Origin of the sequence: Priestia sp. TGN 0903, from assembly GCF_050846855.1 — a bacterium.
Taxonomy (GTDB): domain Bacteria; phylum Bacillota; class Bacilli; order Bacillales; family Bacillaceae_H; genus Priestia; species Priestia zanthoxyli.
The window spans coordinates 57,672-113,103 of record NZ_JBOZGL010000010.1 but is presented as its reverse complement, the minus strand read 5'-3'; the positions used below and the strand labels follow the sequence as shown (position 1 = coordinate 113,103).

Sequence of the window (55,432 nt, the reverse complement as noted above, 5' to 3'; positions counted from 1 at the left end):
TAAAAAATAAAAATTAACGTTGACGTTTGTCGCTTTGTTCAGTTTTCAAAGTTCAACCGCCGCTCTTAAGCGACTTTTTAATCTTACCAGTTTATCTCTTTCTTGTCAACAACTTTTTTAAGAAGTTTTTTCAAGTTTTTGATAAATTTAGTATCGCTCATCAGCGACGTATATAAATTTACCACGGATATTTTAAAGCGTCAATAGATTTTTTAAAATAAATCGTGTTTTTTTAGAAAAACCTTTTATCCAGACTATAAAATCATGTGTCAGGGCATCTATACGTCATAACCATACCGTATCAGATACCCTTTCTCTCTCTATCATTTCGCCACATAGTGTCTATGGTACAAACTCTTTCCTTTGGTTTCTACTTTTTTTACCATAATGATATCTTTTTCAATTAAAAACTCAAGGAGTATTCCTAAGTCAATAGCATAAGGGCGTATTTCGGGATGATGAACAAGTTCATTAAACGTCCATTCCTGCTTTTCACTTTTCATAATATGAACAAGATGCTTCGCACCCAATTCAGTTTTTTTATTGACTAGAAATTCACTTGCTAAGAAAAGCAGCTCCAAACGCTTGCTAACCTCTTCTTGGCTAATAATTAGCTCTTCGTAAAGACGATGAATTTCAGGTTCTATTTTTTTCACTTGGTTCCACACTGTCACTTCTGGGTGAAATCCATTTTCCAACACAGACAGTCGTGCTAAATGATGAAGAGCATGAATGACATGATTGAATGCATCTAAATAATGATTAGACGCATAAAAGTCTTTTCCTTCTTTAAATCGGCGAATCAACTTAGCAAACTCGACACCTATTCTCTTTGTCCGATCTTCTCTAGGGAAATCAATTAAGCGTTTCTTTAAGTTTTCCATATATTCGTTTCGATCAAATAGCACTTTACCATTTAAGATCCAATCAATAATACGGCGGTTCGTCCCATTCATAATCCATTCACTCATTTGCTGTTCAGAAGCCATATAAAGTGCAGCACGCTCATTTTCATATTCGTATTGTTTAATAAAAAGAGAAGTTTCTGTGGTTTTGGTCACAATAAATAAGATAGCATCCAAATTATCCGTCACTGGAGATTCTGATTTCTTTTTTTCAATCAGTAAAATACCGAGTGTGTCTTTATTGCTAGCTCTTTCTTGATATATTGGCCGTAAAACATCTTCCATTTTGAGCTCTCCTAACTGTAATAGACAAATATTTTTCAAAATTTTAAAGGCTATGGACTAAGATTTCTTTTTTTATTATATACGATGTATAACGGATATCCCACTCAGAATTATGGAAATCATTCAGAAAGCTCAAAAACTACGGATAATTTTCCGAAGATTCAATTTTTATTACTATTCACTGTCTCACTCTATGATATATTGGTAATAGGGGGGATACTGATGGGGATAAAGTATTCAAATAAAATTAACAAGATTCGCACGTTTGCACTCAGCCTGATCTTTGTTGGTTTCATTGTTATGTATGGGGGAATTTTCTTTCGGTCTTCAGTCTGGCTAATGACTATTTTTATGCTTTTAGGTTTACTGTGCATCGTAGCTAGTACCGGCGTTTATTTCTGGATTGGCATGCTTTCTACAAAAGCAGTTCAAGTAACCTGCCCTACATGTCAAAAGCAAACCAAAATGCTAGGGCGCGTAGATATGTGTATGTATTGCAACGAGCCGCTTACGCTTGACCGGTCTCTTGAAGGAAAACAATTCGATGAAAAGTATAATAGAAAAAAACAAAAAGAAAGCTGATAGTATCACTACTATCAGCTTATTAATGCGCTTTTTTAGCCGTACAATCAGGACACGTTCCGTAAATTTCCATTCGGTGGTGACTAATATCAAAGTCAGTAATATGAGCAGCCAGCTTTTCTACTTCGTCTAAACCAGGATAATGAAAATCCACAATTTTTCCGCAGCTTTCGCAAATCACATGGTAATGCTCTGTTGTAACATAATCAAACCGGCTTGATGCATCACCGTATGTTAGTTCCTTTACAATACCTACTTCGCGAAATACTCTTAAATTATTGTAAACGGTTGCTACACTCATATTTGGAAACTTACCTTCCAGCGCTTTATAAATATCATCTGCTGTTGGGTGTGTCATAGAATTGATTAAATACTCTAAAATAGCATGACGTTGTGGTGTAATACGAACGCCAGTACCTTTTAACGTTTCAAGGGCTTCTTGTAAATGATTTGACACGTCATGCACCCCTCTTCTATAAGTATTATTACTTTATAATTCTTATAATTAGTCTACATGTTTTACCCACGTTTTGTCAACTTGATGCCTATTCCTATTTTATGTAATAAGTAGAAATTATTCATATATGTTATGCAAAAAAAGAAGTGTGGAAATCAATCCACACTTTTAAATATATTAACATCTGAGGAGGTATGCCCTACACTGATATTGTATGTTCAAAGACTAAAACTGCTCTAGTTATCTGCCTGTTTTTATGCCATTTTTTCTTTAATAAATGATAAAGCTTCTTCCACATGCCCTTTTACTCGAACCTTGCGATACTCTTTTACGAGCGTTCCTTCTTTATCAATGATAAAAGTGGAGCGTTCAATGCCCATATATTCTTTTCCAAAGTTTTTTTTCAGTTTCCATACTCCATACTCTTCAGCTACGCTGTGATCTTCGTCAGCTAAAAGCAAGAATGGAAGACCGTGCTTATCAATAAACTTATGGTGTTTGTCGATTGGATCCGGGCTCACTCCTAGAATCACCGCATCTAGCTCTTCAAAATTTTCATGCTGATCTCTGAAATCACAAGCTTCCGTTGTACAGCCTGGCGTCATATCTTTCGGATAAAAATACAGCACAACGTTTTTTCCTTTCATCGAAGCGAGTGATACTTGCTCTCCATTTGTAGACATTAATACAAAATCGGGTGCTTTTTCTCCAACTACAGCTGTCATATTTATCTGCTCCTTTACGCTTTTCATTTTCTTTGAATAGCGTACCCAATATTAGATAAGATGACAAGTTTAAGTGCGGGTAACAGTTCGCATCACAAAGATTGCAGGCATAATGTAGCCGATAAACGCTTCAAAAGTTGCAAATAATTTCCCAATTCCAACCGGATACATATCTCCGTATCCTACTGAAAATAACGTCGCTGCGCTGAAATACATGCTGTTAAACAGCGTATAAAAGTAATGACCTTCATGTTCAAACCCTCCGCTTAACACTGGAATACTTCCCATCTCACACACTGTATAAATAAGGCTAAACCCCAATAAAACTGTGATATATGAATAAAACAAGACAAAGAAATGACCAATTGAGAAAAAGTGAAATTCTCCAAGTTCTTTTTCAAAAAGAAACTTCATACTACCGATTACAAAAACAATGATAACGAGGATTAGAAAAATAACCATCATTCTACTCCTTTAATTTATACTCTACTACCACTATACGCGCATCCTTGTCCATTCATTACTACTCAGAAGCCACGAAAAAGAGCAGGCATTTAATTGCCTGCTCCTCTGTATTTTTTGACACCTGTATTCCATAAGAAAATAGAGATTACAAAAAAGACGATTCCCATCACCGGGGTTAAAAATGCATATCCGTACCATTCTGACCTTCCTAAGAAATAAGCAGCTGGATATACGCCTACAAATGCAAAAGGAAGAATCCACGTTAAAACATATCGGATGACATTGTTATAAATATCTACAGGATACCTTCCGTAGTTTCCAATATTATAAATAGTAGGCATAATAGAGGTTCTGGCATCCGACCAGAAGCCTATGCTTGCTAAGGCGATGAAAATTCCTGCGTATACAAGCGCTCCTCCTAAAATAAACAATAGAAAAATAAAAACATCATACCACTGGAAATGAAGGTGTAAAGAAGACGCAGCGTAAGCCATTACGGCAATCCCTGTGATACCACCAAACAATGATTCCAGTTCCATCCGCTCTAAAATAACTTGAAACAAACTGTGAATCGGCCGCGTTAAAATTCGGTCCATTTCACCTTTGACAATGTAGCGCTCGTTGAAATCCCAAATGTTAAAGAAAGACGAAAAAATAGCAAAAGGGACCAAAAAGAAACCATAAATAAAGATAATTTCCTCTCGTGACCATCCGTGCAGCGACTGAGTATGTCCAAATACAACTAAAATAAAAATCAAATTAACTGTTTGAAACAATAAGTCTGAAATGATTTCAACTACCATATCGGTGCGATACTGAAGCCTTGTTTTCATATATTGACTAATGTACTGAAAGAAAATCGAAAAATAAAACATTTTCATAGACTACCCTCCTTGAATAACCATTTTTTTCTTCGCTATGTTCCACAAACACGCAATAGGAATAAATAGAAGCCCTGACCAAACTGCTTGTGTAATAAGAGCATTTATTACTTCCTGCCCTTTAAATCCATTTGTGAAAATCATGCTCGGAATATAACTAATGGCCTGAAAAGGGAAATAGCTCATAATATGTTGCGCCCATAAAGGATAGAAACTGATGGGCAGAAGAAGTCCTGAAAACAAATCAATAACAACGCGCTTCGCTCGAATGAGTCCGTCATTGTTAAAGAGAAAAAAAGTCGTAATACCCGTTAATAAATTAATTTGTGTATTAATAATGAAACTAAAAATTAAAGACAGTCCAAAATAAAGCCATGTTGCGGCATTGGCTGAGAACTGTACTGGAAATAAAAACGCGACAATAATCATACCGGGCACTGAGAAAAACAGCAGCCGAAAAATCCCTTCTCCCAGTCCTTGCATTGTTTTCATACCAAGGTAGCTATAAGGCTTAATTAACTCTACTGCCACCTTGCCATCTTTAATTTCCATTGCCATTTCACGGTCAATGTTATTAAAATAAAAGGCTCTTGCCATCCATGAAACGGCTACATACGTTGTCATTTGGGTAATGGATAACCCTTGAATATTCTCTTTTCCTCCATAAATAGCGGACCATAAAAAGTAGTAAGCACCAATATTAATCGCATAAATCAATATTCCGCTGTAATAATTCGTCCGATACGCCAGCATCATTAAAAAGCGAATGCGTATCATCTCTATATATTTATCCATTCACAACACCTTCTTCATAAATGTTGCGGATGATTTCTTCCGTTGAAATTTCTTCAATGTTAATATCACTGATTTCGTGCTTTGCCACCACTTTAGCAATCAGCTGTGACAGTAAGTCTCCTTTATTTTGAAGCTGCGCTGTCCACAAATATTTTTGATCACCTTCAATCCAGTTAACAGGCATCCCTTGCGTCAATAGCTTCAACTGCTCTTGATTTGGAGCTGTTCCAAATTCAAACGTAACTTGTTTAAGGTCTCCCCAATTCGAACGCAGCTTTTGCAGTGATCCGTCATAAATAATACTGCCTTCATCCAGCATTACAACGCGTTCACATAAAGCTTCAATATCTGCTAAATCATGTGTCGTAAGCAAAATTGTCGTATTATACTTTTCATTAATTTCTTTTAAAAATTGGCGGATTTTTAATTTAACTAGTACATCTAAACCGATCGTCGGTTCATCTAGAAATAGAAGCGGCGGATTATGAATAAGAGCAGCAGCCAGCTCACAGCGCATTCTTTGACCTAGAGAAAGCTTTCGCACCGGCTTATCTAGAAGCGGTCCAATATCTAAAGTTTGAATAACGTGCTCCATATGAGCGTTATAATCTTCATCTGACACTTTGTATACTTTTTTTAACAAGCGGAAAGATTCTTGTACGGCAATATCCCACCACAGCTGAGAGCGTTGACCAAAAACAACTCCAATCGTTTGGGCAAACTTCTCCCTTTCTTTATGAGGGTTCATTCCATTTACGGTAATCTCGCCTGAAGTAGGAGTTAAGATTCCTGTCAGCATTTTGATTGTTGTCGATTTCCCCGCTCCGTTTTCTCCTATATAACCTACCATTTCCCCTTGTTTTACGGTAAACGAAATATCGTTCACAGCTTTCATGACTCTATAATTACGGGTAAATAAATCCCGGAATGCCCCTTTAAGGCCAGAGCGGCTAGAATAAGCTTTAAATTCTTTCCGAAGTTGATTCACCTCAATAGCATTTTTCATCGTATTCCCTCCGTTACGTCGACGTATTAGTGGTTTCTTTTATTGTTTCCGGCGCCCTTGCTAGCAACTCCTCCAAGAAACGAGGAACTATTTTCTAGCAGTTAGCTCACAAATTTCTATCATACACGTTCTCGAATGTTTTTCAAGAAACAAATAAGTTTGATAGAATAAAGAAGTTGAACTTTTCATTAGGAGGCATAACATGCAATTTACAAAATCAGAACAATTACACGCTGAAGCGCTCGAACATATTGTAGGCGGCGTTAACAGCCCTTCACGTTCATATAAAGCCGTAGGAGGCGGAGCACCTGTTGCAATGGAAAAGGCAAGCGGAGCTTATTTCTGGGACGTCGATGGAAATAAATATATTGACTATTTAGCAGCTTACGGCCCTATTATTACAGGACACGCTCATCCTCATATCACGAAAGCTATTACAAAAGCAGCTGAAACTGGTGTTCTTTACGGTACGCCGACTGCTCATGAAGTCACATTTGCTAAAATGCTCAAAGAAGCGATGCCCGCATTAGATAAAGTGCGCTTCGTCAACTCTGGAACAGAAGCAGTTATGACAACAATCCGTGTAGCACGCGCTTATACTGGACGCGATAAAATCATTAAATTTGCAGGTTGCTATCACGGCCATTCCGACCTTGTATTGGTAGCAGCTGGATCTGGCCCTTCTACGCTCGGAACTCCTGACTCTGCAGGTGTACCAAAAAGTATCGCTAATGAAGTCATCACAGTTCCTTTTAACGATATTGAGCCTTACAAGGAAGCATTAGAAAAATGGGGCGATCAAATTGCAGCTGTTTTAGTAGAACCAATCGTTGGAAACTTCGGAATTGTTGAGCCAGAACCTGGCTTTTTAGAACAAGTTAACGAATTAACTCACGAAGCTGGAGCACTTGTTATTTATGATGAAGTGATTACAGCATTTCGCTTTATGTACGGCGGAGCTCAAGATTTACTTGGTGTAAAACCTGATCTGACTGCATTTGGAAAAATCATCGGCGGAGGTCTTCCAATCGGAGCCTACGGCGGTAAAAAAGAAATCATGGAAAAAGTGGCGCCGCTTGGACCGGCTTATCAAGCAGGTACAATGGCAGGAAACCCAGCGTCTATTCTTTCTGGGATTGCTTGCCTGGAAGTACTAAAGCAAGAAGGTGTTTATGAACAGCTAGATAAGCTAGGGGCGATGCTCGAAGAAGGTATTTTAAAACATGCTCGTACATATAACATGCCTATTACGATCAATCGATTAAAAGGCGCTCTTACTCTCTACTTTACAACAGAAACGGTTAAAAACTATGAACAAGCAGAAAATACAGACGGCGAATTATTCGCACGCTTCTTTAAACTAATGCTCCACCAAGGCGTCAACTTAGCTCCTTCGAAATATGAAGCATGGTTCCTTACTACAGCTCATACAGAAAAAGATATTACCGACACTTTAGAAGCTGTAGAAAAAGCATTTAAACAGTTAAGTGAAGAACGCTAATTTTTACTCTAAAGCACTCGTTTGAAAATGAGTGCTTTTTTATCTTGCCTTTGGGTTTCCTTATAGAACATTCCCACCTTTCATAACCATTTCTTACGCGTCATCTCCTTTTTGTCATCCTGTCGAAAAATCCCGAGAAATACCCTTATTTTTCTGCTTGTTTTCTCTTGATATCCATTCTTAAACCTTGTATAGTATGTTATTGTTTATATTATTTCCAACAGGTTATGTAATAAAGAAGGATTGATTTTTGCAATTTATCATTTGTTTTGGGGAACATTCTTCATAACGAAAAAACTTTTTTACAGAAAGGAACTACGAACGCACATGAAACTTGGTGCCCGCATCTTAAAAACGGGAATTGCCATTACACTTTCATTGTTATTAGGTGAATTTCTAAGTTTACCATCTCCAATATTTGCGGCAATTGCGGCAGTTTTTGCAATTCAACCGTCTATTTACAGATCTTATTTAACGATATTGGAGCAAATACAGGCGAATGTGATTGGAGCTGCTTCTGCAGTTTGTTTTGGACTTATTTTTGGTACCCATCCCATCATTATTGGTTTTACCGCTGTTGTTGTCATTGCAGTCAACTTAAAATTACGTATTAATAATACAATTGGGCTTGCGCTTGTGACAGTAATTGCAATCATGGAAAATCCAGGAGATAATTTCGTTGAATATGCACTTATACGCTTTGGTACAGTGTTACTTGGGGTATTCTCAGCATTTATTGTCAATCTTATTTTTATTCCGCCAAAGTATGAAACAAGATTGTATTATAAAATTGTAAGCACAACGGAAGAAATTATTAAATGGATTCGCATGAATCTTTATCACGCATCTGAGCACACATTGTTAAAAGAAGACATTGAAAAAATGAAAGACAATGTGGCTAAAATGAATCAAATCTTTGATTTTTACAAAGAAGAACGCACTTATTCAACCAAAAAACGTTTTGTTAAGTCACGCAAGCTCGTTTTATTTCGTCAAATGATTACCGTAACAACACGAGCTCTTACAACCTTGAAACTACTTCACCGAGTGGAAAATGATCTTCAAGTCATGCCACAGCAATTTCAAGATTTAATCAAATCTGAAGTTGAGTGCCTGTTAATGTATCATGAGCAAGTATTATTAAAATTCATTGGGAAATTACGCGTACAGCCAACCACTACTGTACCAAACGAAGCCTGCGTTGGAAAACGAGCTTTAATCGATAAATTTATGCAGTACAAAATATACGATAATGATGAAGAGAATAAGGTTATTTATCATATCTTCCCTTTAATTTCTGTCATCATTGAGTATAGTGAAGAGTTAGAGCATCTTGATAAGCTGATTGATACGTTCCAAAACTATCACAAAGATGCTAACTCATTTGATATTAATCATCAGCGACAAGAAGATTAAAAACACCACCTATTGTTAGACAATAGGTGGTGTTTTTAAATTGTATCAAGCTGCTGAACGTTAAAGAGCTGATAGTAATGACCTTTTTTCTTAATTAACTCCTCATGAGAACCTCGTTCGACTACTCTTCCATTTTCTAAAAGTACAATTTCATCAACATGAGTAATTGTAGATAAACGATGGGCTACAATGAAAGTCGTACGGTCTTTTGCTAGTTCAGCTAATGCTTCTTGAATATAGTGCTCACTTTCCAAATCTAGAGCTGAAGTGGCTTCATCAAAAATAAGAATAGCTGGATTTTTTAAAAATACGCGCGAAATGGAAATACGCTGCTTTTGTCCCCCTGATAGCTTCATTCCCCGCTCTCCCACTTTTGTATCATATCCTTCGGGCAAATTCATAATAAAATCGTGAGCATTTGCGGCTTTTGCCGCAGCAATTACTTCTTCATCTGTCGCTCCTGGCTTTCCAAGCAGTATATTGTTTTTAACCGTGTCACTAAACAACACCGTATCCTGCAGGACGATTCCAATCTTATCTCGCAGGCTGCGTACTTTATAGGTTTTGATATCAATGTCATCAATGAGAATTTTCCCCTCTGTCACATCATAAAAGCGCGGAATTAAGCTGATAAGCGTGGATTTCCCTCCTCCGCTCATTCCAACAAACGCAACGGATTTTCCTTTTTCTACATCTAAATTAATATCATGAATCACAGGTTTTTCTTCTTCTTCATAAGCAAATGAAACGTGCTCAAACTGCACCTTTCCATGAAGCTCAGTACATTCTTTTGCATCTTTCTTGTCTGTAATATCGTATTCTTCATCAATGAACTCAAACACCCGGTCCATAGATGCAACAGACTGCGTGAGCGTAGTCGATGAATTGACCAAGCGGCGAAGCGGATTATACAAGCGGTCAATATAGGCCACAAATGCTACCATCGTTCCTACGCTAAGACTTTCTGTGATGACTTGATATCCAGCAAATGTAATCACGATTAAAGGTGCCAAATCGGTAATGGTGTTCACTACTGCAAATGTTTTGGCATTCCAATTCGTATGATTGATTGCTTTTTGTAGAAAATTTGAATTTTGCTTATCAAATTGTTTCTGCTCATGAGGCTCAATAGCAAAGCTGCGAATAACAGAGATTCCTTGAACCCTTTCATGCAAGTGACCCTGTACTTCCGCTAAAGCCTGCGAACGGACTCGCGTTAAATGGCGCAGACGACTGTAAAAATATTTTACAGAGAACGCATAAACGGGCAGCAAAATAATCGATACCAGTGTTAAAGGTACATTCATCGTAAACATAATCACAATGGCTATTACAATCGTCATCATATCAAGCCATACGTTCATTAAGCCTGTGATAACAAAGTTTTTTGTTTGCTCTACATCATTAATGACTCGTGAAATCACTTCACCCGCTCGCGTGTTTGCATAGTAACGCAAGCTAAGCTTTTGAATATGGCTAAACAGCTGATCCCGAATATCATATAATACTTTGCTCGATACCCACTGAGCATAATACTGCCTGTAATATTCAATGGGAGGTCTTAACACTAAAAATATAACAAACGAAATCCCCATAATCGTCACCATTTTATGAACTTTTTCAGAGGAAGACATGCCATGTCCATTTACGATATCGTCCAAAACATATTTCAAAAGCAGCGGAATTAATAAAGGAATAGCAAATTTAATAATACCAATTAAGACAGTGCCGACAATTTGCCATTTGTATGGCTGTACAAACTTCATGTAGCGTCTTATACTTCCCATAAAATCTCCCCTTTCTATCTATGAGGGCAAGCTTCCTTAGTATATGTACACGCGTCGATTTTTTAGTGCTTTTATCTCTTCTAAAAGATGGCGACCATAACGCCAAAAAGAACATTATATCAAACAGTCAGCTTTAGACGGCCTAACATAATGTTCTCTAGCTCATTCATCAAGAATGCCGATATGTTAAAAAACGTTCATACCAAATGTCAATGAAATCTGGAGCAAACGGGCCTTTTCGCTGTCGAATCCAACCTTTTAACTCCTCGACGTGATTATGTAAAATACGGTCAATCACTTCTGGATAATTCATTTCTTTTCGATGCTTCTCATATTCATCTTCATCAAGAAGGGTGTATGTCATATCTGGATAGACTTTAATATCTAAATCATAATCAATATATTTGAGCGCTTCATTGTCATCATAAATGAACGGCGAACTGATATTGCAGTAATAATAAATTCCATCTTCACGGATCATCCCAATGACGTTAAACCACTGCTGAGCATGAAAATAACAAATTGCTGGCTCTCTTGTGACCCATGTTCGTCCATCTGATTCTGTAACGACTGTACGATCATTTCCTCCAATCACTAAGTTATTGGTTGCTTTTAATACGGTTGTCCGATCCCACACGCGATGAATATGTCCATTATGCTTGTAGCTGTGTATTTGAATTGTTTCTCCTTCCACCGGAATTCCCATCTCCAATACCTACTTTCATTTTAGCACTTAAAAAAATTCATATAACGTCTCCATTTGTTTTATGTTTATTATAACGGTTTCTCTTTCATTTTAACACAAATGTGCTAACCTTCTTGAGTTCAAAAAAGTCACTCCCCCTACTTTCCCTTTGCTTAGCAGCCTTAAAAAAGAGAGGAAGTGACACATCAATGTTCATTAAGCAAGTGTAGAGCAAGCCCCTTCACTTTTATATGTACGAATAATGTCTTCGGTTTGTGCTTCAAACGTCAATTGAATCTCTTTTAGTTTTAGCTTCATTTCACTAATTTCATCTTGCACAGAATGAAGTTTTGCTTCTTCATGAAGTTTTACTAGTTCACCTTCGATTTCCTGACAGCGCTCAATCTCAGACTGCAAAAACAGAAGTTGATCCATGGTCTCCAATTGTTGAGTCACTAGCTGATCAAATTTTTTCATACGATAGCTCCTCCCTATTTGCTTTAACCATACACGCGGCACTTCTGTTAACATTCTGTTTAGGTGAGACAGATTCCTTTGACGAGTTGTGTAAAGTTTCAAGAAGTTTTGTCATACTTTGTTGCTTTTTATATAAGAAAAAGCGAACTTAACATCGCCGTTTGAAAGACGTTAAGTTCGCTTTTGATATTAACCTTGGTATTTACCAGCGTTTTGGTTTTTCTTTGCTTCAGCTTGTGCGTTTTGTTGTCTCACTTCTTGAGCACTTGTTTCGCTAGCAAATTCAGTACCGAAGTTGTTTTTAGATGCTTGAGCATTTTGGCTTTTGTTTGCCGCTGCTTGTGCATTTTGTTGCTTCACTTCTTGTACATTTGTTTCGCTACCAAATTCAGTACCGAAGTTGTTTTTAGATGCTTGAGCATTTTGGTTTTTCACGTGTTGTGTGCTTGTACCAGATGCTGTTTTGTTAGTTTGTTTTGCCATTGTAATCACCTCCACGAAAATTAATATGCCCGGGAGGTAAATAGGGTATGCAAACTTTTTTCAGTATTTTAAGGCGCAAGCACAAAATACATTTACCTTACATTAAAAGTGAACGCCCTCCGTCAATAATAAGCGTTTGACCGCAAATCATATTTGCTTGATCGGAGACTAAGAACATCACTGCATCTACCATGTCTTTTGGCTCCACCATACGACCAGCTGGAGTATGTTTGCGCGCATCATCTAACAGTTCATCACGATTTGGGAAGTGCTTTAATGCTTCTGTATCCACAGCACCTCCAGATACAGCATTTACCACAATATTTTTTGGAGCAAGCTCCACTGCTAAATAGCGGGTCAATGCTTCTACAGCAGCTTTTGACACGCCTACTGTTGTATAATTTTCCAAATAGCGAATAGAACCGAGCGAACTGATGGTAACAATCTTTCCTCCGCCTACTTTTTCCATACGTTTAGCCGCTTCTTGTGCACAGAATAAATATCCTTTGCTATTGATGTCCATTGTCCAATTCCAGTGAGTTTCTTCTAATTCCATAATAGGACGTAAAACTCCTGAAGCTGCATTACTTACAAATACGTCTAAGCGACCGAATGCGTCATCAATTTGCTCAAACATTTCTTTAATTTTCTCTACTTTTCCTACGTTTGCTTTAACAACTAATGCTTCTCTGCCTAATGCTTTAATTTCTTCCGCTACTTCCTGCGCTGCACTTTTGCTTCGTGCATAGTTTAATACAATATCGTATCCTTCTTTAGCAAGACGTAAAGCAATCTCTTTACCAATACCTCTGCTGCTTCCCGTAACTAGTGCTACCTTTTGTGACATGATGTCATCTCCCTTATGTATCATATTATCTTTACATTGTACTGATTTTATCGCATAAGAAACAAGTAATATAGGGAAAATAGATAAAACTTGATAAAATGAACGAGGTGAATAGAATGTATGTAGGTAGAGACATGACGGCTCTTTCAATGATTTCTAAAAGCGAGTGGAAAGACAGCGAGCTTGCGTTTTTCCATCACTCTTTACAGCAAATGACGCCGTATTTAAATGCTGAAGGACAAAGTATTCATCAGCAAATTATTAAAGAAATTGAAGCACGAGGCGGGTTACAGCGCCACGAAGCAGATTATACACACGGCACGCACGTATCATATGATTAAATAAAAAGAAGCGCGGAGTTTATCCACGCTTCTTTTATTTAACAAGCAAATATTCTTTTAAGATTTTTTGATGGGAAACCGGAAATGCATATTGTTCTAAGTCTTTTTCAGAAACTACTTTCAAATTTTTTAATGCACTGATATCACTTGCAAGCTCTGCTTCATATACTGTGATGTTCCAGACGATATGAGAAAACACGTGCTGAATTGTGGTAAAAGGCGCATGGATTTTAATATCAGCTCCGTACTCATTTTGAATAAACGCCTGAAGCTGCTGATGATCTGGCGCTATACTAAGATCTACTTCTATATTTGGAAATTCCCATAGATTAGCTAAAAGTCCTTTGCTTGGACGCTTATGAATTAGATAATTTCCTTCACCGTCTTTAATCACCGCTGCAGCAAGCTGAAGAGCACGCGGCGCTTTTTTCTTTGATTTAACGGGAAGCTCATTCTGCACTCCTTCTTCAAAAGCGCGGCAGTGTTCGCGAACTGGACATAACAAACAGGAAGGAGAAGTTGGTGTACAGACAATGGCACCAAGTTCCATCATACCTTGATTGAAATAGGAAGGGTTATCTGTTGAAATAATTTCATGCACGATTTCTTCAAACAACTTTCTTGTTTTCGGTTTTGCAATATCATCCCAAACGGATAAAATGCGCGATAGCACACGCATGACATTTCCATCTACAGCAGGCTGCGGCACTCCGTATGCAATACTTAAAATGGCCCCTGTTGTATAAGGACCCACTCCTTTTAGTTTGGAGATTTCTGCTGGCGTATTTGGAACTTCTCCCCCGTATTGTTCGTGAACTTCTCGAACCGCAGTTTGCAAATTACGGGCACGGGAATAATAGCCTAATCCTTCCCACGCTTTTAACACATCATCTTCATTCGCATAAGCTAAGTCTTTGATAGTGGGAAATTTGCTAATAAAATTATTAAAATAAGGAATGACCGTATCTACTCTCGTTTGTTGAAGCATAATTTCAGATACCCACACCTTATAAGGGTCCTGATCTTGACGCCAAGGTAAAATGCGCTGTTCCTGCTCAAACCAAGAGATTAAGTCATTTTGAAATGCTTGAATATCAAAATTTTGTACAATATCTTTACTTTGTTTCACGTCATAGCCTCCGAGGTATTAACTATACATATACAATGTGTTGCTTTTTGAATCTTAGTAACTTTATGATAACCTTATAACAACTACAAATATGAATAGTAAAATGAATTGTTCAAATAATGAATAAAAACAGCCGATTTGCTGCGTTAATAATAAAATGAGATTTTTTGCTTTAAATCAAGCTCTCATGCTGAATTAGAATAATCTAAGATCGTCATCATCTTACAAAGGAGGAGTTCGCTCTGGATACTGGTACACACATTGCAATGGGAATCGCTCTGGGCGGCCTTGCAACATTAGACCCCACTGTATCTGCGAATACAGCCACAATGGATGCTGTGATGATTGGCGTAATGGCCGGGTCATTAGCACCTGATTTAGACACTGTTTTAAAGCTGCGAAACAATGCACAGTATATCCGCAATCACCGTGGAATTACACATTCTATCCCGGCTGTTATTTTATGGCCTTTGCTTATCGTGCTCATTCTTTCGCTTCTGCTGCCAGGAGCTAACTTGCTGCATCTATGGATGTGGACCTTTGCAGGCGTCATTATTCACGTTTTTGTTGATATCTTTAACGCTTATGGCACGCAGGCTTTACGGCCTTTCACAAATAAATGGATTGCGCTTGGCGTAATCAACACGTTTGATTACGTGATTTTCTCAGCCCACGTGCTCGCAATTTTAATCTGGTTTATTGGAGCAGAGCCAGGACCAACATTCATTACGCTATATGTGTTATTGGCGTTTTACTATGGACTGCGCTTTTATATGCGCCACCAAATCGCCAAGAAGCTTCGAAAACAGTTTCCTGATGTTATCAAGCTCAATATCTCTCCTACGCTGCGTTTCACTCACTGGCACTTAGCCGTGACGACCGAAAAGTACTTTCATGTAGGAAGAGCAATCGGAGAAGAAATTTTTATTTATGATACGTTTGATAAAGTTCCAATTCCTGAATCGGCCGTAATTGAAGTAGCGAAAAAAGATGAAAATTTATCTGCTTTTCTTTTCTTTTCACCTATTTATAGATGGGAACTGGACGAATATAACGACCACATTGAAGTGCGTTTTATTGATTTACGCTACCGCAGCAAAGACTACTATCCATTTGTAGCCGTGGTCCAGCTTGATTACGATTTAAATATTATTTGTTCGTACACTGGTTGGATTTTCAGTGAGAAAAAATTGCGTAAAAAGCTTGATTACCTCCCGCACTAATCATAACAAGAACAAATATGAAACCCAAAAACGAACCGTCTTGAGAAGACGGTTCGTTTTTATTTAATGTTTTAAATAGTCATCGTTATTTAATAAATGCTGATATTTAGGGTTTTTAACCGCGATTTCATGAAGTTTGTCACCGTAGCTGTTGATGTACATCGTAACAACCTTTTCCGTCGCTTCTTTCCCTTTATAATCATATCCTGCTTTTGCGTAAGATGACTCAAAATCTTCCCAGAAAAGTTCGACCCATGTACGGGCTTGAGCGTATGAAAGCGAACTATTTTTGCTTAATAGCTGATTCGTTAATCTTTCGAATATATCGTTCATAAGAACACCTCGATTACCAAAATTCTTTATGAGTATGTTTGCACTTTTAACTTACACTATAAATGCGGAGTTATTCACTCCCTCATGTACTATATCATAACCGCAACGCTTTCTGTTGTAAAAGGAGAGGTATCGATGCGCAATAAAGCAAAAGATTTTACAAACCAACATCATACTAAGTTTGAAGGCGAACCTCGAGCAAAAGCAGAATACGCTTCAAAACGTGCAAATGGAACGATCAATACGCATCCGCAAGAACGTATGCATGCTTCTAATGAGCGCGAAGAATAACCGCTTGCTTTGCTTATTTGTTTAAAAGTAAAGCGAATATAGATATCAAACAAGCAGCACACTTCGTGCTGCTTGTTCGTCCCTTTATTTTTTCAACATGGAAATAGGCAATGCCTCTTCGTTTTGCGGTGAGCCAAGTCTAAACCCCCATGCAAAAACTCCGTTCATATAATCAATTTTAAAATATGAACCCGGATCTCCTTGAATTTCATATACTTCCCCTGCTTGAAACGTTTCAGGATCCAATAAGTACGATCTAGCCATTGTTACTTTTCTTTCTAATACTGCATACTCATTGACCATGCCAAGCTGTTCAGCTTTTCGTGCTTTTTCTTGAAGAGACCCAATTTCTTGTTGAAGTTCATACGTCGTCATATCACTGTAACGTTTTTCAGACATGCTGCTTTCCCCCTTGTTTGCTTTCATTTTATTATAACAAAAGGTATAACTAAAGGGAGACTATGAAAAGGGAGTTTTGGGAATGAAAACAGTGCTAATCACAGGCGGTGCGACGGGTCTTGGAAAAGAACTCGCAAAACTTTACGCAAAAGACTGCAACGTCATTCTAGCTGGACGCAATCAACAGAAATTAACTGAGGCCCAGCATGAGCTAGGAGAAAACGTATATACGATGTCTGTAGATATTACACAGTATGAAGAAGTAGGAAAATCTGTAGAAAAACTGCTGATGCAGCATTCAGTAGATATCCTTATCAACAACGCAGGCATTGGACATTTTGGTCCTTTGACAGATTATACAAAACAAGCAATCGATGAAGTCATCGATACAAATGTAAAAGGAACTATTTTTTTAACGCAAGCGCTTATGCCTCATCTCTTGACGAGACCTGAACCTAAAGTTATGAATATCATTTCAACTGCAGGACTTCGAGGGAAAGCCAATGAAAGCGTCTATGTGGCAAGTAAATTTGGCGTAAGGGGATTTACAGAAAGTTTAAAAGTGGAGTACCAAGATACCAACCTTCATGTGACGGCAGCTTATATGGGAGGCATGAATACTCCTTTTTGGGATCACAACAACCACATTAAAGATAAAAGCCGCTTGCGCTCAGCTTCAGAAATCGCTGAGATTATTTATAAACAGCAGAATGATTCAGAAGATATTTTGTTTTAAAAAGATTGAAGCATCACAATAAAAAAATCCGAACGAGTTGGATTCTCTATCAAGAATCTCGATTCATCGTTCGGATCTTCCTTCAACTAACATACTTTTTTCCCCGCTCTATTCCTCTTCAATAGAATCTAGAAATGATTGAATTTGTTCAATGGAGAATCCTTTTCTATAAAGAGCCTGCTTCATTTTTTGCTGATATTCCCAGCCTTCATACTTTGAAAAACGACGATGAGCTTTCATTCCTTGATATTGCAGAGCTTCCCAAACCTCATCGCTTTCTTTTTCTGTATCCGTTCGCTGAAATGCTTCTTGAATAACAGAAAACGAATAGCCCTTCACTGCCAATGCTTGTTCCATTTTTTGTTTCATCATTACTTGAGATAATTTTTTATATTTCCCTTTTAACTTTTCAATTAATTTTACAGCAGTTTGAATTTGCTGTTCTTCAGGGTATTCACATAAACTAAGGGTAATAATGGAATCAGAAATCCCCTTTTCTTTTAATTCTCTTTGAATCACATTTGGTCCTTTTGGTGTTGTGTTCATCTGAGTTAACACAAATGCTTTGGCAAACTCTTCATCATTTAAATAACGGTGGCTGACTAGTTTCTGAATAACTTGTTGAATAATAGTAGAGTTAATTTCTTTTTTCTTTAAATAATCGTGTACCTCTTTTTCAGAGCGCATTCGATAAGATAAGTAAATGATCGCTAAATTATAAGCTTTTTTCTCATCATCTGCGTACTGAATTTCCGTTAATTCAAATTCATCAAGCTCACGACCTTTTTTTAAGTCATATTTGATGAGGACATTTTCGTCAACACCAAAGCCAAACTCTTCACCTTTACCATAATCTAAATACACATTATAACGTTCACCGCTATTCTTTTGCGTTGTGATCTTTGTGACAACAGGCATTAACCTTCACCTCATATTTCTTATTAAATTGATGGCTGAAGAACCGCCAAACGTATCATACACATTTTTATTTATCTCAATAAAGGAGGAAGTTCGTATGAAAATTGTTATTGCTGGAGGAACTGGATTCGTAGGTAAAGCTTTAACAAAACATTTTTTAACACAAAAACATTATGTATATATTTTAACACGCAATGCAGATAAAGCTGCAAGAGATCCGAAACTTAAATATGTAGAGTGGATGCAAGAAAACAGCCAACCTGAAGAGCATGTAGAAGGAGCAGACGTTTTTATCAATTTAGCTGGCGTTTCACTTAACAGTGGCCGCTGGACGGACGAACGCAAAAAAGCCATCGTGGAAAGTCGCCTTTCTTCTACTCAAGAAATTCTTCGCATTATGGCTTCTTTACCCGAAAAACCGTCACTTTATGTAAATGCAAGCGCCGTTGGTTATTACGGGACATCAACGAAAGAAACGTTCACAGAAGCTTCTCCATCGATCGGGACAGACTTTTTGGCTGAAACGGTAAAAAAGTGGGAAAATGAAGCGCTAAAAGCCATGGAACTCAATATTCGTACTGTCTTAACAAGATTCGGCGTTATATTAGGGAAAGATGGCGGAGCACTTCCTTCTACGGCCCTTCCTTATAAATTATTTGCAGGAGGAACAGTCGGTTCCGGAGAACAGTGGATGTCTTGGGTGCATCTTCAAGACGTCGTGAAGATCATTGATTACTGTATTCATACCGAACAAATAGAGGGAGCTGTTAACGTCACTGCCCCAAATCCCGTTCAAATGAAAGAGTTTGGAAAGACGATTGGAAAAGTGTTGAATCGTCCTCATTGGATGCCCGTACCTAGCTTTGGCCTTCAACTGCTGATGGGAGAAATGAGTATGATTATTTTAAAGGGACAGCGCGTTTTACCTGAAAAATTGATTCAACAGAATTACATTTTTACATATACTGTATTAGAAGATGCATTGCGAGATTTACTCTAGTTATTTTCTGTTATTTCCCTAAAACAGGTGACTAAGCTGCCGATAGATAGGAGTAACTTTATGAAAACCATTCTCTTAAAAAATGCAACGCTCTATCCTATTACGTCAAAACCTATTTATAATAGTGATGTGCTCATTCAAGATGGAAAAATTGTTTTAATTGGGCCAAACTTGCAGCCACCTCTTCGAGTAGAAGTCATTGACTGCAAACAGCGTTATTTATTCCCTGGATTTATTGATGTTCATACACATCTAGGATTATATGATGAAGGAACCGGCTGGGCCGGGAATGATGCTAACGAAACCATTGAACCTATGACTCCACATATCCGAGCTTTTGACAGTGTACATCCTTTAGATCCTGGGTTTAAAGATGCCATTGAAGCGGGTATTACGTCTGTACACATTATGCCAGGAAGTGCAAATGTGATTGGAGGCACAACTTCCGTTATTAAAACAGCTGGAACAAGCATTTCTCAAATGTTAATTCAAGAGACAGCTGGACTTAAGATTGCGCTAGGAGAAAATCCAAAACGAATTCACAGCCACGGCAATAAAGAATCGATTACGCGAATGGGTATTATAGGGATGCTGCGAGAAGCCTTTTATCACGCAGCAAGCAGTGACAACAAAGATGATTTGCGCATCAAACCTCTCACTCAAGCACTGAATAGAGAAATTCCAGTTCGGATTCATGCTCATAGAGCCGATGATATTCTATCAGCTCTTCGCTTAGCAGATGAATTTCATTTAGACGTCCGTATTGAGCACTGTACAGAAGGCCATTTAATTGCTAAAGAGCTGGGTGGAAGAAATTTAAAAGTGAGCGTAGGTCCAACTTTAACACGCCGCTCAAAGGTTGAACTTAAGAATAAAACGTGGAAAACCTATCAAGCTCTTTGCAATGAAGGAGTAGAAGTTTCCATTACAACGGACCATCCTTATACGCCTATTCAGTATTTAAATATTTGCGCATCCATTGCCGTACGTGAAGGACTCGAAGAGCAAAAAGCATTAGAAGGCATCACGATTACTGCTGCTCGGAATCTCCGTATTGATCATCGAATCGGCAGTATCGAAGCAGGAAAAGACGCTGATTTAGTGCTATGGAGCCATCATCCCTTTCACTACTTAGCAAAGCCTATTTTCACCATGATAGATGGTAAAATATTATTTAAAAAAAATTAACATTTTACCTATTTTCTTTTTTTATTTTTTTTAGTATGATACGTTTAGAAGCATGTGAATTTCACAAAAGCATAAACATCACACGTTGACTTTTTATGTTTGTTGACTTGTAATGGGAAGGCAAATGGTGCGCCACCAGGTAACTGGTTCTAGTGGGTTCGATTCCCACCCCGAAATTTTTTTAATTATTAAAAAATTTCGAGGGTGGGGACTTGATTGGAGTCTGTATATACCCTCGATCAGGAGGGAAAAGTTATGTTAAAAAAACGTGACCTAAATGACTGTCAATCTCTATACGAACTCATGGTACATCCTGATGTCTTCCCTTTTGTTCGTCATAAAGCCCATTCCTATGAAGAATTTTTATTTGTGACTAAACAAACGATGGAAGCAGAAGATCATGGAGAAATTATTTCTCGCACGATTTTAGATGAATGGGGTAACCCTATCGGCACCATTAATTTATTTGATGTACAGGATCAAGCTGGTTTTTTAGGCACTTGGCTTGGCAAACCGTTTCATGGAAAAGGATATAATCAAATTGCAAAAGAAGCGTTCTTTAATGAACTGTTCTTTGAGTTAAATATAGAGCGAATTTTTATGCGAATCCGCAAAATCAACATCAGGTCTATTAAGGCTGCCGAAAAACTGCCTTATGCAGTACTTGCGAATGAAACACACAAAGCTTTATACGATGAAATTAATCAACATGAAGACGTATATGATTTATACGAAATTCCAAAAGACTTGTATACATTATACTACCTGCGTCACGAACAAGACGTTCAAGAAGATCACCAGCTTAAAGAAGCGTAAGAGTCTCTCCGTTACACGGAGAGCTTTTTTTATGATTAAAAACGAGAGATTCTGGAAAAAATAAGTAGCATGATCGAAAAACGTTAATTGGAGGTTTTTTTATGTCTGAAAAAAAACGAAAAGAAAACGCAAAAAATACGTTAAGTAGCGCTCAAGAAATCTATTACGGCCGCGAGTTTAAAAAAGCAGACCGTGCAGGCGGCTACACGAAAAAATAAGTGAGGCAAAATATCTCTATCCAACGCTTGATCATCCCAACGTCCTTTCTGTACACTGTGTATCGGAAGGACGTTTTATATTATGTAAAGATAATAACGCGAAGATTTCATGCGTATGATTTACGATTTTTTAATACTTTACTATATCCACAAAGTTTACCCACAATTATGTGGATAATGTGCATAACTTTATCAGATATGTATATTACCGCTTTCATAACTTGAAATGACAGTGGGTAATTTTTATGTAAATTTTCTGAAAAAATGTGAATAATGTGGATAAAGTTGTGAATATCCTATACAATTCAGCAGTTAACTTCTTGTTAACCTGTGGATATCTTCTTTAGCAATTTCGTTTGTTTTAGTAACATGAAAGCTTTTGATATATTATAAGTATAATAATAAAAAGTAGGGGAACTTCTCCCTACTTTTTTATGATTGGAAACAATATATCCACACTTGTTCCTTGATTTAACTGACTAGAAAATGTCATCTGCGCATGATGAGCTTTAATAATCCGATAGCTGACCATCAGCCCTAAACCTGTACCTTTTTCTTTTGTACTATAAAAAGGCTCACCTATCTTCGCTAACCGTTCAGGAGGAATACCTTGCCCTTCATCAGCAAGCTGCAGCCAAAGGTGGTTTTCTTTTGCTTTAATCGTAATATGAATACCCCCTCCTTCAGGCATTGCTTCGATAGAGTTTTTAATAATATTAATAAATACTTGTTTTAACTGATTTTTATCTCCATATACCTGCGGTAATTGCTCATCCCTTTCAAATATGAAAGCTACCTTTTTTTCTACTGCTTCAGGTTCAAGAAGCGAGCACACTTCTTGAACAAGCGCTTGCATATTCAAGGGTTCAACATTCATAACCTGAGGTTTTCCTAACATCAAAAATTCTTCTACGATTCCATTCATTCGTTCTAATTCAGTTTCCATGATATCTATATACAAAGCATCTTTGGGATTTTGTTCTTTTAATAAGTGAACAAAACCTTTTAAAGAAGTCAAAGGATTTTTGATTTCGTGAGCAACTCCAGCTGCAAGTTCTCCTACAACGGCAAGCTTCTCAGAAGTTCTAAGCTTCTCTTCTGCTTTTTTACGCTCCGTAATATCTGTCGATACGCACAGCATTTGAATCACTTCCTGTTTTTCATTCATAATAGGAAGTTTTGCTGTTTCGACCCAGCGCCGGTTTCCTTTCGAATCTTTAAACTGTTCTTCTAATACCATCCCTTTTTGCGTACAGTTTGAAAACGTCCCTTTATATAAAAGATCTGATTGAAGGTTGAATTGATATTTATCAATTGGTTGTCCAATCAAGTCATCAGATTTTTCACCTAGCAGCATCGCAAAAGATTCATTAACAAGAATGAACTCCCTTTTTTGATTAATGGCATAAATATAGCTTGGATTAATGTCAATGACTTGTCTTAAAAACGTTTTTTGTTCCTGCAGCTGATTTTCTTTTTGCTGTAAATTTGCTTTAGAATGGCGTATATAGCTAATCATTTCATTAAACTGTTTAGATAAAGTACCGATTTCCCCCCGCTCAATTTCTCGTTCCGGAATTTTTTGATTAAAATTCCCGCGCGCTACTTGTCCCGCCAATTCATATAGTTTACGAATAGGATTCACAATTTGCCTTGCATATAACGCAGTAAAAAAAGAAAGCAGTAAAATTGTAATACCTGAAACGGTCCAAAGCGTTTTTTCAAACGTTTCATAAGGCCTGTAAATTTCTTCAACGGGTAATTCAGCGACAATTCCCCAATCCAAAACAGGAATATATTCAAATGACGCAAAGAAGTACTTACCTTCGGTGTTCACAACGCGCTGATATCCTGATTTATGATTCATCGTTTCCTGAACGATTTCATTTCCCCTGGCATTTTCACCGATTCTCTGTTTCTCAGGGTGTGAAATAATTCTACCATTGCGGTCTACAATAAACGTATAGCCGTTCTCTCCTATATCGAACGTTTGAAAAATGGATTGAAAGCTTTTATTTTCTTCAATGCGCAGCGCTAAATTTATAACTTTTTTTACATTTTGCTGCTCATCCAAAATAGGAATTGCCATCACTACAATGTAATGCTTTGTGTCTGCTGAAACGACATCGCTTAAATATATTTTTTTAGTTCGCAGCGCTTCTTGAAAATATTTTCTTTTACTTAAGTTCACGTGCTTCATACTCTTTAAATCATCTGGGTAATAATGCTCCACATACCCTTTTGTATTAAAAATGGTTCCGCTATCGATATACGGTGAAATATTAACTATTTTCTGCAGTTCTTTGTCTATCTCTTGTTCATCATCTGATAAAAAAATAGGATCTTGCTGTACCTCGTCGCCCAAGCTCCAAATATCTTTAATAACGATGTTAATTTGCTCTTTCATTCTCTTGACGGTTTTATCAGTTACCTGTCGATATTGATCTTGAGAAATATTAGGCAGCATCACTCTTGAAACTATAAACATTAGCGTCAGTACGGTACAAATAAGAAGCACATTAATCGTGAAGATTTTCCAAAACGTATGAGATTTAAACCATTTCATGTTTGTTCACCTTAATTCAATGAAGTCTACCTCCATTGTACTGCAAAATGAAAACTTTTCCATGTAAATGATAGAATTCCACCTTTAGACATAGAAGAAAAGCATTTGGTTCTACATTACTATCAGAAAACTATGAGCTTTTTCACTGTATTTTCTGCTAAAACTTTTTTAGGGTTCTTATATAAACTTTGCTTACTGCATTTTCTTCATACAGTAGAAATCAATTATTTATCTTCCAATAAAAAGACCCCATCACGAAATGATGAGGTCACCCATTTACTATTTCTTCTTCCTTCTAGCCCCGTAAAAACCAAATAAGAGAATAAACCAAACGGGTGTCAACAATAAGGCTGGGCGCGTCGCATCAGAAAACAGCATAATAATAAGAATCACTGCAAACAACGCTAGCACAACATAGTTTATAAATGGTGTTAACGGTGCTTTGAATGTTGATGCTGCATGCAGCTGCGGACGTGTTTTTTTATATCTTAGATGGCAAATCAAAATGATACTCCACACCCAAATGAAACAAATAGCGCTGATGGTTGTTACGATGCCAAAAGCTTGATCTGGTATCAGTTTGCTTAACAAAGCTCCCGCCGAGATAACCAGCGTAGATACAAACAATCCGTTGCTTGGTACGTGGTTTTTGTTCAGTTTTGCAAACGTAGATGGCCCTTGGTCATTTTTACTTAAGTTATATAAGATACGGCTTGTTGAAAACATTCCGCTATTACAAGCAGAAGCGGCTGAAGTTAATACAACAAAATTAATAATTCCAGCAGCAAGCGGAATTCCGACTAAACTAAAGGTTTTAACAAATGGGCTTTCTGCTGCATTCAATTCCATCCACGGGTTAATAAATAAAAGGACGATAAGCGCTCCAACATAGAAAAATAAGATTCGCAGCGGAATTTTATTAATGGCCGATGGAATATTTTTTTGGGGATTTGATGTTTCCGCTGCCGATACCCCTACCAATTCAACCCCGACGTATGCGAAAATAACCATTTGGAATGAAAGTAAGAAACCTGAAACACCGTTTGGAAACAGTCCTCCATGATTCCAAAGATTTTGAACCGTAACGGATCCTGCATCTGTTTTAAATCCGATTACCAGTAAAATAACGCCAATAACAATTAACGCAAGAATCGTAATAACCTTTATTAAAGCAAACCAAAACTCTAATTCTCCAAATAATTTTACGGTTAATAAGTTAAGTCCTAATAAAATGATTACACAAATAAGTGCAGGAATCCACTGAGGAATATTGAACCAATATTTCACATATACGCCAACGGCAATCACATCAGCCATAGCTGTCATGATCCAGCAAAACCAGTACGTCCACCCTGTGACAAATGAAGCCCATGGTCCAAGATACTCTTCAGCAATATCTGTTAACGATTGATAACCTGCTTTAGACAGCAGTAGTTCTCCTAGCGCTCTCATCACAAAGAAAAGCGCAATACCCACAATTAAATAAGCAAAGATGATAGAGGGACCTGCAAGCTGTATGGCTTTACCAGAACCTAAAAATAATCCCGTCCCAATGGTTCCTCCAATCGCGATTAGCTGAACATGACGATTGGATAAATCCCTCTTTAATTCTCGTTGTTCCAACTCTAACTCCTCCTAACAATAAAACCTTTGATGCGATCGTGCGGACTACAAAATAAAGTCCAATAAAAAAAGAGATTGGATGCGCTCCAATCTCATGGTCATAAGAATAACAAATATTATGGTACATACTACCAATTAGTAACATGCCAAATAAATATCCGGTACTCTTCTGTCCTTTTGCCTGAGATTGTGAACCCTTCGGCGTCGCGAAACTATCGCGATCTCTCCAGAAGCTGCTCCTGCTATAGTGTGATCCATAGCAATCATAGCTTTCTACGTATTAAATTTTTCGATCAAGATAATGACTGTCGAATAGTTGTTTATTCTAATACCAGTTGGATGCTTTGTCAACAAGAAAGATGACTTTCATTTATTTACCTTCTTCGAAAGAAGGTAATGAAACAGGTTCAATCGTCAACTTAGTATCCTTTTCTACATGCTACCTGAGTCCCTGCGGAAACCTAAATACGTTAAATGGATCGTACTTTTTATTTACTCTTTCTAACCGCTCTGCGTTGTCTCCAAAATACTCATACTCATAGTTTCTAAGGTTGCTGATAGGGAAATTCACATAGGAGCCTTTCGTAATACGTTTAATATATTGAAATCGCTTATACAGCCACTCTCTGTTTGCTCGTGCAAACGCATCGTCTGTCCATACAGATTGAAAGCCCAGAATATATCTAGCGTTTCTGTAAAAGAAGGCCGTTTCTCTGTTACCAACACTGCGAATTTCTCCTCCTAGTGCATAAAAAGAAATCGCGGCGTAAACGGACCCTTCTGCTGGACGCTGTATGAGATCTGCAAGATTTTCAAGCTCGCCAACTGAATAACTTCTTTGCACAAATCTTCCCGTTGACTTAAATTTTTCAGACGGAGGATAGGTTGCTTCTATCTTTTGTACCGCTTCAAGAAAAGATAATGACTCTAGCTCGACTCGGAACCCCTCCACCTCTGCAAAAGGCTGCAAGATCTTTCGAGCTCTTTCTGGAGATCCGTAAAAGAAGCCGTTCGCAAATATGCCCAATCCTTCTCCTTCTGCATTATAAAAACTGGCAACTAGCGTCATACGTTTGTCCAATTCAGGCAGCCAGCTTTGCCATATATTCATCACTTGTGCCTGTTTTTCTCTTGTAGTACCTACATAAAAGAAGCGAACAAGCGTCACAGAGCTGTTCGTCGGTTTTGGAAGCTGAAACGTCATGCTTGCCACAACGCCAAAATTACCGCCACCAGCACCTCGGCATGCCCAAAAAAGATCCGCGTTACACGATTTGTTTGCTTTAATAATCTTTCCTTCATAATTGACCAACTCTAGCTCTATCAAGCTGTCACAGCCTAATCCGTAAAGTCTGCTCGAAAGCCCCCAGCCTCCTCCGAGCGTAAAGCCAGACACCCCAACAGTCGGACACGTTCCTCCTGGAAACACATATCCATTCGAACCGATAAAATCATACACTTCCGTATTTTTTGCTCCTGCCTCCATCTTTAAGATGTTCCGTTTCCTATCCAATTTCAACCCGTTTAACCGACTGATATCAATGACTAATACACAGTCACCCGTAGAATACCCTTCATAATGATGACCGCCAGATCGAATGCGAATGTCTACACGATGCTTGCGCGCCCATTGAATTGCATTTACAACATCCTGCTTTTTTTCACAGTACACAATCACAAGCGGAAATTTATTAATAGCACGATTCCACTCCTGACGAGCTTCCTCATAAATGGGGTCTTTCGGCGTTACCACTTTACCCGTAAGCCCTTTCAAAAACATTGAGTCCATTTGACCTCTGCCCCTCTGTATATACTTTTTAGTAATTTTATTACTATAGTATTTTTGGGGTGGTTGAGGGTGTGGGTTTTCAAGACTAGATTGGCGTTTATCATCTCTATAAAAAATGAAATTTCAGTTCATTTACTGAAATATAAGTACTAATAAAACTTCTTTTCGGTGCTCCGATGCTTTCTAAAACATAACTTTCCACTAATTCAAATTAGATATATTAGAATATTTTTTCTTCCAACAAGAGTCCAATTCAAATAAAAAAAGAGCAGAATCAAATCTGCTCTTTACTCTTCATCTATTTATTTCTTTAACGTCAAACTTACCACATTCTCCACGTGCGCCGTATGAGGGAACATATCAACAGGCTGAATGTAATCAACGTTATAAGCCTTCGACAGCTGCTGCACATCTTTGGCTAATGTGGATGGATTACAAGATACGTAAACCACTTTCTTTGGCTTTACTTGTAAAATTGTTTTTAGAAGCTTGTCATCACAGCCTGTTCGCGGCGGGTCAACGACGATAACGTCTGGCTTCCAGCCTTCTTTTACCCACTGCGGCATCCATTTTTCAGCCGGACCTGTTACGTACGTGGCATGCTCAAATCCATGATCTTTGGCATTTTTTCGCGCGTCTACAATGGATTCTTCAATCGTGTCCATTCCGCGAATTTCTTTGGCATCTTTAGCAAGCCATAAGCCAATTGTCCCTACTCCGCAGTAAGCATCTACGATTTTTTCACTGCCTGTTAGCGCAGCTGCTTTTTTTACTTCTTCATATAGCTTCACCGTTTGGAGAGGATTCAGCTGGAAAAATGCACGCGCTGAAAGTTCGAATGAGATATCACCTAACGTTTCTTGAATCACCGATTTTCCAGCGAGCGTAAACGTTTCGTCTCCAAAGATAAGCGATGTTTTTTGGCCGTTTACGTTTTGTACGAGCGATTTCACTTCCGGCAGGCGGCGCTGAATTTCTTTCATCAGCAGCTCTTTTTTCGGAATTTCTTTTTTAGCCGTAATCAAGACAATTTGAACTTCACCCGTTTCAAACCCTACTCGAGATACAATGGTACGCACAATTCCACGGCGTTTACGCTCATTGTAGATAGGAATTTGAAGGTCTTGTAAAATTCGTTTTATTTCTTTTGTCACGTGATTTGTAGCTTTATGCTGAATGGGACAGTTTTCAATATCAATCAAGCGGTGAGAATTCAGTCCATACAAACCAGCAATGACTTTTTGTTTGTCCACGCCGACTTGAAACTGAGATTTATTACGGTAGCGCCACGGATCTTCCATACCAATCGTTTGGCGAGTTTTTTCCTCTACTTTTTTTAATGAACTGTGACGTTCGAACGCTTGCAGAACAATATCCCGCTTGGATTCTAGCTGACCTTCATAAGATAAGTGCTGAAGCTGGCAGCCTCCGCACTGGTCGTAAATCGGACAGGGTGCTTCTACGCGATGAGGAGATTTTTTGCGAATTCGCTTGATTTTCCCTTCGGCAAACTTATGCTGAACATTTGTTGCTTCTACAACCACTTCTTCATTCGGTAATGCTCCCGGTACAAAGACGACTTGGCGCTTAAAATAGCCTACGCCTTCTCCATTAATACCGAGTCTTTTTATCGTCAACGGAAACGTTTGTCCTTTTTGAACTTTCATTTCAGTTTTTGGTTTATTCATGAGACCAACTCCGATTAGTTTAAATTCTTTATATAGTTATTAACGGTCTTTAGCTGCTTAAAACCTATTGGACCGTATCGCTTTAAAAAAGACATCAACGCATATTATAACACTTCAACAGCAAAAAACCGACAGAAGAAATATTCCGTCGGTTTTTATCTTTATTTCGTTTTAGAAGGACTTTTCTTCAATTGTTTACGTTCGTTCATTAAATCATCAATGCTTTTAAACGTATAGCCCTGCTTTTTTAAATCCACAATCGCTTGATCTAACGCATCTGCGTTATCCTTTGAAACGGTATGCAGAAGCATGATCGCACCTGGATGTATTTGAGTCATCATATTGTCGTATGAGTAGCGCCAGCCTTTTTGTTCATTCACTTTCCAGTCAACAAATGCTAGTGACCAAAATACATTCGTATAGCCTTCTTGCTTTGAAAGAGCTAGCGTTCGTTCGCTAAATACACCTCTAGGTGAGCGGAGATACTTCATTTCATCACGACCGGTAATATTCTTGTATTCATCTTTTACTTTTTGCAGCTCTTCTTTAAAACGTGCATCATCCACTTGAGTTAAGTCAGGGTGATGCCATGAATGATTGCCGACAATATGCCCTTCTTTTACCATTCGCTTAATTAGCTTAGGCTCTTCTTTTAAATAGTGTCCTGTTACAAAAAACGTCGCAGGAACCTTTCTTTTTTTGAGCACGTCTAATACCTGCGGTGTATAGCCATTTTCATAACCGTTATCAAACGTTAAATAAATATTTTTTTTAGTTGTATCGCCGAGGTAAAACGCATCATACTTAGCAAGAATTTGTTCATAAGCTGTACCTGCGGATGCGGGCTTGTGATTTTTACTTTTTTGAAATCCCCAGCTGATCGGAGTATTTGGATACATTTGTGCTTCAACAGCTGCTATGCCTGTTGACATCACGAATAAAAAAACGAGAAAAAAGGTGAACCGGCGCATAAGAAGCTCCTTTCGGAAGTCATTTTACGCTTAGTATCCACTCAATTTTCTCGTTCATGAACGTTACTTTTTACCATACGTTCCCGACGTATGTTTATTTAAATACCGGTTCTTTAAATTGCTCAAGCTTTTCAAATGAAGACTTGTCTACATCTGCATGCAAGCTGTTTCCGTGTGAATCCATCGTCACTACAGCTGTAAAACCTTCTACTTTTAAATGCCACATTGCTTCAGGAATACCGAACTGCATCAAATCAACGCCTTCTACGCTCTTGATACAATCAGCATAGTACTGCGCAGCTCCGCCGATAGCATTTAAGTATACGCCCCCGTGCTCTTGAAGAGCAGCAAGCGTTTTAGGACCCATGCCGCCTTTACCGATAACCGCGCGGATACCAAATTTCTTCATAATATCTCCTTGGTAAGGTTCTTCACGGATACTTGTTGTTGGTCCTGCAGCGGTTACGTGCCATTTTTCATCTTCGTCTTTTAACATAACCGGGCCACAGTGATAAATGATTTGTCCATTTAAATCAATTGGCGCATCGTGGTCTGTTAAATGTTTATGAATAGCGTCGCGTCCTGTGTAGATCATACCGTTGATGCGCACTACGTCACCAACTTTTAATTCACGAATTTGCTCTTCTGTAATAGGTGCTTGTAATACAACTTCTTTTGTTTCATCCGCATTTTGTTTCTCTTCTGCACCTGCATTTTTATTAAAATCTACTTCTTCGCCTTCTTGATACAGCCACTCTTGAACGCTTCCTGTATCAGCGTTGATTTTAATACCTAAGCGACGGTAAGCCCAGCAGTTATACGCAACTGACACATAGAAGCTAGCAGGAATACGATTGATTACGCCGACTTTACAGCCAAGTAATGTCGTTTCTCCGCCAAAGCCCATTGTACCGATTCCTAGCTTATTAGCATTTTCCATTACATACTCTTCTAATTCTTTCAGCTGAGCGTTTGGATTTTCGTCATCTAAGTTTCGGAACAGCTGCTCTTTTGCTAATTCATAGCCTGTTGTACGGTCGCCACCGATTCCAACACCAATGACGCCGGCGCTACAGCCTTGGCCTTGCGCTTGGTATACTGAGTGCATCACACATTTACGAATACCGTCTAAATCACGGCCAGCTCGGCCTAACCCTTCTACTTCACAAGGCAGGCTATACTGAATGTTTTTATTTTCACAGCCGCCGCCTTTTAAAATAAGACGCGCATCAATATAGTCATTTTCCCACTGTTCAAACTTAATAACCGGCGTGCCTCCGCCTAAATTATTACCGCTGTTTTCTCCCGTTAACGAATCTACAGAATTAGGGCGAAGCTTTCCGTGCTTTGTTGCTTCTTCAATTGCCCAATAAATCGCTTCTTTAATTTGAAGCTGATTCACTCCTACAGGGGTTTTAATTTTAAATGTTGGCATACCTGTATCTTGACAAATTGGCGATAAATTATCATCCGCCATCTTAATATTATTGGTAATGGTCGCTAAAGACATTGCTGCACGCGTTCCTGCATTTTCACGCGCTTTTGCCTTTGCGATAGCACGTCGAACGTCTTTTGGCAATTTTGTAGATGTTTCAACAATTAAATTGTACATGCTTTGTTTTAAAGCTTCAATCATCACTTAATTCCTCCCATATCCCGCTAATGTATGTATTTATCTATCTGTCGTACAACTTTCAAAATTTATTATACTCCTTCAAAAATTGTTTCGAAAGACCTTTATAGGAGGATTTCCACTTCAAGCAAAAAAGCGCTAGTTTTTCTAGCGCTTTTTTCTTCTTCATTCTTTATCTTTTTTAAACTGCTCACATTTTGCTTCTAGGTCATCAATCATTGTAATCAAACGGTCAATATCTTCTAGATCTGTGTTTTCAGGCTCCATAGAGTCTAATACGTGTACAAACATATTTAAACGATCTTTTAAATAACGTACTTGTGAATCTTTATCTCGAACGGCGTTTCCCATTTTAAACCCTCCTGATGTAGCTTTTCATTCTTATTTCCTTATATCCTAACGAATACTTTCATATTTGACAACTAAAAGCAATAAAATCCATAATAGTCACTGGTGTCCGTTTTGAATGGGACGTATAATTTAGTCTAGCAGGACGGACCGTGAGATGTTTTCATCATCATTTCACTTTACGGAAAAATAAAAGGAGTTTTTTTATGGCCACTTTACAACGAATTACCCCGGAGTTCGATCCGTGGGAAGCGTATTTAGATATGAAACAATATGGCAAACCGACGCTCACAAACGTTGAATTTACAACAACGACGCTTTGTAATATGCGATGTGAGCACTGCGCAGTTGGATATACGCTGCAGCCAAAAGACCCAAACGCACTGCCTCTTGATTTAATTTTAAAACGTCTCGATGAAATTCCAACACTTCGAGCGTTAAGCATCACGGGCGGAGAGCCTATGATGTCTCTATCTTCTGTGAAAAATTATGTGGTGCCTTTATTAAAGTATGCACACGAACGAGGTGTCCGTACACAGATTAATTCAAATTTAACATTAGATCTTGCTCGTTACGAACAAATCATTCCTTATTTAGATGTTTTACATATTTCTCACAACTGGGGAACGATGGACGATTTTGTGGAAGCTGGCTTTGCAATGATGGAGCGAAAGCCTACTTATGAGCAGCGCGCCAAATATTTCGACCGTATGATTGAAAACAGCCGCGCGCTTGTAAAAGCAGGTGTAACGGTATCAGCTGAAACGATGTTAAATAAACGTACGCTTCCTCATATGGAAAAAATTCATCGTCAAATTGTGGATGAAATGCTTTGTCAGCGTCACGAAGTACACCCTATGTATCCAAGTGACTTTGCCAGCACCTTAGAGACATTATCTCTTCCTGAAATGCGTCAAGCGATTCATCACCTTCTTGATATTCGAGATGAAAATGTGTGGATGCTATTCGGCACGCTGCCGTTTTATGCATGCAGTAATAACGAGGAAGACTTAACGCTTTTACAGCGCTTGTATAGCAGTAAAAATGTAACCGTTCGAAACGATCCTGACGGACGTTCTCGCCTAAATGTAAATATTTTCGACGGAGATATTATCGTAACTGATTTTGGTGATACGCCTCCTCTTGGCAACATTCAAGATACAAAGCTTACAGACGCTTTTGATACGTGGCAGCAAAGCACAATTTCTAAAGAACTTAGCTGCCATTGTTCAGCGGTCTCTTGTTTGGGACCTAATATTTTGGTAAAAAACAGCTATTATCAAGATACTGATTTTAGCAAACTCCAAGCGAACATTACAAAATAACAAAAAGAGATTCCACCACTGGAATCTCTTTTTTTGTTATCTCGGCTGATCGTAAGCCCCGAAACTTAAGGAGACATAATCTTGTACTGGAATCCATGCTCCAATTCCTTGAGACGTTACATTTCTCACCACAATTGAACGCTTGCTGCCTTTTACCGTTACATATACTTCCCCATACGTTACTTTTCCCTTTTCACTTACAGCAGGCGTGTACGCATAGAGATAACCTACTTTTTTAGGAGCTACGTTATACACCTGGTCTTTTTTCGTTCCGGCACCTACAAACGTTTGAAATGATAAAGTGAGCTTTGTTTTTTTAGCTGCTTCAATTAGCATCATTTGTTTAACATGATCAGGCTGAGGCACTTTTGCCGTTAATCCGCCTTTTACATGGCTTTGATTTTCCTGACTGTACATCATTTTGTACTGAGTTTTTCCTGCTCTGTTATCATAATGATTCGTATTGATTCGCTGGTGCTGCCAGTTAACGTTTGTTTCTGTTGATTCATAATTTAACGGCCACTGTCCTAAAAAAATGGTTGCTCTGAATCCAATTGCCCATGGAGTTTTAGAAATGTTTGATTCATTTAATATACGAATTAAATCAGGGTTTTCAATTTTTACATTTGACGTTTCAATGAGCTCTTTTGTGAACTCACTCGGCTGCAAATAAGGCGTGTCTTGACTAGCATTTGGATACGTATTTTCTTTTGAAATATTTAAAGCTGAAGAAGGCACGTTGATGGTAGGCTGAGCTGTTTTTGCAATGGCGATCTTCGTTGAACATGAAAACGAAATAATGATGGTAAACACAAATAAAAGCAATTTACGTAACATCTAGAAACTCCTTTCAACATCGTTAATGAATGCAACCATAGTTTTTTCAAACATCCCCTGTTTTATCCTGAATACCAAAAGGGAAATTCTTCTATTCACTCACAAAAAAGAAACGTCCACATAAAGTGAACGTTTCTTTTTTAAATGAGATAAAAACCAATTCCCATAATAATATAAGCACCTAAAAGAGTTGCGCCTTCAAACCAGTTTGTATCTCCGTCATTAGAAATCGCAATCGTTAAAAATACGGCTGTTACCATCGCAATCAACTCAGGCCAAGTAAAAACAAGAGACATTTGGCTTTCGAACATTAGCGAAACAAGTACTAATATTGGTGCTACAAACATCGCTACTTGTAAAGTTGATCCAACAGCAATTTCAACAGCTACACCCATGCGATTTTTAACGGCCATAATAATAGCGGAAGCATGCTCTGCCGCGTTCCCAACAATCGCTACAATGATGACCCCGATAAACAGCTCACTCCAGCCAAAGCTTTCCGAGACAATTTCGATTGTACTTACCAAGCTTTCGGATACATAAGCCACCGCTAACGTAGACAAAAAGAGAACCGCAATCGCTTTCCACATTGACCACTCTGGCTCCTCATGTTCTTCCACTTCTTCACTTTTATGCTGATACACGCCTCGATGCGTGACCAGCTTAAAGAATAACGCCGCTAAGTATAAGATGATGAGAATAATGGAAATTCCGACACTTAGAGACATGGTCTTCGCTTCGTCCATTTCGCTAGCAAACACTTCAGGAATAACAAACGCAACGATAACGGCAAAGATCAATAATCCAGAATTATGTCTTGCATCATAGACATTAAATTCTTGACGCTTAAATTTAAGTCCCCCGATAAAGAATGAAAGACCGCCTACAAGAAGGAGATTTCCTAATACAGAACCGGTTAACGATGCAAGCACCACGGCTGTAAGGCCTTCTTTTAAAGCAAAAATCGAAATGATTAATTCTACAGCGTTACCAAAGGTAGCATTCAATAGACCGCCTATTCGAGGACCAGCTACAACAGCTAAGCTCTCTGTAGCTCTTCCCATAAAAGCTGCGAGGGCAATGATTGTTAAACAGTAAATAATAAACATAAGAACATCTGACCAGTGCATCATGTGCCCAATAACAGATAGCGGCACCCCAAGAATAACCGCTATCAGAAAAATCCGATTGATCATCGATATGTACACCTACCTTATTCATTTTTTGACAACAAAATCAATCATATAAAATTAATGGAATTTGTATAGACTCACCGTCAATGTTAGTATTTTTAACCTATTTTTATAAATGATAAACCTCTAATTGATTTTTGATTAAGATATTTAAAAATCAGCCAAACTACCAAGGATAATGAGATAGAATGAGGAGTGAAAAAATGAGTAATGATGTAAAAAATCAAATTTTATCGGTACTGGATGACTATACAATCGGAACGTTAGCTACGATTCAAGATGGAAAACCTTATTCACGCTTTATGATGTTTTTTCATGAAGATCTTGTGCTTTACACCGCCACCAATAAAGATACCCACAAAGTCGAAGAACTAGAAAAAAACCCTTACGTTCATATTTTGTTAGGCTATGATGGGCAAGGTTGGAGTGATCCGTATGTAGAGGTAGAAGCCAAAGTAAATGTAGAAACAAACGAAGAGTTAAAAAAGAAATTTTGGAATGAAAAGTTAAAAGAGTGGATTAAAAGTCCAGATGACCCAAATTTTTTGCTTCTTCAGCTGACTCCTGAACGCATGCGCTATTTTGATAAAGCCGGAAGCAAACCAAAAGAAATATAAAAGTGGACAATGTCCACTTTTATTTTATTTCGAAGGTTTCTGTCACTTCTATACTGTCAATAACCGACTGTAGCATTGAACAATTTTTTCGGGCTAGCTCAATCGATTTTTCAATTTTGTCTAATGGCAGGTCTTTTCCCGTGATGATATAGTGCAAATGAATTTTTTCGATTCGCCCCGCTTTTTCATCATTGCGCGTTACATCAGCTTGGATGTGTAAATCGGAAAAAGCGATTCTTTTTTTCTCTAAAATCTTTCTTAACACGCCTCCGCTGCACACGGCAATTGACGATGTCATTAGCTGATACGGACGAAAGCCATGCTCTTCATCTCCGGCGATATGTAGCTCTCCATAAGGAAAATCTGTCGTAAACCCCGCCTCTTTTTTCATGTTAAATTCCATTTTCTTCACTCCTTTCCTTCATTATAAACCGTTTTTTATATAACCAACTACTCTCACTATAGATCACTTGTTACACCGCGGTTTATTTCCGGGCACCATCACAATAAAAAAATCCGAACGAATTTGATTCTTGATCAAGAATCAAATTCGTTCGGATCTTCCTTCAACTAATATACTTTTGTCCTAGCCTTTTGTATGACTCCGTATTAAATTAATTTTCCAGCGCGAATATCATCCGTCATTCCTTCGTAAGGCGCTTGAGCGATAACTTCCTCATTGTTTACTCCGACATTTTTGATGAATGTAATGTCAGCAAATTCGGGAACCACGTATTTCGGATATGTTTCGTATTTTTCACGGGATTCATGCATTAAATCAAGATAATCATTTTGATAGCACACGGTAATTTCAGGATGTTCATGTACCCATTTTGGGAAGAAAATAATTCCGTGCATGCGTTTTTCATCAGGCATAAAGTTCAAAGATACATCTGTCCCCGTTGGTTCAGTCCAAGATACTTTATATACACCTTCTGTTAATTTCACAATATCTACTTTTTGGTCACGAACCCATCGTCCTGCCACCATTCCGCTATGAATACGATAATCGATTGTATTTTCGTTTTTAATATAGATTTCATATTCCCATCCGTTTTCGTATGTGTAAATCATATGATTTCCAATAAATTTTTCCATGTCTATACCTCTCCTTTGATTTGATTTATAAAACTTCGTATATGTCTAGCACAACGCTTTCTGGGTTTCTTACAGCAGCGCCTATAAACATGCGGTCCTGTAACCACTTATACTTTGCACTTCCAGTTTCAAAGACAGGAATCGTACGAAAGTAAACGTGCTCTGGAGGTATAATTTCACCTTCAGCAGCCTGTTCTCTAAACTCTTCACTAACCTGACGTATTCCATTGTTTTCAATATAAATAAGTTCATCATCTTCTGTTTGAATGACATATCGTGCAGATAAATCGACGCGGCCATCCCAACGAATAATTTGAGAATCCGCTCCACTTGGAAGAATTAAGCCTTTTATTTCCCCGTCTGCAGTACCTGACTTAATGGGAATAAACTGTTTTTTTCCTAATCCTGTATGACCAATAACGACGGGTGTACCAACATTAATTGTGAATGTTGCTATTTTCTTCAGCCCTGGTTCTATCATAGCAATCACCTCTTAATTGTAAATAAAAACATGTAAATATTTACACGTTTTATTCTACTCCCCTTACATAAAGATGTCAAATGGACAGCACGGCCTGTTTATATCCTTGTCAATAAAGCGTTTTCCTTGTACGATTAAACAGTTGGATTGACAAAATATAGATAAAAAGAGGTTAAATGCTATGGGTGCTACTCATCAACAACGTTTCTGGATTTTAGTTAGCCTTGTCGCCATTTCTGGATTCAGCCAAGGCATGCTGCTGCCTTTAATTGCTATTATTTTTGAGAAAGATGGTCTTTCCTCTACTATAAACGGATTAAACGCAACTGGATTGTACCTGGGCATCTTATTTATTTCTCCTTTCATGGAAGCGCCGCTTCGCAGATACGGATACAAGCCAATTATCGCAGCAGGAGGACTTTTAGTTATTGTATCTTTAGCTTTGTTTCCCCTGTGGAAATCTGTTGTATTTTGGTTTGTGCTCCGTTTATTTATTGGAATAGGAGATCACGCGCTGCACTTTGGAACTCAAACGTGGATTACATCGTCTTCCCCTGCTGATAAAAGAGGTAGAAACATTTCACTGTATGGGCTCTTTTTTGGTATTGGTTTTGCTGTTGGTCCTTTAATGACGCCGTTAATTGAAATTAATCAAGCGCTGCCTTTTATGATTTCTTCTGCTCTATGTCTTCTAACGTGGGTATTTTTATTTTTGATAAAAAATGAATTTCCCCTTCAGGGAGTTGAGGTTAATTCATTAAAAGAAACGGCTAAGCGATTTTCTAAAGCGGCTAAATATGCTTGGATTGCTTTTTTACCGCCTTTTGGATATGGTTTTTTAGAGTCATCACTGAACGGCAGCTTTCCTGTATACGGTTTACGAATTGGATTGCAAGTAGAGTTTATTTCACTGCTGCTGACTTCCTTTGCAGTTGGAGCTATTGTGTTTCAGCTTCCTCTTGGCATACTGAGCGATAAATTCGGACGGAAATTGGTATTAGGATGGATTTTATCAATTGGAGCCGTGACTTTTTTTACAGCAAGTCTCTTGGAAGACACCGCTATTCCATTAGTAGCGTGTTTATTTATAGCAGGCATGGTTGTAGGTTCTACGTTTAGTTTAGGAATCAGCTATATGACGGATTTGATTCCTACTCGTCTGCTTCCTACAGGTAATTTACTATGCGGCATTGCTTTTAGTATCGGAAGCCTTGCCGGTCCTTACATAGGCGGTACTTTTATTCAGTTCTTTCATCATGTCAGCTTTTTTAATATTATTAGCGGGATGCTTGGCTTTATTTTTATCCTTCTTTTTGTATTCGGACAAAAAATGCCTATGCAGCAAAAAACAAGCGAGAACTTATAAGTTCTCGCTTGTTTTTAAACTTTTAGCGTCCGGTGCTGAAGAGCTGATTTTTCAATTTGTATCGTCGTATGCTCAATACCACAGTGATCGTGTACTAAATCAATGGCTTTTTGCAAAATCTGCTGACAATCTTTTTCATCTTCTACGCGCATATGACAGCTCAATGAGTCCAGTCCTGAAGTAATCGTCCAGATGTGTAAATCATGCACATCTTTGACTCCTTCAATGTTTTCAAGAAGGTTTTTTATTTCACTGTGATCCACTCCTTCAGGAGAGCCTTCCATCAAAATATGAACGCTATGAGCAAGCACGCCCCAAGCGCTTTTTAAAATTAATACAGACACAACTACAGAAATAATCGGATCAGCAATATACCATCCAAACAGCATCATAAGAAGTCCCGCTACAATAGCTCCAATAGACCCTAAAGCATCTCCCAATACGTGTAAGTAAGCGCTGCGCAAATTTACATTTCCTTTTACATCGCCTTGTCTCATAAGTGACCATGCGCTGATTAAATTAGCGATTAAACCAACAGCAGCAATCAGCATCATGCTGCCGCTTGCTACAGACTGCGGCTCCAGTACGCGCTGATAGGCTTCATAAATGATAAACCCTGCTATTACAAACAGTGCCACTCCGTTAAAAAGAGCCGCTAATATTTCAAAACGATAATAACCGTACGTTTTTTTAGCCGACGCAGCTCGGTTAGCAAACCATATGGCTACGAGGCTAAGAGCAAGTGAGCTTGTATCAGACAGCATGTGTCCGCTATCGGATAATAGCGCTAAACTATTTGTAAAAAGCCCTCCGACAAACTCAAGAACCATAATACCCGCGGTGATAATTAGTGCAATTAACAGACCTTTTTTGTTGCCTTCACGCTGTGTATCAAAATGGTGATGATGACCATGATGATGATGGTGGTGATGATCATGACTCATGCAAAGCCCCTCCTTCTAATCGTTATGTGCGCATTCTACGTGCTGAATCACTTGATGCAGTATTCCAACCACGTGTTCATCATCGTACGTATAGAAATACGTATTCCCTTCACGGCGATATTTTACTAAACGTAAATGACGCAAGTGAGTTAACTGATGTGAAATAGCTGATTGTGAAACACCAAGCACTTCAACCATATGACCGACTGAACACTCTTCTTGAAATAGCAAATAGAGAATCTTCATTCTCGTAGGATCTGAAATAGCTTTTAGTATTCTTGATGCTTCTTCTACTGTTTGAGGTGATAAAAACGAATGTTCATCTTTTTTCATAACATCTCTCCGTTCATTATATGCAAGTATATGAGCATATGTTCATATATAAATTATAAAATACCTTTTTCTCTATAGTCAATTATTTACGTCTTTCAAAATTTTTTTGCCTATTTTAAAAAAAAATCCACACAAAATACTTTTTCTGTTATATAATACAATTAAATATAATAAACTGTATTAAAACAGATGGAGAGGAGAATAATAAATGAGCAGACAAGAACGTAAAAACATGATTACATTTATTGAAACAATGAAGGGGATTGACCGTGAAACCTTAATGTACATGACGGATGCCGATATCGAGCACATTTACACTTCCGCTTATAAATATTATGAAGAGCATTTAGATATGTAGTACGTTTTTTACAGAATGCAGACGTCCAGCTGCATTCTGTTTTTATTTTTTAAGCATTAGTTGTTACCTACTTGCTTGTTCCGTGCTATACTATACTAAATATCCCAATTCAAAAGATAATAAATGGAAAAAGTGTGCTGCTATCGCTGAGATGGCAGCTTTCGTGCTTTTTTAGGGGTAATGATTGTGATTATTTTTCTCAATTATCGTTCAAGGAGGATTTGTATGGAAAATGCGTTACCTAAAAAACAAGAACAAACGCCGCAAACATCTTCTGCTGTCAACGTATTAAAAACACATGGTGAACTCATTGCTGCACTGTTGAGCGGAGTGCTTATTTTAGCCGGCTGGCTGATTTCAAAACAGCAGGATACAGCTGTATCTATTACGCTCTTTGTATTAGCTTATGTGATAGGTGGATTTGCTAAGGCAAAAGAAGGCATTGAAGAAACGATTGAAAATAAAGAATTAAACGTCGAAATGCTAATGATTATTGCGGCCATTGGAGCGGCTGTAATTGGCTACTGGACAGAAGGTGCTATGCTTATTTTCATTTTTGCACTAAGCGGTGCATTAGAAACGTACACCATGAATAAAAGCAACCGAGAAATTAGCGCCTTAATGAATTTGCAGCCGCAAGAAGCAACGCGGCTGATTGGAGATCAAGAAGAAATTGTCTCCATTTCAGATTTACAAATCGGAGACTTGCTGTTAGTTAAGCCGGGTGAACGAGTGCCGTCCGATGGTATTGTTGTCTCAGGTCAAACAACGATTGATCAGGCGGCTATTACGGGTGAATCTGTCCCTGTACTAAAACAGCTCGAAGATGAAGTATTCGCGGGCACGGTGAATGTGAAAGGCGCCATTACCATTAAAATGACAAAGCCAAGTGCTGAGACGCTGTTTCAAAAGATCATTCAACTTGTTCAAACGGCTCAAAGTGAAAAGTCTCCTTCTCAATTGTTTATCGAACGATTTGAAGGCACATACGTAAAAATTGTTCTATCGGTTGTGGCAGTTATGCTGTTTCTCCCCCACTATGTGCTTGGATGGAGCTGGACCGAGACATTTTATCGAGCAATGATTCTCTTAGTTGTAGCGTCTCCTTGCGCCCTAGTTGCATCTATCACCCCTGCTTCGCTGTCTGCTATTTCAAACGGAGCAAAAAAAGGAATTTTGTTCAAAGGCGGCGTGCATTTGGAAAGGTTAAGCCATTTAAGCGCAATTGCTTTTGACAAAACAGGCACGTTAACAAAAGGAAAGCCAGAAGTGACAAATGTTATTGTACGTTCTGATATAAACGAACAGGAATTTCTTATTAAAATAGCATCAATTGAACGTCAGTCTAATCATCCGCTTGCTCAATCCATTGTTGACTTTGTGAAAAACAAGCAGGAATTGACGCTCGTTCAGCCAGATTCACTTGAAGACGTTCCCGGATACGGTGTGATTGGGTCTCTTCAAGGAGATACGTGGAAGATAGGAAAAGCAGATTTTGTAGGTAAAGAAGAAGCAGCTGAATTTGAAAATGGGATTTCATCTACGCTTGCCAGTGAAGGAAAAACGATTGTGTACGCAAAAGACCAGCATGGTATTGTGGGATTGCTTGCGCTAAAAGACGTTGTACGAACAGAAGCTGTAGAAGCTGTTAAATCTCTGAAAGAGCAGGGTATTCATACCGTCATGATTACAGGAGACAGCGAAAAAACAGCCGAGGCCATTTCAAAAGAATGTGCCGTCGATGAATACATTGCAGAATGCTTGCCTGAAGCGAAAGTAGATAAAATTAAAGCGTTAAAAGAAAAATTCCCTACCGTTTCAATGGTGGGAGATGGGATTAACGATGCACCTGCTCTGGCTACTGCTAACGTTGGAGTAGCTATGGGAGAAGGAACGGATGTGGCACTTGAAACGGCAGATATTGTTTTAATGAAAAATGATTTATCAAAAATTTCGGATGCAGTAGCTCTTTCCAGACGAATGAACTCAATTGTGAAGCAAAACGTTATTTTTTCTATTGCCGTCATCTTTTTATTAATTTGTTCGAATTTTTTCCAAGTGCTTGATATGCCATTTGGTGTTATAGGTCACGAAGGCAGCACCATTTTAGTTATCTTAAACGGCCTTCGCTTGCTAAAATCTTAACGAAAAAAAGCCTAACGTATTTGTTAGGCTTTTTATTATGGAAATCGATGCCTTAATGGTAACCGTTTTGTCCATTTTGGCTGTTGCTTGTTTTATGCTTTGGCTGGCTCTTTTTATTTTGCTTTGTATTGCTTCCGTCTTTTTTTGTATGCTTTGTCATGATGTAAAACCTCCCTTTCACTTGGTTAGTATGCTCATATCTTGCGAATGATTTCATCCCAATTTGTGACTATGAAGATTTGACTCGGCGGTCGTAGAAAATAGCGTTAATTTCTCCTCCAATAACGATAATCATCCCCGATAGGTACAGCCAAATAAGCAAGATAATAATTCCGCCCAAGCTTCCATATGTAGCCGTATAGTTATTGAAATGATTGACGTAGTACGCAAATAGCATCGATACCACTGTCCATCCGACCGTAGCAAAAGCCGCTCCTTTTACAACATTTCGAATCAGCAGCTTTTTATTAGGAGCAAAGTAATACAACCCCGTAAAAACAGTAAACAAAATGAGACCGCTGATAATCCAGCGGGAAGCAGACCATAAAGCGAGAAAAGTTTCTGAAAATCCAAACGTAGACGATAAATAAAGACCAATCATATGACCAAAAACAGGAAGTAAAAGCGCTACAATAATAACAAATATCATCGCAAAAGTAAGGAGAACTGCCATGCCTCTCGCCACTAAAAACGGCCGATTTTCTTGTACGTGATACGCTCGGTTAAATGCCCTTACGATCGCATTAATTCCATTTGAAGCAGACCACATCGTGGCAATGATACCAAAGGACAATAGTTTTTCATTATGAGAACCAATGATATGAGAAACGTTGCTTTCAATCATGTGCAGCGTTTGCTGTGGCGCTACATTTTCGACCAAGTCAAGCAGATCTGTTGATTCCAATGGCAAAAATCCAATCAGCGTAATTAAGAAAATTAAAAAAGGAAATAGCGAGAGCAGCAAATAATAAGCCAATTCAGCTGATAAGCTGGGCAGCTCATCTCGATGAATGCGGCCCATGAGTTCTTTGCCAAACTTTACGATGTTATTTATGTATATTCCAGCCATATGTGCCTCCTTATTTATTTTTGTTCATCACCATACTTCTCTACAAATGCTTCTTTTGTATCGTTTACAATTTCCATCACCTGAGGGGTTGTTTCTTTTAACTTTTCTACTTTTCCTGCTACAAATGATACATCTTCAGAAACTTGCTCAATGGTCGTACGGATCGTTTCATATTTCTCTTTCACAGTATCCGTTACAAGTTCAGGATGCTGAATAAGAGTCGTTGTTTTGTCTTTCAATTTTTTACTTCCTTGAATAACGGAACTTCTGGTTTCTTTATCAAATAAAGAAACAGCTCCTCCTATAATTGCTCCAATGACCATACCTTCTACTAGCTTATTTCGTTTACCCATTTGTCGTTTCTCCTCCGTTTTTTATTTTTTTAGTATCACTTATTCCGAGAAATGCTTCTCTATAATTTCGTCTAAAAGCGCCTTGCATCCTTCTTGAACTAAGTCATATACTTCGTCAAAATTTCCCGTGAAATAAGGATCAGGCACATCTTCAATATGTAAACCAGGCACAAAATCCAAAAGTCTTGCAATATAACCTGTTTTAGTATGTCCAGCCATTCTTCTCAGATTTCCTACATTTTCGACATCCATTCCAATAATATAATGAAATTTAGCTACATCCTCTTGAATCACTTGTCTTGCTGTTTGCCCTTTAAAATCAATGTTGTTTTTCGTTAAAATAGATTGCGTCCCTTCATGAGGAGGATTTCCTTTGTGCCAGCCTCCTGTGCCTGCAGAATCTACGTGAATTTGTCCTTGTAGCCCTTTTTTCTTCACCATATCTTTAAAGACCGCTTCTGCCATGGGTGAACGACAAATATTTCCCAAACAAACGAATAATACGTTAATCATAGTCTCGACTCCTTTCCCTTATTACAAACATTATATACAATCATTTTTAAACTAAAAAATAGTTTTCTTTTATTTATATCGTTTCCACTCTTCTGTGGATAAGAACCTGACATAAAAGTGTTCACACGATAAAAACATGTTACAATAAAAAAAACGCAACTGGAAGGATGAACAAAGTGGATTTATCAGTAAAATCTCCAGAAAATATTAAACATATGGTCGATAGCATCAGTGAAAAATTGCGCATGCTAAATATCGGAGCAATTAAAGCCGAAGCTTTTGACGAAGAAATGTATGAAGACTTAAAGTACTTATACGATATGGTAATGAGAAAAGATTCTTTTAGCCCAAGTGAAATGCAAGCGATCGCGGAAGAATTAGGTACACTGCGTAAACAAGCTTAATGACACCTCCGTCAATGACTAATAGCCATTGACGGTTTTTTCTACATTTTTTTCTATACATGAATGCTGCACCTTTTAGCGAGCAAATAAGAGTTAAATCGTTTACATACACATAGATGAAATATTCCCAAAAATCTTTCTTTTTTATTAGGAATTGACGTTTTTATTATTTGTCTATAGAATGTATCGAAATACCTAAAGCTCGTATAGTCTTGGAAATAGGGTCCAAGAGTTTCTACCGAACTACCGTAAATAGTTGGACTACGAGGGTTGAACATCATTCATACTGCATTTTTATTCTTCTTTATGTTCTCCCTTACATAGTCCTTCATTGTTATTCAGTTATACAATGAGAGGAGTCACATTCATGTCAAATACAAAAACAACATTAAAAAAACAGCTTGCTGTTGCCAATAAAAAAATACCTGCAGATCTTGTAGTGAAAAACGGGAAAATTATCGATGTCTTTACGCTTTCCATCATTGAAGCCGATATTGCGATTGCTGATGGAGTGATTGTTGGAATAGGTCAATACGATGGGAATAACGTCGTTGATGCAAAAGGAAAATACATTTCTCCTACGTTCATTGATGGACACGTTCACATTGAATCATCAATGGTTACACCTAAAGAGTTTTCAAAACTTCTTGTACCTAGAGGCGTTACAACTGTCGTAACGGATCCTCATGAAATTGCGAATGTTTCAGGGAAATCTGGTATTGAGTTTATGCTTCAAAACTCGGACTCCATTCCTTTAGACGTATTTGTGAACTTACCTTCAAGCGTGCCAGCAACTCCTTTTGAAAGCTCTGGAGCCGTCTTAAAAGCAGCTGACTTAGCGCCATTTTTCTCTCACTCTCGCGTGCTTGGATTAGCAGAAGTAATGGATTTCCCTGCTGTTCGAGATGGAGATGACGATATGCTCGATAAATTACAAGCAGCTAACGATGCAAACGGCGTAATTGATGGGCACGGCTCAGGGCTAGATGCCACGGGCGTTAACATTTATCGTACCGCTAATATTTCAACAGATCATGAATGCGTAACAGCAGAAGAAGCAATTGAACGTATTCAGCGCGGGATGTATGTTCTAATCCGCCAAGGTTCTGTTGCTAAAGATTTAAAACAATTGTTACCTGCTGTAAATGAACGCAACGCGCGCAGATTTTTATTCTGTACCGATGACAAACATCTAGATGATTTATTAACGGAAGGCTCTATTGATTACAATGTTCGTTTTGCTATTGAACTCGGGCTGGATCCGTTAATTGCGATTCAAATGGCTTCATTAAATGCCGCTGAATGCTACGGGTTAAAAGATAGAGGTGCGGTTGCTCCTGGTTACAAAGCTGATTTTATTCTGTTGGACGACTTAACCGATATATCTGCAGCACATGTTTATCAAAACGGAGAGCTCATTGCTGAAAATGGAGAGATGCTGTCTGTGCAAGAAGAACAAATTGATCTTCCGACAGAACTAATGAATTCTGTTCATTTGAAAGAGTTTTCTATTAACAAACTTACGATACCACTTCAGCACAATCGGGCTAATATTATTGAAATTAATCCAAACAGCCTGCTTACAAATCATATTGTAGAAGAAGTTCAAGTAAAGCAAAACGAATTTCAGCCTTCTGTAGAAAACGATCAGCTGAAAATGGCTGTTGTTGAGCGCCATCATCTAACAGGAAATATTGGTCTTGGGATCGTAAAAGGATTTCAGTTAAAAGACGGAGCGATCGCTACTACGATTGCTCACGATTCACATAATATCGTAGCCGTAGGAACAAATGATGAGGATTTAGCAAAAGCAATTGCGGCAATTGAAGAAATCGGCGGAGGTATTGTTATTGTAAAAGATAATGAAGTGATTGGTTCCCTCCCTCTTTCCATCGGAGGGTTAATGTCACCTCACCCTTACAATGAAGTAAATAGCTTACTTAAGCAGCTTCACGGGGCTCTTCATGAGCTTGATATTTCACAGAAATTCAACCCGCTGCTGACGTTATCTTTCTTAAGCTTGCCTGTTATCCCATGTCTAAAATTAACCGACAAAGGATTATTTAACGTAAAAGAATTCAAGCATATCCCCGTTCAAGCATAAAACAAAAAGGACTCTTTTGAGTCCTTTTTATTTATACCCTTTAGACGGCGTAGTTCGAGTTTTACGATTTTTATAATGACGATATCCTTCTTTTAAAAGGATGGGAAAAACAGCGACTAGAATTTTTTTTAATATACGTCCCAATGTAAGGCACTCCTTTACGTGTTCTTACTTTACTATACCCAAATTGGACAGCTAAAAACGCAAAAAAGAGCAGGTATATCCTGCTCTTTTTGTATTACTTACCGATAAATTGTTGAGTCCAGTACGTAGTATCACCTTTTACGTATCCAACACCAATTTCAGTGAAATCAGGGTTTAGAATATTTTTGCGGTGACCGTCACTATTCATCCAAGCATTCATTACATCTTCAGGAGATTGCTGACCTTTTGCAATGTTTTCACCTGCAGTTGTATATTCAATGCCGAATTGTTTCATCATATCAAATGGTGAACCATATGTTGGTGAATTGTGGTCAAAGTACCCTTTGTCCATCATATCTTTTGATTTAGTGCGTGCAACGTCACTTAATTTTTTGTTAAGTGTTAAAGGCTTTAAACCTTGTTTTTGACGTTCTTGGTTTACTAAATCTACTACTTTTTGTTCAAATTGACTAGCATCTTTTGTTTGCTCTGCTTTATCAGTATTTTCTGATTGTTGAGCTTTTGTGTTTTGCTGTGTTTGCTCCGGAGCTTTTGCTTCTTCACTTTGCTCTGGTGCTTGTGCTTGTTCCTGTGGAGCTGCTTCAGCTTGATCTGGTGCTTGTGTTTCTTGCTGTGGAGCTGCTGCTTGAGCAGATTGTCCTTGAGCGTTAAATTTCTTTAATAGCTCGTCTACATTTATATTTTGTGCTGCTTGAGCATCTTTAATGGTAATTTGTTTTGGAGTGTTGCAATCAGGAGCTGCTGCATTTGCTTGTCCTGCTGTTAGTAATCCTAATGATACGGCACCTGCGACAGTGGCAATACGAAACCTTTTCTTCATGTTTGAAATCCTCCTATGTGATAATAAAGTTTTTTGTAAAACCGCAACGCATCTAAGCTTGTAGCAAGCCAACCTCGTGATGCACCCTCATTGTTGCACGAAAACTATGAAACTCGCAACGTCTTTTAAGCTACCAAAATTATACTCACACTTATGTAAAAAATATTTCGATTATATTACGCGGCTTCTAGCTATTGATAGTAAAAGGTTTTCATATACTTTGAGAAACAGCTTCATCCAATGCGGTAATATAACTGTAAATTCCTCGTCAAAAACGTTACATACAAAAAAGGCGACAACAGAGTGGTAAACCACCCTGTTATCGCCTTTTACAGAAAGTTTTACTAATATTATCTACTTATTTTAAGACGTTTACTGATTCACGTACGAATGCTTCCATATCATCTGGTGTACGGCTTGTAACTAGTTGATTACCGCATACCACAACTTCTTTATCATGGAAGTTTGCGCCTGCATTTTTCAAATCAATAGCAATTGATTTGAAACCAGTTACGTCACGTCCTTTTAATGTTTCAGCATTGATTAGCAGCTGTGGCCCGTGACAAATAGCCATAACCGGTTTGCCTTCATCCATAAATGATTTTGTAAAAGCTACGACTTGATCGTCCGCACGCAAGATATCTGGTGAGAAGCCTCCGGGTAAAAACAATGCGTCAAAATCTTCTGGTTTTACATCGGCAATTGCTTTATCAATTGTTAATGTTGTTTCGCCTTGTTTACCTGTTACTTCGCCTGTTTTCACATCGATTTTTGTTAGCGTATGGCCTTCTTCTTCAAAGGCTTTGGCTGGATCTGTATATTCCACATCTTCAAATAAATCTGTTACTAATACTGCAATTTTCTTACTCATTCTAAGCAACTCCTTAATTGATTTGTGTACTAATGTTCTATAAATAAAATACCCGTACACTATTCTTTTAAACATGGTTTATGAGTAAAAAACTTTTCTACAATAATCTAAAAACACAGTGTAGGTTTTTATAAATCAGACATTCAAAACAAATTAAATGTCTGAAACGTCGTCTCTTCTGGAACTGGATACACATCTCTACCTGCAATTACGTTCAGAATACGCTGATTACGCTGAACGGATAAACCAAGATTTGTTGCGCCAGATCCGTGTGAATGTTCAATGTTAGTTAACGTAAAAAAGTGGTGGTTACGGGGTTGTTTAAAGACAAGCCGGTAATCTTTTGTGACGTTGAAACGCTTGTCATCTTCCCATTCGATATCATCTTTTATTCGTTCGATGAACGGCGAAATCTTTGGCTTATAGCCCGTGGATAATATCAAACGATCCGCTTCGTATTGAAAAGAGCGATCAGCCTTTAATTGTTTACACTCCAGCTCATATCCATTTGCTTTTTTATGAATGTCACTTACTTCAGTCGAAGCTTGAATCGTAACGGGTACTCTTCCTTTAAGTGAACGATGGTAGAGTAAATCATAGATTTTCGTTAAGGTAGAAGATTCAATTCCGTGACGTAGGGGGTTTAAATCTTCTACCGTGCTTGTACGTTCCTCAAAAGCCAGCGAATGAAAGTAATCTACATAGTTTGGCGAAAATAACTCTTGAGCAAGCTTGGATTGATCAAGCTGAAAAAAATTAGAGGATCTTGTAAACCATGTAAGGTGGTAATGATGTTCAGTCTGTTCTTCTAGTAAATCCAGAAAAATCTCGGCAGCACTTTGCCCTGAACCAACGATCGTTACATGCTTTCCTTTTTGAATCTCTTCTTTTTTATGTAAATAGCCGCTGCTGTGTAAAATATGCTCATTTAGCTTTTCTTCAAAAGCCGGAGGCACAAGTGGAATGCTTCCTGTTCCCATTACAACGTGTTTAGCATTTACCGTTTGAATTCCCTCAGGTGTTTCTACCTTTACTTCATAATACTCTTCTTCATTTTTTGGTATCACGTCCACAACTTTTGAAGAAAAGTGGCAGGAAGATAGCTGCTCCGCTACCCATTTCGCGTACTCGTTGTATTCTTGACGCGGAATGTCAAAACGATTAAAGAAAAAGAACGGATACAAGCGCTTTTGCTTGTGAATATAATTTAGAAAAGAATAGGGGCTTGTTGGATCTGCAAATGTAACTAAGTCTGCTAGAAACGGAATCTGCAAGTCCGTGCCGTCAATTAACATGCCCGGATGCCATTCGAATTTCTCTTCTTTATCAAAGAAGACTGCATCAATTTCATCAAGAGGCTCAGCAAGGGCCGCTAAGCCTAAATTAAAAGGGCCTATTCCTATTCCCACCATGTCATACTGCTTATTTGTCATCTTTAAACTCCCTTTCATAAAAAAAGCTAACAGTATTGTCTACTGTTAGCTTTTTACCCTTTTTCCATACATTTATGCGGAAGGAGTCATACTCATTTTCGGGCCAAACGATTCATACATGATATTTTCTTGGGAAATGCCCATTTCATCTAGGCCTTCTAACACCATTTGTGTAAATGAAGAAGATCCACAAACATAATAATATGCATGTTTATCGCCGGCATATTTAGCTAGCTCTTTTTTAGTTAAGCGACCATACGTTATGTTTTCATCATGCTGATCTGTTTGCGCTTGACTATAGAAAACGTGCTGTTCAAACGTATATGTCTCTGACAACGATTGAAGCTCTCGTTTCATTGCATGAAACTGCTCATTTTTAGCACTGTGAATAAATGTTACTTCTTGATTGTTTTCCAATGCTTGATGAAGCATTGACATCATTGGAGTAATTCCTACACCTCCGCTGATAAATACTGATTTATTATTTTCTTTTAAGACAAAATCTCCTGCTGGAACGCTGACTTCAAGCAAGTCTCCTTCTTTCAATTGATCATGTAAATACGTTGACACGACCCCGTCTTCCATTTGTTTTTCTTTTTTCACCGTAATTTTATAGTATGGTTGGTTTGGATAGCCAGATAAGCTGTACTGGCGAATGGATAAATATTCTTGACCAGGAATTCGTACACTCACGTACTGACCTGGCAGAAAAGCAGGCAGTGCTTTTTGATCAGGTGATACTAAATAAAACGAGTACACGCCTTCTGCTTCTTTTACTTTTTTATGAACCATTAGTTTTTTATAATCTTTCCATCCTTTTTCTTCAGCTTCTTCATATAACTCTTGCTCCACACTTATGAATACGTCTGCAATGGCACCGTAAGCTTCTTTCCAAGCTTCCATAATCTCATCGGTCGCAGCTTCTTTTAAAACATCTTTAATTGCCTTTAATAAGAACTCGCCGACAATTGGATAGTGCTCTGCTTTCACGCCGATACTGCGATGTTTATGGGCGATTTGCTTCACAACTGGAAGCAGCGTTTCAAGCCGATCGATGTACTGCGCAGCGGCATAAACTGTATTAGCTAACGCCATTTGCTGACGTCCTGTTTTTTGATTTGTTTGGTTGAATACATTTTTTAAAGAAGGATACTGTTCAAAAAGCATTTCATAAAAACGAGTTGTGATTGCTTGACCATGCTTTTCTAAAACAGGAACTGTACTTTTTACAATAGAAATAGTTGTTTGTTTCATAACTTTCGCCTCCGAAAGATTCATTTTTAAAAGATATATTTTTAATACATCTTTATAATACTCATATCCTACTTAAAAAGATATATTTTATATACATATTTAAAGAAATGTTCACAAATTCACCCTGTCAAAAATGTGAGCATTCTTTCTGTATTTCTTAGATATAGACATGCTATTATAGATATATCAGCTGCTGATAAGAGAAGAGGTAAAAAGATGAGGCTCACACAATATACAGATTACTCACTGCGAGTTTTATTATATTTAGGCGTTCGCGATAATAATAAACTAAGCAATATAAAAGAAATTGCTGAAGCGTATAATATTTCAAAGAACCATCTTATGAAAATCATTCACGAACTTGGAAAACTTGGCTTAATTGAAACGATCCGAGGACGAAACGGCGGTATTCGTTTAGCTCAGCTTCCAAAAGACATTAATATTGGCAAAGTGGTACGTCAAACTGAAGAAGATTTTCATATTGTTGAATGTTTTGACCGTGAAGGAAACTTCTGCATTATTAGCCCCGTCTGCAAGTTAAAAAGTGTTTTGCATGAAGCCATGCAAGCCTTCATTAAAGTGTTAGATCAGTATACATTAGAAGATCTAATCCAAAATAAAGACGAATTAAACCTCCTCCTCCTATCTCAAAAAAACGAGGAATGAACAAACTAAAATTCACCTGAAATCATTCTCGTTTTTTTGACCTTTTTCCCTTTCATCATAAAATAAAAGATGTTACAATGAGGCACGTATTGGAAAGACAAGATGTCTCCATTCGAGCAGACAATGAACCTCATTCTGTTCATCCTAAAAAATGACGAAAGGGTGTTTGAGTATGCACGTAGGAAGCAAAGGTTGGTATGTTGAGGAACTTAAAAAACGAGGAGTTCGCAACCATGAAGGCCGCAAAGTGGAAAAGTACAAAACATATGTACTTGCTAACTTGCTTGATAAACACAAAAATTAATTAACGTGTAATAAGAGAGTACAAATTTGTACTCTCTTTTTTGTTCATTTAATAAGCAGCGTCTTGATAAAAATAATTTGGTGATAATACTTTATTTTTATAAGGCTTATGAAAAATATGTGTGGTAGCTGGTGAAACCGGTGGGATTAACCATGTCCAGTTCCCAGTCACTTCCCGGCCATTTTTTTGTTCTCTTTCTTCAAACAAGTGAAATTGCTGAGCAGCCGTATGATGATCTACAATGCTAACACCTTCTCGTTTGAAAGAAGAAAGCACCGCAACGTTTAATTCAATAAGAGCTTTGTCCTTCCAAAGCGTCGCGTTGTAATCCATATTCAATCCCATCATAGAAGCTATTTTTGGAAGTTGATTATAGCGATACGTATCCGCCAAATTTCGGGCACCAATTTCAGTCCCCATGTACCATCCATTAAATGGTGCTGCGACGTAATCAATCCCTCCAATTTCTAGCTTCATATCTGAAATCATCGGGACAGCGTACCATTTTAACTGTAAGTCTTCAAATTCAGGAAGTTCTGGATGCGTAATAGCTACTTCTTTCACTAAATGTTTTGGAATCTCAAACAATCGAGGTGACGCTTCATTCACTTGCAGGACCAGAGGAAGAACATCGAAGTGAGTTTTCTCACCTTCCCACCCCAGCTTTTGGCAAACTTCCGTGAACGCAACAGAATCAGGATCTCCTATCACGCCATATTCCGTCTCGTACCCAGCATAGCGGATTAGCTGATGATTCCAGATTCTAATCGATTCTTTTGCTTGCGTTTTCGGTTTAAACACCGTAATAGTAGGCCGGATTTTCCCGTCATTTGTTGCATATTCAATATGATGAAACAGAGCGTCTCTTACCTCTTCAACTGTGCTCACCTCTCGCTTATCAAATACATTGAGCGATTGCCAAAATAGTCGTCCGATACATTTATTGCTGTTTCTCCAAGCCATGCGAGCTCCGTGCTCTAACTCTTCAAATGTATGATCATAATGTCCGAGTGACATAATTTGCTGATGAATTTCTTTTAATCGCTTGTTTTTTTCCACTTCGCTTTTTTCAAGTTCAGCGTAGCACGTCTCTATAAATACACGTGCTTGTTCAAATAATTCTTCTTGCTTCAACGTTTGTTCCCCCCTAGAAGAACAGATTTCATTCTTTTCGTCCAAGAAAAGCAAGTTTCAGTATACCATTCTCATAGCGGAAACGCGTATCATAATGCTTTAATAACCTCTTTCAATATTAACCAAGTTAGAAGGCAATTCGCCTTGCTCAACTTTTTGCAGCGTTTCAACAAAACACTCTACTGCTTCTTCAGGCGTAGTCACCGCCGAAATATGAGGTGTTACGATGATATGTGAATGATTCCACCAAAAAGATTCTTTCGTTAACGGCTCACGTTCAAATACGTCTATGTATGCTTTTCGAATACGCTTTTGCTCAATAGCCTCTACTAACGCATTTTCATCTACAGTTGCACCTCGTCCAACATTTATAAAGTATGCATTTTCAACTACATTCATCCATTTTGAATCAAAGTAGCTTTTTGTTTCATTCGTTAGCGGCATTGTACTAATAATCCAATCAGCTTCTTTTAGCAAGTCTCTCTCATTTGAAATCGAGACTACTTGATCAAATGACGGCTTTTCATTTCCACTTTTAGATACTCCTATCACTCGTACACCAAAAGATTTTAAAACGGTTGCAAGACGTCCGCCGATTTCACCTGTTCCATAAATGATGACCGTTTGAGCAGAAAGCTGCTGAGGCTCTACCGCTTTCCACCGCTTTTGTTTTTGCTGATGCTGAAACCGTGCGTGGTGCTGAAGTTCAGCTAGCATATAGCTAAGACAATATTCACTGATCCGCTGACCAAATGAACAAACCGTACGTGTTAACATCACGCTCTTTTTCCAATCCGCACTTTCTAAGAACCGATCAACTCCTGCACCGAGAGAATGAATCCATTTGAAGCTATGGTCTTTAAAGTAATTCGTTGGACCGAAGGATAAAAGCGCGTCAGCCCAGTTTAAATCTTCCATTGTAACGTCTTGCTCTTCCATAAATCGAAACGTCTGAGACAGCTGCTTTTGTTTGATTATCTCCTCCAGCTCCTTATGCATTCTTCCTGCCACTAGTATCGTATAAATGTTCATTTCTTTTCCTCCTGCCTTTTTATTCTTCTATATACTCTATTTGAATGATTCGATATAACCGTCCCGTCGTCATGAAGGATTTTCTACATTGATATATATAGTATGA

59 protein-coding genes and 2 riboswitches are annotated in these 55,432 nt (G+C 38.1%); of the genes, 20 read left to right on the top strand and 39 right to left on the bottom strand.

The window, feature by feature from the left end; genetic code table 11:
• Positions 1-323 precede the first annotated feature (323 nt).
• Entirely contained in the window at positions 324-1,190 is an 867-nt protein-coding gene (locus tag ACRPLY_RS24115) for a nucleotidyltransferase-like protein (protein ID WP_013055174.1), read from the bottom strand.
• Between the two features lie 222 nt (positions 1,191-1,412).
• Here ACRPLY_RS24115 and ACRPLY_RS24110 point away from each other — a divergent pair, with 222 nt between their 5' ends.
• Positions 1,413-1,772 (top strand): YgzB family protein, encoded by a 360-nt coding sequence (locus ACRPLY_RS24110; RefSeq protein WP_014461817.1) that lies wholly within the window; start codon positions 1,413-1,415, stop codon positions 1,770-1,772.
• A 22-nt stretch (positions 1,773-1,794) separates the two neighbouring features.
• Here the strand turns inward: ACRPLY_RS24110 and perR are convergent, their stop codons facing one another.
• The 6 genes from perR to ACRPLY_RS24080 form a co-directional block, all read right to left on the bottom strand.
• Positions 1,795-2,229 carry a peroxide-responsive transcriptional repressor PerR gene (perR, locus tag ACRPLY_RS24105; RefSeq protein WP_013055172.1) on the bottom strand — a complete coding sequence of 145 codons (435 nt, stop codon included), beginning with the start codon at positions 2,227-2,229 and terminating at the stop codon, positions 1,795-1,797.
• A 254-nt stretch (positions 2,230-2,483) separates the two neighbouring features.
• Positions 2,484-2,954, bottom strand: coding sequence for a thioredoxin-dependent thiol peroxidase (gene bcp, locus ACRPLY_RS24100; RefSeq protein WP_028412424.1), 471 nt, complete (start codon positions 2,952-2,954; stop codon positions 2,484-2,486).
• A gap of 69 nt (positions 2,955-3,023) precedes the next feature.
• Positions 3,024-3,416, bottom strand: a complete 393-nt coding sequence (locus ACRPLY_RS24095) for an ion channel (RefSeq protein ID WP_013081554.1) — start codon at positions 3,414-3,416, stop codon at positions 3,024-3,026.
• A gap of 92 nt (positions 3,417-3,508) precedes the next feature.
• Positions 3,509-4,294 (bottom strand): ABC transporter permease, encoded by a 786-nt coding sequence (locus ACRPLY_RS24090; protein WP_013055169.1) that lies wholly within the window; start codon positions 4,292-4,294, stop codon positions 3,509-3,511.
• 9 nt (positions 4,295-4,303) lie between these two features.
• A complete protein-coding gene (locus ACRPLY_RS24085) occupies positions 4,304-5,095 on the bottom strand; it encodes an ABC transporter permease (protein WP_013055168.1) in 792 nt (263 codons plus the stop codon).
• The gene (locus tag ACRPLY_RS24080) at positions 5,088-6,101 is read right to left on the bottom strand and encodes an ATP-binding cassette domain-containing protein (RefSeq protein ID WP_165635408.1); all 1,014 of its coding nucleotides are present in this window, start codon (positions 6,099-6,101) and stop codon (positions 5,088-5,090) included. The genes ACRPLY_RS24085 and ACRPLY_RS24080 overlap by 8 nt, the downstream gene beginning before the upstream one ends.
• 202 nt (positions 6,102-6,303) lie before the next feature.
• Between ACRPLY_RS24080 and ACRPLY_RS24075 the strand changes: the two genes are divergently transcribed.
• Positions 6,304-7,602, top strand: a complete 1,299-nt coding sequence (locus ACRPLY_RS24075; RefSeq protein ID WP_028412426.1) for a glutamate-1-semialdehyde 2,1-aminomutase — start codon at positions 6,304-6,306, stop codon at positions 7,600-7,602.
• A gap of 327 nt (positions 7,603-7,929) precedes the next feature.
• Positions 7,930-9,018, top strand: coding sequence for an FUSC family protein (locus ACRPLY_RS24070; protein WP_013081550.1), 1,089 nt, complete (start codon positions 7,930-7,932; stop codon positions 9,016-9,018).
• A 35-nt stretch (positions 9,019-9,053) separates the two neighbouring features.
• On the opposite strand, the gene ACRPLY_RS24065 is transcribed toward ACRPLY_RS24070, so the two are convergent.
• The 5 genes from ACRPLY_RS24065 to fabL form a co-directional block, all read right to left on the bottom strand.
• Complete coding sequence (locus ACRPLY_RS24065) at positions 9,054-10,805, bottom strand: ABC transporter ATP-binding protein (protein WP_013081549.1); 1,752 nt, start codon at positions 10,803-10,805, stop codon at positions 9,054-9,056.
• A gap of 169 nt (positions 10,806-10,974) precedes the next feature.
• Positions 10,975-11,511 (bottom strand): nucleoside tri-diphosphate phosphatase, encoded by a 537-nt coding sequence (gene ntdP / locus ACRPLY_RS24060; protein ID WP_013055163.1) that lies wholly within the window; start codon positions 11,509-11,511, stop codon positions 10,975-10,977.
• Positions 11,512-11,706: 195 nt separating this feature from the next.
• Positions 11,707-11,967 (bottom strand): YgaB family protein, encoded by a 261-nt coding sequence (locus ACRPLY_RS24055; protein WP_014461824.1) that lies wholly within the window; start codon positions 11,965-11,967, stop codon positions 11,707-11,709.
• A 189-nt stretch (positions 11,968-12,156) separates the two neighbouring features.
• On the bottom strand, positions 12,157-12,450 hold the full coding sequence (locus ACRPLY_RS24050) for a gamma-type small acid-soluble spore protein (RefSeq protein ID WP_028412428.1): 294 nt from the start codon (positions 12,448-12,450) through the stop codon (positions 12,157-12,159).
• Between the two features lie 97 nt (positions 12,451-12,547).
• On the bottom strand, positions 12,548-13,297 hold the full coding sequence (gene fabL / locus ACRPLY_RS24045) for an enoyl-[acyl-carrier-protein] reductase FabL (RefSeq protein WP_028412429.1): 750 nt from the start codon (positions 13,295-13,297) through the stop codon (positions 12,548-12,550).
• A gap of 116 nt (positions 13,298-13,413) precedes the next feature.
• Here fabL and ACRPLY_RS24040 point away from each other — a divergent pair, with 116 nt between their 5' ends.
• On the top strand, positions 13,414-13,638 hold the full coding sequence (locus ACRPLY_RS24040) for a hypothetical protein (RefSeq protein WP_014461827.1): 225 nt from the start codon (positions 13,414-13,416) through the stop codon (positions 13,636-13,638).
• A gap of 34 nt (positions 13,639-13,672) precedes the next feature.
• On the opposite strand, the gene mutY is transcribed toward ACRPLY_RS24040, so the two are convergent.
• Complete coding sequence (mutY, locus tag ACRPLY_RS24035) at positions 13,673-14,767, bottom strand: A/G-specific adenine glycosylase (RefSeq protein WP_028412430.1); 1,095 nt, start codon at positions 14,765-14,767, stop codon at positions 13,673-13,675.
• Positions 14,768-15,009: 242 nt separating this feature from the next.
• Between mutY and ACRPLY_RS24030 the strand changes: the two genes are divergently transcribed.
• Positions 15,010-15,990 (top strand): metal-dependent hydrolase, encoded by a 981-nt coding sequence (locus ACRPLY_RS24030; RefSeq protein ID WP_432232138.1) that lies wholly within the window; start codon positions 15,010-15,012, stop codon positions 15,988-15,990.
• Positions 15,991-16,053: 63 nt separating this feature from the next.
• Here ACRPLY_RS24030 and ACRPLY_RS24025 read toward each other — a convergent pair whose 3' ends face one another.
• Positions 16,054-16,323, bottom strand: coding sequence for a YfhJ family protein (locus tag ACRPLY_RS24025; RefSeq protein ID WP_028412432.1), 270 nt, complete (start codon positions 16,321-16,323; stop codon positions 16,054-16,056).
• Between the two features lie 135 nt (positions 16,324-16,458).
• Between ACRPLY_RS24025 and ACRPLY_RS24020 the strand changes: the two genes are divergently transcribed.
• Positions 16,459-16,614: a small, acid-soluble spore protein K gene (locus tag ACRPLY_RS24020; RefSeq protein WP_028412433.1), complete on the top strand. Its 156-nt coding sequence runs from the start codon at positions 16,459-16,461 to the stop codon at positions 16,612-16,614.
• A gap of 84 nt (positions 16,615-16,698) precedes the next feature.
• Here the strand turns inward: ACRPLY_RS24020 and ACRPLY_RS24015 are convergent, their stop codons facing one another.
• A complete protein-coding gene (locus tag ACRPLY_RS24015) occupies positions 16,699-17,013 on the bottom strand; it encodes a YfhH family protein (RefSeq protein ID WP_028412434.1) in 315 nt (104 codons plus the stop codon).
• Positions 17,014-17,095: 82 nt separating this feature from the next.
• Here ACRPLY_RS24015 and ACRPLY_RS24010 point away from each other — a divergent pair, with 82 nt between their 5' ends.
• Positions 17,096-17,749, top strand: a complete 654-nt coding sequence (locus ACRPLY_RS24010; protein WP_028412435.1) for an SDR family NAD(P)-dependent oxidoreductase — start codon at positions 17,096-17,098, stop codon at positions 17,747-17,749.
• Positions 17,750-17,857: 108 nt separating this feature from the next.
• Here the strand turns inward: ACRPLY_RS24010 and recX are convergent, their stop codons facing one another.
• The gene (recX, locus tag ACRPLY_RS24005) at positions 17,858-18,667 is read right to left on the bottom strand and encodes a recombination regulator RecX (protein WP_098999469.1); all 810 of its coding nucleotides are present in this window, start codon (positions 18,665-18,667) and stop codon (positions 17,858-17,860) included.
• Positions 18,668-18,764: 97 nt separating this feature from the next.
• Here recX and ACRPLY_RS24000 point away from each other — a divergent pair, with 97 nt between their 5' ends.
• From ACRPLY_RS24000 to ACRPLY_RS23985, 4 genes are all read left to right on the top strand, one after another.
• A complete protein-coding gene (locus tag ACRPLY_RS24000) occupies positions 18,765-19,667 on the top strand; it encodes a TIGR01777 family oxidoreductase (RefSeq protein WP_028412437.1) in 903 nt (300 codons plus the stop codon).
• 60 nt (positions 19,668-19,727) lie between these two features.
• The gene (locus ACRPLY_RS23995; RefSeq protein ID WP_432232137.1) at positions 19,728-20,855 is read left to right on the top strand and encodes an amidohydrolase; all 1,128 of its coding nucleotides are present in this window, start codon (positions 19,728-19,730) and stop codon (positions 20,853-20,855) included.
• 255 nt (positions 20,856-21,110) lie between these two features.
• Positions 21,111-21,671, top strand: a complete 561-nt coding sequence (locus ACRPLY_RS23990; protein WP_013055149.1) for a GNAT family N-acetyltransferase — start codon at positions 21,111-21,113, stop codon at positions 21,669-21,671.
• Between the two features lie 101 nt (positions 21,672-21,772).
• Entirely contained in the window at positions 21,773-21,889 is a 117-nt protein-coding gene (locus tag ACRPLY_RS23985) for a YfhE family protein (protein ID WP_013055148.1), read from the top strand.
• A 424-nt stretch (positions 21,890-22,313) separates the two neighbouring features.
• On the opposite strand, the gene ACRPLY_RS23980 is transcribed toward ACRPLY_RS23985, so the two are convergent.
• From ACRPLY_RS23980 to ACRPLY_RS23950, 7 genes are all read right to left on the bottom strand, one after another.
• On the bottom strand, positions 22,314-24,455 hold the full coding sequence (locus tag ACRPLY_RS23980) for an ATP-binding protein (RefSeq protein WP_325078058.1): 2,142 nt from the start codon (positions 24,453-24,455) through the stop codon (positions 22,314-22,316).
• Between the two features lie 279 nt (positions 24,456-24,734).
• Positions 24,735-26,078 (bottom strand): amino acid permease, encoded by a 1,344-nt coding sequence (locus tag ACRPLY_RS23975; protein ID WP_028412440.1) that lies wholly within the window; start codon positions 26,076-26,078, stop codon positions 24,735-24,737.
• Positions 26,079-26,237: 159 nt separating this feature from the next.
• Positions 26,238-26,318: riboswitch (glycine riboswitch) on the bottom strand.
• A 199-nt stretch (positions 26,319-26,517) separates the two neighbouring features.
• On the bottom strand, positions 26,518-27,867 hold the full coding sequence (locus ACRPLY_RS23970; RefSeq protein ID WP_432232136.1) for an FAD-binding oxidoreductase: 1,350 nt from the start codon (positions 27,865-27,867) through the stop codon (positions 26,518-26,520).
• Positions 27,868-28,169: 302 nt separating this feature from the next.
• Positions 28,170-29,555, bottom strand: a complete 1,386-nt coding sequence (gene rlmD / locus ACRPLY_RS23965) for a 23S rRNA (uracil(1939)-C(5))-methyltransferase RlmD (RefSeq protein ID WP_154990665.1) — start codon at positions 29,553-29,555, stop codon at positions 28,170-28,172.
• A 161-nt stretch (positions 29,556-29,716) separates the two neighbouring features.
• Positions 29,717-30,526 (bottom strand): delta-lactam-biosynthetic de-N-acetylase, encoded by an 810-nt coding sequence (pdaA, locus tag ACRPLY_RS23960; RefSeq protein ID WP_432232135.1) that lies wholly within the window; start codon positions 30,524-30,526, stop codon positions 29,717-29,719.
• A 94-nt stretch (positions 30,527-30,620) separates the two neighbouring features.
• Positions 30,621-32,162 (bottom strand): fumarate hydratase, encoded by a 1,542-nt coding sequence (locus tag ACRPLY_RS23955; protein ID WP_432232134.1) that lies wholly within the window; start codon positions 32,160-32,162, stop codon positions 30,621-30,623.
• 162 nt (positions 32,163-32,324) lie between these two features.
• The gene (locus tag ACRPLY_RS23950) at positions 32,325-32,510 is read right to left on the bottom strand and encodes an SE1561 family protein (protein WP_013081532.1); all 186 of its coding nucleotides are present in this window, start codon (positions 32,508-32,510) and stop codon (positions 32,325-32,327) included.
• A 203-nt stretch (positions 32,511-32,713) separates the two neighbouring features.
• Between ACRPLY_RS23950 and yfkAB the strand changes: the two genes are divergently transcribed.
• Complete coding sequence (yfkAB, locus tag ACRPLY_RS23945; RefSeq protein ID WP_034263747.1) at positions 32,714-33,832, top strand: radical SAM/CxCxxxxC motif protein YfkAB; 1,119 nt, start codon at positions 32,714-32,716, stop codon at positions 33,830-33,832.
• A gap of 36 nt (positions 33,833-33,868) precedes the next feature.
• Here yfkAB and ACRPLY_RS23940 read toward each other — a convergent pair whose 3' ends face one another.
• Together ACRPLY_RS23940 and cax are read right to left on the bottom strand one after the other, a co-directional pair.
• Complete coding sequence (locus tag ACRPLY_RS23940; RefSeq protein ID WP_028412446.1) at positions 33,869-34,669, bottom strand: YfkD famly protein; 801 nt, start codon at positions 34,667-34,669, stop codon at positions 33,869-33,871.
• A gap of 140 nt (positions 34,670-34,809) precedes the next feature.
• Positions 34,810-35,865, bottom strand: coding sequence for a calcium/proton exchanger (cax, locus tag ACRPLY_RS23935; RefSeq protein ID WP_034263745.1), 1,056 nt, complete (start codon positions 35,863-35,865; stop codon positions 34,810-34,812).
• A gap of 200 nt (positions 35,866-36,065) precedes the next feature.
• Between cax and ACRPLY_RS23930 the strand changes: the two genes are divergently transcribed.
• On the top strand, positions 36,066-36,479 hold the full coding sequence (locus ACRPLY_RS23930) for a pyridoxamine 5'-phosphate oxidase family protein (RefSeq protein ID WP_034263743.1): 414 nt from the start codon (positions 36,066-36,068) through the stop codon (positions 36,477-36,479).
• A 19-nt stretch (positions 36,480-36,498) separates the two neighbouring features.
• On the opposite strand, the gene ACRPLY_RS23925 is transcribed toward ACRPLY_RS23930, so the two are convergent.
• The 3 genes from ACRPLY_RS23925 to ACRPLY_RS23915 all read right to left on the bottom strand — a co-directional run bounded on the left by ACRPLY_RS23925 (position 36,499) and on the right by ACRPLY_RS23915 (position 38,058).
• Positions 36,499-36,882: an OsmC family protein gene (locus tag ACRPLY_RS23925; protein WP_165635414.1), complete on the bottom strand. Its 384-nt coding sequence runs from the start codon at positions 36,880-36,882 to the stop codon at positions 36,499-36,501.
• A gap of 206 nt (positions 36,883-37,088) precedes the next feature.
• Positions 37,089-37,577 carry a phenolic acid decarboxylase gene (locus tag ACRPLY_RS23920; RefSeq protein ID WP_034263740.1) on the bottom strand — a complete coding sequence of 163 codons (489 nt, stop codon included), beginning with the start codon at positions 37,575-37,577 and terminating at the stop codon, positions 37,089-37,091.
• A gap of 25 nt (positions 37,578-37,602) precedes the next feature.
• On the bottom strand, positions 37,603-38,058 hold the full coding sequence (locus ACRPLY_RS23915) for a DUF3237 domain-containing protein (RefSeq protein ID WP_028412450.1): 456 nt from the start codon (positions 38,056-38,058) through the stop codon (positions 37,603-37,605).
• 181 nt (positions 38,059-38,239) lie between these two features.
• Here ACRPLY_RS23915 and ACRPLY_RS23910 point away from each other — a divergent pair, with 181 nt between their 5' ends.
• Positions 38,240-39,424, top strand: a complete 1,185-nt coding sequence (locus ACRPLY_RS23910) for an MFS transporter (RefSeq protein WP_098999466.1) — start codon at positions 38,240-38,242, stop codon at positions 39,422-39,424.
• 14 nt (positions 39,425-39,438) lie between these two features.
• On the opposite strand, the gene ACRPLY_RS23905 is transcribed toward ACRPLY_RS23910, so the two are convergent.
• Together ACRPLY_RS23905 and ACRPLY_RS23900 are read right to left on the bottom strand one after the other, a co-directional pair.
• A complete protein-coding gene (locus tag ACRPLY_RS23905) occupies positions 39,439-40,368 on the bottom strand; it encodes a cation diffusion facilitator family transporter (protein ID WP_165635416.1) in 930 nt (309 codons plus the stop codon).
• Between the two features lie 15 nt (positions 40,369-40,383).
• On the bottom strand, positions 40,384-40,701 hold the full coding sequence (locus tag ACRPLY_RS23900; protein WP_034267028.1) for an ArsR/SmtB family transcription factor: 318 nt from the start codon (positions 40,699-40,701) through the stop codon (positions 40,384-40,386).
• Positions 40,702-40,909: 208 nt separating this feature from the next.
• Here ACRPLY_RS23900 and ACRPLY_RS23895 point away from each other — a divergent pair, with 208 nt between their 5' ends.
• Positions 40,910-41,059, top strand: a complete 150-nt coding sequence (locus ACRPLY_RS23895) for a BH0509 family protein (protein WP_013055132.1) — start codon at positions 40,910-40,912, stop codon at positions 41,057-41,059.
• 225 nt (positions 41,060-41,284) lie between these two features.
• Positions 41,285-43,204 (top strand): heavy metal translocating P-type ATPase, encoded by a 1,920-nt coding sequence (locus ACRPLY_RS23890; protein ID WP_049162765.1) that lies wholly within the window; start codon positions 41,285-41,287, stop codon positions 43,202-43,204.
• 229 nt (positions 43,205-43,433) lie between these two features.
• Here the strand turns inward: ACRPLY_RS23890 and ACRPLY_RS23885 are convergent, their stop codons facing one another.
• Genes ACRPLY_RS23885 through ACRPLY_RS23875 form a run of 3 tightly spaced genes read right to left on the bottom strand, consistent with a single transcriptional unit; the run spans position 43,434 to position 45,139 of the window.
• On the bottom strand, positions 43,434-44,273 hold the full coding sequence (locus tag ACRPLY_RS23885; protein ID WP_034267022.1) for a YihY/virulence factor BrkB family protein: 840 nt from the start codon (positions 44,271-44,273) through the stop codon (positions 43,434-43,436).
• A gap of 14 nt (positions 44,274-44,287) precedes the next feature.
• Positions 44,288-44,626, bottom strand: coding sequence for a YtxH domain-containing protein (locus ACRPLY_RS23880; RefSeq protein WP_098112305.1), 339 nt, complete (start codon positions 44,624-44,626; stop codon positions 44,288-44,290).
• 39 nt (positions 44,627-44,665) lie between these two features.
• The gene (locus ACRPLY_RS23875; RefSeq protein WP_098112304.1) at positions 44,666-45,139 is read right to left on the bottom strand and encodes a low molecular weight protein-tyrosine-phosphatase; all 474 of its coding nucleotides are present in this window, start codon (positions 45,137-45,139) and stop codon (positions 44,666-44,668) included.
• A gap of 176 nt (positions 45,140-45,315) precedes the next feature.
• Here ACRPLY_RS23875 and ACRPLY_RS23870 point away from each other — a divergent pair, with 176 nt between their 5' ends.
• Positions 45,316-45,543 (top strand): DUF1128 domain-containing protein, encoded by a 228-nt coding sequence (locus tag ACRPLY_RS23870; protein WP_013055127.1) that lies wholly within the window; start codon positions 45,316-45,318, stop codon positions 45,541-45,543.
• 182 nt (positions 45,544-45,725) lie between these two features.
• Positions 45,726-45,827, top strand: a riboswitch (purine riboswitch).
• Positions 45,828-45,910: 83 nt separating this feature from the next.
• Entirely contained in the window at positions 45,911-47,647 is a 1,737-nt protein-coding gene (gene ade, locus ACRPLY_RS23865) for an adenine deaminase (RefSeq protein WP_047751737.1), read from the top strand.
• 238 nt (positions 47,648-47,885) lie between these two features.
• Here the strand turns inward: ade and ACRPLY_RS23860 are convergent, their stop codons facing one another.
• The 4 genes from ACRPLY_RS23860 to hmpA form a co-directional block, all read right to left on the bottom strand.
• A complete protein-coding gene (locus tag ACRPLY_RS23860) occupies positions 47,886-48,632 on the bottom strand; it encodes a CAP domain-containing protein (protein WP_033580739.1) in 747 nt (248 codons plus the stop codon).
• A 358-nt stretch (positions 48,633-48,990) separates the two neighbouring features.
• The gene (locus ACRPLY_RS23855) at positions 48,991-49,503 is read right to left on the bottom strand and encodes a type 1 glutamine amidotransferase domain-containing protein (RefSeq protein WP_013081517.1); all 513 of its coding nucleotides are present in this window, start codon (positions 49,501-49,503) and stop codon (positions 48,991-48,993) included.
• 143 nt (positions 49,504-49,646) lie between these two features.
• Positions 49,647-50,936: a lysine N(6)-hydroxylase/L-ornithine N(5)-oxygenase family protein gene (locus ACRPLY_RS23850; protein WP_325077547.1), complete on the bottom strand. Its 1,290-nt coding sequence runs from the start codon at positions 50,934-50,936 to the stop codon at positions 49,647-49,649.
• Between the two features lie 72 nt (positions 50,937-51,008).
• A complete protein-coding gene (gene hmpA, locus ACRPLY_RS23845; protein ID WP_047751739.1) occupies positions 51,009-52,190 on the bottom strand; it encodes an NO-inducible flavohemoprotein in 1,182 nt (393 codons plus the stop codon).
• Positions 52,191-52,406: 216 nt separating this feature from the next.
• Here hmpA and ACRPLY_RS23840 point away from each other — a divergent pair, with 216 nt between their 5' ends.
• Together ACRPLY_RS23840 and ACRPLY_RS23835 are read left to right on the top strand one after the other, a co-directional pair.
• Positions 52,407-52,856, top strand: a complete 450-nt coding sequence (locus ACRPLY_RS23840; RefSeq protein ID WP_028410145.1) for an Rrf2 family transcriptional regulator — start codon at positions 52,407-52,409, stop codon at positions 52,854-52,856.
• A gap of 172 nt (positions 52,857-53,028) precedes the next feature.
• On the top strand, positions 53,029-53,160 hold the full coding sequence (locus tag ACRPLY_RS23835) for a YflJ family protein (RefSeq protein WP_016762840.1): 132 nt from the start codon (positions 53,029-53,031) through the stop codon (positions 53,158-53,160).
• A gap of 48 nt (positions 53,161-53,208) precedes the next feature.
• Here the strand turns inward: ACRPLY_RS23835 and ACRPLY_RS23830 are convergent, their stop codons facing one another.
• A complete protein-coding gene (locus tag ACRPLY_RS23830; RefSeq protein ID WP_325077548.1) occupies positions 53,209-54,294 on the bottom strand; it encodes a nitric oxide synthase oxygenase in 1,086 nt (361 codons plus the stop codon).
• Between the two features lie 99 nt (positions 54,295-54,393).
• Positions 54,394-55,326 (bottom strand): D-2-hydroxyacid dehydrogenase, encoded by a 933-nt coding sequence (locus tag ACRPLY_RS23825; RefSeq protein WP_154974116.1) that lies wholly within the window; start codon positions 55,324-55,326, stop codon positions 54,394-54,396.
• Positions 55,327-55,432: the final 106 nt, after the last annotated feature.

Excerpts from the sequence above, each read along its gene's own strand:
- ACRPLY_RS24115 (WP_013055174.1), bottom strand. The coding sequence starts at position 1,190 with ATGGAAGATGTTTTACGGCCAATATATCAAGAAAGAGCTAGCAATAAA.
- ACRPLY_RS24110 (WP_014461817.1), top strand. The coding sequence starts at position 1,413 with ATGGGGATAAAGTATTCAAATAAAATTAACAAGATTCGCACGTTTGCA.
- bcp (WP_028412424.1), bottom strand. The coding sequence starts at position 2,954 with ATGACAGCTGTAGTTGGAGAAAAAGCACCCGATTTTGTATTAATGTCT.
- ACRPLY_RS24095 (WP_013081554.1), bottom strand. The coding sequence starts at position 3,416 with ATGGTTATTTTTCTAATCCTCGTTATCATTGTTTTTGTAATCGGTAGT.
- ACRPLY_RS24090 (WP_013055169.1), bottom strand. The coding sequence starts at position 4,294 with ATGTTTTATTTTTCGATTTTCTTTCAGTACATTAGTCAATATATGAAA.
- ACRPLY_RS24085 (WP_013055168.1), bottom strand. The coding sequence starts at position 5,095 with ATGGATAAATATATAGAGATGATACGCATTCGCTTTTTAATGATGCTG.
- ACRPLY_RS24080 (WP_165635408.1), bottom strand. The coding sequence starts at position 6,101 with ATGAAAAATGCTATTGAGGTGAATCAACTTCGGAAAGAATTTAAAGCT.
- ACRPLY_RS24075 (WP_028412426.1), top strand. The coding sequence starts at position 6,304 with ATGCAATTTACAAAATCAGAACAATTACACGCTGAAGCGCTCGAACAT.
- ACRPLY_RS24070 (WP_013081550.1), top strand. The coding sequence starts at position 7,930 with ATGAAACTTGGTGCCCGCATCTTAAAAACGGGAATTGCCATTACACTT.
- ACRPLY_RS24065 (WP_013081549.1), bottom strand. The coding sequence starts at position 10,805 with ATGGGAAGTATAAGACGCTACATGAAGTTTGTACAGCCATACAAATGG.
- ntdP (WP_013055163.1), bottom strand. The coding sequence starts at position 11,511 with ATGGGAATTCCGGTGGAAGGAGAAACAATTCAAATACACAGCTACAAG.
- ACRPLY_RS24055 (WP_014461824.1), bottom strand. The coding sequence starts at position 11,967 with ATGAAAAAATTTGATCAGCTAGTGACTCAACAATTGGAGACCATGGAT.
- ACRPLY_RS24050 (WP_028412428.1), bottom strand. The coding sequence starts at position 12,450 with ATGGCAAAACAAACTAACAAAACAGCATCTGGTACAAGCACACAACAC.
- fabL (WP_028412429.1), bottom strand. The coding sequence starts at position 13,297 with ATGTCACAAAAGGTAGCACTAGTTACGGGAAGCAGCAGAGGTATTGGT.
- ACRPLY_RS24040 (WP_014461827.1), top strand. The coding sequence starts at position 13,414 with ATGTATGTAGGTAGAGACATGACGGCTCTTTCAATGATTTCTAAAAGC.
- ACRPLY_RS24025 (WP_028412432.1), bottom strand. The coding sequence starts at position 16,323 with ATGAACGATATATTCGAAAGATTAACGAATCAGCTATTAAGCAAAAAT.
- ACRPLY_RS24020 (WP_028412433.1), top strand. The coding sequence starts at position 16,459 with ATGCGCAATAAAGCAAAAGATTTTACAAACCAACATCATACTAAGTTT.
- ACRPLY_RS24015 (WP_028412434.1), bottom strand. The coding sequence starts at position 17,013 with ATGTCTGAAAAACGTTACAGTGATATGACGACGTATGAACTTCAACAA.
- ACRPLY_RS24010 (WP_028412435.1), top strand. The coding sequence starts at position 17,096 with ATGAAAACAGTGCTAATCACAGGCGGTGCGACGGGTCTTGGAAAAGAA.
- recX (WP_098999469.1), bottom strand. The coding sequence starts at position 18,667 with ATGCCTGTTGTCACAAAGATCACAACGCAAAAGAATAGCGGTGAACGT.
- ACRPLY_RS24000 (WP_028412437.1), top strand. The coding sequence starts at position 18,765 with ATGAAAATTGTTATTGCTGGAGGAACTGGATTCGTAGGTAAAGCTTTA.
- ACRPLY_RS23995 (WP_432232137.1), top strand. The coding sequence starts at position 19,728 with ATGAAAACCATTCTCTTAAAAAATGCAACGCTCTATCCTATTACGTCA.
- ACRPLY_RS23990 (WP_013055149.1), top strand. The coding sequence starts at position 21,111 with ATGTTAAAAAAACGTGACCTAAATGACTGTCAATCTCTATACGAACTC.
- ACRPLY_RS23985 (WP_013055148.1), top strand. The coding sequence starts at position 21,773 with ATGTCTGAAAAAAAACGAAAAGAAAACGCAAAAAATACGTTAAGTAGC.
- ACRPLY_RS23980 (WP_325078058.1), bottom strand. The coding sequence starts at position 24,455 with ATGAAATGGTTTAAATCTCATACGTTTTGGAAAATCTTCACGATTAAT.
- ACRPLY_RS23970 (WP_432232136.1), bottom strand. The coding sequence starts at position 27,867 with ATGGACTCAATGTTTTTGAAAGGGCTTACGGGTAAAGTGGTAACGCCG.
- rlmD (WP_154990665.1), bottom strand. The coding sequence starts at position 29,555 with ATGAATAAACCAAAAACTGAAATGAAAGTTCAAAAAGGACAAACGTTT.
- pdaA (WP_432232135.1), bottom strand. The coding sequence starts at position 30,526 with ATGCGCCGGTTCACCTTTTTTCTCGTTTTTTTATTCGTGATGTCAACA.
- ACRPLY_RS23955 (WP_432232134.1), bottom strand. The coding sequence starts at position 32,162 with ATGATTGAAGCTTTAAAACAAAGCATGTACAATTTAATTGTTGAAACA.
- ACRPLY_RS23950 (WP_013081532.1), bottom strand. The coding sequence starts at position 32,510 with ATGGGAAACGCCGTTCGAGATAAAGATTCACAAGTACGTTATTTAAAA.
- yfkAB (WP_034263747.1), top strand. The coding sequence starts at position 32,714 with ATGGCCACTTTACAACGAATTACCCCGGAGTTCGATCCGTGGGAAGCG.
- ACRPLY_RS23940 (WP_028412446.1), bottom strand. The coding sequence starts at position 34,669 with ATGTTACGTAAATTGCTTTTATTTGTGTTTACCATCATTATTTCGTTT.
- cax (WP_034263745.1), bottom strand. The coding sequence starts at position 35,865 with ATGATCAATCGGATTTTTCTGATAGCGGTTATTCTTGGGGTGCCGCTA.
- ACRPLY_RS23930 (WP_034263743.1), top strand. The coding sequence starts at position 36,066 with ATGAGTAATGATGTAAAAAATCAAATTTTATCGGTACTGGATGACTAT.
- ACRPLY_RS23925 (WP_165635414.1), bottom strand. The coding sequence starts at position 36,882 with ATGGAATTTAACATGAAAAAAGAGGCGGGGTTTACGACAGATTTTCCT.
- ACRPLY_RS23920 (WP_034263740.1), bottom strand. The coding sequence starts at position 37,577 with ATGGAAAAATTTATTGGAAATCATATGATTTACACATACGAAAACGGA.
- ACRPLY_RS23915 (WP_028412450.1), bottom strand. The coding sequence starts at position 38,058 with ATGATAGAACCAGGGCTGAAGAAAATAGCAACATTCACAATTAATGTT.
- ACRPLY_RS23910 (WP_098999466.1), top strand. The coding sequence starts at position 38,240 with ATGGGTGCTACTCATCAACAACGTTTCTGGATTTTAGTTAGCCTTGTC.
- ACRPLY_RS23905 (WP_165635416.1), bottom strand. The coding sequence starts at position 40,368 with ATGAGTCATGATCATCACCACCATCATCATCATGGTCATCATCACCAT.
- ACRPLY_RS23900 (WP_034267028.1), bottom strand. The coding sequence starts at position 40,701 with ATGAAAAAAGATGAACATTCGTTTTTATCACCTCAAACAGTAGAAGAA.
- ACRPLY_RS23895 (WP_013055132.1), top strand. The coding sequence starts at position 40,910 with ATGAGCAGACAAGAACGTAAAAACATGATTACATTTATTGAAACAATG.
- ACRPLY_RS23890 (WP_049162765.1), top strand. The coding sequence starts at position 41,285 with ATGGAAAATGCGTTACCTAAAAAACAAGAACAAACGCCGCAAACATCT.
- ACRPLY_RS23885 (WP_034267022.1), bottom strand. The coding sequence starts at position 44,273 with ATGGCTGGAATATACATAAATAACATCGTAAAGTTTGGCAAAGAACTC.
- ACRPLY_RS23880 (WP_098112305.1), bottom strand. The coding sequence starts at position 44,626 with ATGGGTAAACGAAATAAGCTAGTAGAAGGTATGGTCATTGGAGCAATT.
- ACRPLY_RS23875 (WP_098112304.1), bottom strand. The coding sequence starts at position 45,139 with ATGATTAACGTATTATTCGTTTGTTTGGGAAATATTTGTCGTTCACCC.
- ade (WP_047751737.1), top strand. The coding sequence starts at position 45,911 with ATGTCAAATACAAAAACAACATTAAAAAAACAGCTTGCTGTTGCCAAT.
- ACRPLY_RS23860 (WP_033580739.1), bottom strand. The coding sequence starts at position 48,632 with ATGAAGAAAAGGTTTCGTATTGCCACTGTCGCAGGTGCCGTATCATTA.
- ACRPLY_RS23855 (WP_013081517.1), bottom strand. The coding sequence starts at position 49,503 with ATGAGTAAGAAAATTGCAGTATTAGTAACAGATTTATTTGAAGATGTG.
- ACRPLY_RS23850 (WP_325077547.1), bottom strand. The coding sequence starts at position 50,936 with ATGACAAATAAGCAGTATGACATGGTGGGAATAGGAATAGGCCCTTTT.
- hmpA (WP_047751739.1), bottom strand. The coding sequence starts at position 52,190 with ATGAAACAAACAACTATTTCTATTGTAAAAAGTACAGTTCCTGTTTTA.
- ACRPLY_RS23840 (WP_028410145.1), top strand. The coding sequence starts at position 52,407 with ATGAGGCTCACACAATATACAGATTACTCACTGCGAGTTTTATTATAT.
- ACRPLY_RS23835 (WP_016762840.1), top strand. The coding sequence starts at position 53,029 with ATGCACGTAGGAAGCAAAGGTTGGTATGTTGAGGAACTTAAAAAACGA.
- ACRPLY_RS23825 (WP_154974116.1), bottom strand. The coding sequence starts at position 55,326 with ATGAACATTTATACGATACTAGTGGCAGGAAGAATGCATAAGGAGCTG.